Below are 56,369 nucleotides of genomic sequence, written 5' to 3' on the forward strand. Positions count from 1 at the left end.
TCGAGCACCTCCAGCCCCACGGTGCCACCACCGGCGATGATGTCCGGGTCGTTGTAGGCGGAGACGAAGAGGCGCTGGTGCTCGCGAGCGTGGGCCCGGGCAGCCTCGCGCGCGGCGGGTACTGAATCGTGGAAGTGGAGCCGCGCCCCGTCGCGGCGCATGACCTCCACCTTGCGAGCGTCCGCGGTGTGCGGAAGAAACAGCTCCACGGGGACACCGAGCCGCCGCCCCGCATGGGCGAGCCCGATGCCATGCCCTCCGGCGGTGGAGGCCACCACGCCCCGTGCCCGCGTCGACGCGTCCACGGACAGCAGCTTGTTGAAGGAGATGCGCGGCTTGAAGCTGCCCGTCACCTGGAGGCACTCCAGCTTGAGGAAGACGCGGCCGCCCGTCCGTGCGGAGAGCGCGGCGGAGGGCTCCAGCGGCGTGTGACGGATGAAAGGCGCGATGCGCTCACGCGCCTGGAGGATGGACTGGGGCGTGACGGCCCGGAGCTCGGAGGACACGGGGACTCCTGTCTGCCGCGCGGCACGACGACGACCGCGCGCGGCTCCATGGATGTGCCAGCAGGGGTGTCCACGCGGAAGAGGCAGGAGCGCGGGGGCAGGCATGCGAGAATGCAGGCGTGGACTGGAATGACCTGCGCTACCTGCTGGCCGTGCATGAGGGCGGCTCGCTCGCATCGGCGGCTCGCAAGCTGCGCGTGGACGCGGCAACGGTGGGCCGGCGACTCACTGCGCTGGAGCGCGCCGTGGGCGTGCGCCTCCTGGAGAAGGCCCCCGGAGGCATGCGGCTGACGGCCGCGGGCGAGCAGGCAGTAGACGCCGCCCGGCACATCGACGACACGGCCACCACGCTGGAGCGGCAGCTCGCCGGAGCGGACGTCCAGGTGTCCGGCAGCGTGCGCATCACGGCGCCGGAGACGGTGGTGAGCCACGTGCTCGCGCCCCACCTGCCCGACTGGCGAGAGCGCCATCCCGCGCTGCGTCTGGAGCTGCTCGCGGCCACGCAGGTGCTCAACCTCTCGCGCCGGGAAGCGGACCTCGCCGTGCGACTGTTCCGCCCACAGGAGCCCGCGCTCACTGCGCGCAAGCTGGGAGACCTCTCCTTCGCGCTGTACGGCTCGAAGGCGTACGTGCGCAAGCACGGGCGTCCGAAGCTGGAGGCCCTGCGCGAGCACGTACTGCTCGGCTACGACGACTCCCTGTCGCAGACGCCGGAGCAGCAGTGGCTGGAGCGCGCGGGGAACGGAGCCCTGTTCGCCCTGCGCAGCAACAGCCGCTATGTACTCCTGGAGGCGGCACGCAAGGGACTGGGGCTCACGGTGCTGCCCTGCTACCTGGCGGATGGAGTGCCGGACCTCGTGAGGCTCTCTCCCGTGGACGCGCTTCCCACGCGAGAGGCGTGGCTCGTCGTACACCCGGACCTCCAGCACGCCGCGCGCGTGCGGGCTGCCATCGAACTGCTGGTGGACGCCTTCCAGAGGGAAGCACCCCGGCTGCGCGGTGAGCGCCCGTGAGCACCTGGAGCGCCCATGCCCTATGAGCGGCTCAAGAAGGGCGAGCTGGTGGTCATGTCCCGAGTGCCCGGGTTCGAAGACGAGCTCCACGGCATCGAGCTCCGGCTCGCATCGTCGGGCCGGGCGTCGCATACACACTCGTGGTTCGCCTACGGCGCGGGGCGGCTCTCCGAGCAGACGAAGCACGTCTTCAATGCCTCGGTCATGCGGAGGATATCGAGCCTCCTCCAGGGACTTCCGCCCCAGGGCCCTCCGCACGTCGTCATCGACGACTTCCCCTCGTGGGAATTCGAAGTCTGGAGCGGCGAGGAGGTACGCACCGTCCGCATCCACGAAATCTTCCTCGAGGAGCGCAGGCGCCAGCACTTCGAGCGCCACTTCGGCGCGGAGACCTACCCCGCCATCCAGCGCATCCGTGCCCTCTGGGCCCTGCTGAACTTCCCCTTCAAGCGAGCGTGGTGAGCGCTACGTCCGCGCCGTCCCCACGTCGAGCGACGCCGACGAAGCCGGGCGCGCGGGCGCGGCCAGCCGGCTGCGCAACCAGCGACGAGCGGGCTCCTCCACGCGGCGGAAGACGACGAGCGAGACGGCCACGCACAGCAGCGCGTAGCCAGTGAAGAAGACCGGCCCCCGGGACCACCAGCCCAGCCGCAGGTACACGTCCACGGCGTGCAGCCAGTTGTTGAGGGGCGAGTGCAGCAGGTACAGCGCATAGCTGGCCTCACCCAGCGCCACCATGCCGGGCCGGGCCAGCGCGCGCGCCAGCGGGTCCGTCCCACCCGCGAGTCCCCAGATGAGACACGCGAAGCCGGGCAGCAGCGCCAGGTCCTTGAAGTACAGCGCGAGATGGCCCCACTGCACTCCGAACAGCACCAGGCTCCCCCCCACGCCCACCACCACCATGGCCCTGTCGAAGGGCACGGAGACACGCGGGCGCAGGCAGTACAGCCGGCCCAGGAACACGCCACAGAGGAACTGCGGCAGGCGCAGGAGCGGGTTGTACGCCCCCACTACCTTCCAGGCCGCGGAGTCCAGGCCGCTGCCGGGCTGCGACGCCACGTACAGGCCGTACAGCCAACCGCCCATGAGCACCACGCCCGCGAGCGCCGACAGGCCCAGCGCCACCCGCAGCCGCCTTCGCCCCATGCGCAGTACGGGCAGCGCCGCGAAGGGGAACACCAGATAGAAGAACGCCTCCACGGACAGCGACCAACCGGGGCAGTTCCACTCGCACGCCGCGCCGGGCAGCCACGCCTGGAACAGCCCGCCTACCGCGGTGCCGATGCCGGCGATGGTGAGCAGGGACTCGCCCGTGAGGCCCTGCTGCTGGAGCACCCTGCCCACGAAGACGGGCGCGGCGAGCACCAGGCCGAGCAGGTACACCGGATACACGCGGGCGAAGCGGGCCACCCAGAACGCGCGCCGGGGCACGGTGGCGTCCGGCTCGGCGCCCAGGTAGCTGTAGGCGAGGATGAAGCCGGAGAGGACGAAGAACAGCGTCACGCTGTTGGGACCGCTGTCCACCGTGTTGGCGAGCCACGCCGGCAGGCCGTCCCGGTCCAGGTAGTGGAACAGCACCACGTGGAAGGCCGCGAGGAAGCGCAGGCCGGTGAGTGCGGGCAGCGGTCTGAGAGCGGTCCTCATGGATGCAGGCGCGCCAGCATGCATGAGCGCTCCGGGTGCGGCAACGCTTGCCCGCCCTGCCCCGCCGCCTGGCTGCCTGCCTCGCGGAGAGGGAGCCGTCGCTACGGGTAGCCCTGCCGCTTCACGAACGTCAACGCGCCCGAGGCGCTGATGCGCACGTACGGCCAGCCATCACTGAGGGCGAAGCGGTCACAGGATTGGAGACGCGTCTCGTTCGGATAGAAGAGCGAGGTGAGGGAGACGAAGAACTGGCCCTGCGAGCCGGCCGCATAGGCCGCGTAGTCGGCGATGCGGATGACCGTGTCGTTCGGTTTCTCGGTGTAGATGTACGCCCCCGGGTCGCGGGTGTTGACGACGTCATCGGCGAGCGACACCCAGGTTCCAGGCGTGGACTCCATCCACATCTTCTGCTCGGCGGTGCTCCCGATCCGGATGGCGGCCACCTTCCAGCACGAGCCCGTCCCGGACACGCTGTCGGAGATGGCGAACGTCTCGTACGGAACCGAAGCGCCGCTGTTCGGCGAGATGAAGGTCGGGTAGATGGGCGTGCCGGACGGACTGCGCGAGTTCAGGTCGACGTAGTAGCGCGAGAAGAACGGGCCATACACGCTGCCCGCCTGGGCGGCGGATGCAGTGACGAACACGACCAGGGCGGAGAGCTTCCAGAAGGCCTTCACGATGGGCTCCTTGATAGGGGAGTCCTCCGGTATTGCACCTTCCGAACCACGCCGCCCACCGTGCGCCGGTCCCGCTCCTCCGGGCGGCTGTCACACGGTGCGAGGCCCGGTGTCACGCCACCTGTCCACGAAGTGCCGGCGGTGCCGAGACTCGCTGGACGAACGCGAGGACGCGCCGCCACGCGTCGGTCGAGGCGTCGGTGAAGTCCCGCTGCTTCACGTCGAAGAAGCTGTGCGGAGCACCGGCGTACGTCACCACCTCGTGGTCGACTCCCGCCTGGCGGAGGGCCGCTTCGAAGGCGGCGACGTCCGACGCGGGGATGCCCGGGTCGTCGCCCGCCATCAGCGCCAGCACCGGAGCGGCGAGGTCCGCCGCGCGCTGGGTCGGCCCCGGTGCACCGTCCCGTCCGGCCGCGGGCCAGCAGTAGAAGCCGACGACGCCGGCCAGCGCATACCCCTGGGCTGCGGCGAGAATCGCCACGCGCCCACCGAGGCAGAACCCCACGGTGATGAGCGATTGGCAGGCGCCTCCCTCGGGAGCACGCAGATGACTGACGGCGGCGGTGAGGTCTGTCCACAGCCCACGCGGGGTGAGGCGGGCCATGTGCTCCTTGTACGGGAAGTCATCGCCCCGCTCACCGGCCCCGGCGGTGCGCCCGTAGTAGTCGAGCACGAGGGCGGTGTGCCCACTCTCCGCGAACCGCAGCCCGAGCTCCGTGTAGAAGCGGTGGAGGCCCCGGACGTCCGGGAGGATGACCACGCCCACGCCGGACGCGCGCTCCGGGGCGGCGAGGAACGCGGCGAAGCGGTTGCCATCGGCCGCAGCCAGCGTGAGCCGCTGGGAATTCACCGTCACGTGCGGGTTGCTGGCGATGGGAGGCGAGGAGTCGACGTCGAAGCACATGGAGTGGCTCCCGAAGTGGGTTGCCACGCCAAGGTAGGAGTGAGCCACGGCGAGCGATTGGAGGAATCGGCCACGCGCCGGGTCTGGAATCAGGAGCGGGGCTGGGAAACACTGGCGTCACCATGGTCCGGCTGGAGACAGAGACGCGGCTCGACGCGACACCCAACGAGGTGTGGCAGGTGCTCAGCGACTTCGACCGCTATCCCGAGTGGAACCCGCTCCTGCTCGAAGCCCGGGGCGAAGTGAAGCCGGGTGGTCGTGTCGCGATGAAGGTGACCGCACCGGACGGCTCGGGAAAGCGGTACGGCTTCAAGGCCACCCTCGTGCGCTGCGAGCCCGGTCAGGCGCTCGAATGGAGGGGCGGCGTGCCGGGAGTGCTGGCCGGACTCCACTACTTCCGCCTGACTCCCGACGGCGCGGGAACGCGGCTGGTCCACGGCGAGGAGTTCTCCGGCTTCATCACCCTGTTCATGGGGCGCAAGCGCATCGAGAGCTTCCGCCCCGCCTACGAGGGCCTCAATCGCGCGCTCGCGGAGCGCCTGCGAGCTCGACGGTAACGAAGGGCAAGGCACAGCCTCGTGCACGCGGCCCCGGTACAGTTCTCCAGAAGCGACGGGAGCCCTTTCCCCGGTCATCCGGCAATGGCTATAGCCATGCCATGTCCTTGCTGAATCTCGTCTCGGAATCCGCCGCGCTGCCCCAGGCGTGGCGCTCGCGCGTGCTGGGGAAGGTGGGCCCGGCGAACGTGAAGGTGCTGCGCATGGATGCGCTGCCGCTCGAAGAGGAGTCGCATCCGTACGACGAAGCCCTCCTGGTGCTGGAGGGAGTCATGGAGCTGTCGGTGTCCGGTGTCCCCACCACCGTGCGCGCGGGAGAGCTGTATCTCGTGGAGGCGCGGACGCCCCACACCGTGCGCGAGGGCAGCCAGGGCACGCTGGTCATCATCGACCTGTAACCGGCGCGGTCTCCTCCCGACTCTTCACCCGCGAGTCCGTGGCAATCCAGTTCACTTCCCAGGTCTTGCCCCCATCGGCGGAGAAGGCCTGCTCGAACCGGCATGACTCCGGCGTGATGTCCGAGATGACGAAGCGCACGAAGATGGCCCGGCCATTCAGCGTCTCCTGGGCGTAGAACTCGCCCCGCCCATTGTTGAAGCCGCCAATCGTGGGCAGGGTCAGCGTGCCGCTGGCGCTGTTGGAGAAGTTGAGGCTCCACTGGCGGGACTCGGGGTTGTACAGGCGCAGCGACAACCCTTCGATGTGCCCTGCCGGACCGGTGACATCCAGCTCCACCAGATTGGCGCGCCCGTTCCAGACCTTCCGAACCACCGTCGTGCCCTCGTACTCGACCCAGTCATTGGAACCGGTCAGGGGACGCAGCCGGCGCTTCAGTCGGGTCGTCCAGGTCCCCAGCTCCCAGTCGAAATCACGTTGCCCGTCTCGCATTGCGGGCTGTGCAGGCTTGGGCTTCGCCGCACTTGAACCCTCCTGTGCGCTCGCCTGAAGGGGTTGCGAGGCGATGGCCAGGAGGGACAACAAGAGAGACGTTCGAAAGAGCCTGGACGTATTCATCAGCGCCCATGGTCGATGCGACCTGGCATCGTCGCAATATCCACTTCCGCTTGGGAAGACATGGCCACTCACCACGGGGACGAGTAGGACCGGGCTTGAGGAGACGCGTTGACGATGACGATCTGGCAGAGCCGAGCCCTGAGAGAGACCCGCGCCTTCATCGAGCCCCTGCTGGCGGGACGTCGCCGCGTGCTCGACGTGGGCTGTGGGAAGGGAGAGCTTGCCGCCGTGCTCGCGCGCGCCGGCCATGAGGTGACGGCCATCGACGTGAAGCAGCCAACGAAGCGTGCCGCCGCTCCAGGAGTGACGTGGCATGAGACAGGGCTGCTTGAGTTCGAGTCGGCTCCCTTCGACGCCCTCCTCTTCGTGACGTCGCTGCACCACATCACCCCGCTCGCCGAAGCCGTCGAGCATGCGCGGCGGCTGCTCGTGCCAGGGGGCCTGCTCATCGCCGAGGAGTTCTCCGTCGAGGCGCCGGATGCCGCCACCGCGCGCTGGTACTTCGAGACGCAGGAGTTGCTCGCCGCCGCGGGCCGCTACCCGCCATCACGCATCCACGGCGCTCCGTCCATGGAGCCCGTGTCACGCTGGCGTGAGGAGCACGCGCACGACGGAGAGGTCCTCTCGGAAGGGTGGCGGATGAAGGAGGAGCTCGGCCGGCGCTTCGAGCTGCTCGGGGCCCAGGCGGGCCCGTACCTCTACCGCTACATCGGCGCTGGCGCGGCCGCGCATGCCGAAGCGGACGCCATCACCGACCACGTCTACAGCGCGGAGCAGCGAGGCATCGAGGCCGGCACGCTGAAGCCGGTGGGACTGCGCCTGTGGGCCCGGCGCCCGGCGTGAGGCCCGCGCCTCATCCCGGGAGCCACTGGATGAAGACGCTGGTCATGCCCGTGGCGATGCTCAGGAACACCGTGAGGATGGAGACGAAGCACAGCACCACGGCCTTGCCCCACGTCGGCAGCCAGGAGCCGCCGTACACCCGCCGCAGGGCCACGGTGAGGTAGACGAGGAACACGCTGTTGGCCAGCAGGATGCTCGGCAGCCACGAGCCCGTAAGCAGATGGAGCTGCTGGCCCACTGCGCCGATGAGGAACCGGAACACCGACGCATGCAGCGCGAAGGTGAGGTGCTCGCCGAAGTAGCGGCGCGGCCTCCGGTAGAGCAGGGGCAGCGCTCCGGCCAGCAGCAGCACGCCGCCGAGCTGCGCGAGCTTGTTCACCCGCTGGAAGCGCGCCTCCATGTGCTCGCGGTGCACCGCGGGCGCCACGCCGAGCTCTCGCGCGGAGTGCTCGACGAAGGTGTCGTAACGCTGGGCGCGCTCTCCCAACATCCGGTCCAACCGGAAGAACGTCCCGCTGCCAAAGAGGAAGTACGCGGCGCCGACGAGGAGGAACAGCTTGCGCGCCGACACGTACGGCCCGAAGCGCCCCGAGTGCGCCTCCACCGTGAGGAAGCCGGGCCGCGTGATGAGCAGCCACAGGGTGCGCCACAACCGGCCGTCCAGGTGGAGGCGCTCCTGCAGCAACTGCTTCACGTACGGCGTGAAGCGCTGCTCGTCGCGCGCGAAGCGCTTCGCTCCGCACTGCGCGCAGTAGGCGCCGGTCAACACGGCACCACAGTCGGCACAGGGTGCCTCGGGAGCAGCCGGGACGGCGGCATCCGGCTCGGACGGCGGCGACGGCTGTGCGACGGACATGCCCGGGAGTCTACAGCCTGCCCGACCGCGAGGTACGCTCGGGTCGGCAATGCCCCAGGACCCTCGTGACTACCTCCCCGACGTGCGTGACGGGCTCACCCGGGTGGAGCGCCTCATCCTCCACACGCTGCACCAGTTGCAGGAGCAGCGGGGCGGCCGCAACGTCCCGACGGCGATGCTCTACGGGTACGTCGTCGAGCACGTGAATCTCCGCCCCGACGAGTTCCAGGCCATCCTCGCGCGACTCGTCGGCCGCGGGAGCCCCTGAACAACCAGCCCAGGGGCTCCGTACAACCACTTCAGTTCTTGGTGATGGGCCGGTACCGGATGCGGTGCGGCTCCAGGGCCTCGGGGCCGAGGCGCTTCTTCTTGTCCGCCTCGTAGTCCTGGAAGTTGCCCTCGAAGAAGAACACCTTGCTGTCCCCCTCGAACGCCAGGATGTGCGTGGCGATGCGGTCCAGGAACCAGCGGTCGTGGCTGATGACCACCGCGCAGCCCGCGAAGCTCAGGAGCGCGTCCTCCAGGCTCCGCAGCGTCTCCACGTCCAGGTCGTTCGTGGGCTCGTCGAGCAGCAGGAGATTTCCGCCGCTCTTGAGCATCTTCGCCAGGTGCACGCGGTTGCGCTCGCCGCCGGACAGGTCCTTCACGCGCTTCTGCTGGTCCTGCCCCTTGAAGGCGAAGCCCGCCAGGTACGCGCGGCTGGGAATCTGCCCGCCCTTGCCCAGGTCCAGGTGGTCCAGCCCGCCGCTGACCTCCTGGAACACCGAGTTGTCACCATTCAGCGCGTCGCGACTCTGGTCCACGTAGGCCAGCTTCACCGTCTCGCCCATGCGCAGCTCGCCCGCGTCCGGCTTCTCCACGCCCGTCATCATCCGGAACAGCGTCGTCTTGCCCGCGCCGTTGGGACCAATCACGCCGACGATGCCGCCCGGCGGCAGCTTGAAGTTCAGGTCGTCCACCAGCAGCCGGTCGCCGTACGCCTTGCGCAGCCCCTTGGCCTCCACCACCAGCCCGCCCAGCTTCGGCGCGGGAGGGATGATGATTTCGCCCGTGGGCTCGCGCTTCTCCTGCGACTGGTTGAGCAGATCCTCGTACGCGGCGATACGCGCCTTGCTCTTCGCCTGGCGTGCCTTGGGCGACTGACGCACCCACTCCAGCTCGCGCTTGAGCGTCTTCTGCCGGTGGCTCTCCGACTTCTCCTCCAGCGCCAGCCGGTTCTGCTTCTGCTCCAGCCAGCTGGAGTAGTTGCCCTTCCAGGGCACGCCCTCGCCGCGGTCCAGCTCCAGAATCCACTCGGCCGCGTTGTCCAGGAAGTACCGGTCGTGGGTGATGCAGACGATGGTGCCCTTGTACTCCTTCAGCGCCTGCTCCAGCCACGCGACGCTCTCCGCGTCCAGGTGGTTGGTGGGCTCGTCCAGCAGCAGCAGGTCCGGCTTCTCCAGCAGGATGCGGCACAGCGCCACGCGGCGCTTCTCACCGCCGGACAGCTTCGTCACGTCCGCGTCGCCCGGAGGCAGGCGCAGCGCGTCCATGGCCATCTCGATGGTGCGGTCCAGCTCCCAGCCGTTCACAGCGTCGATGGCGTCCTGCAGCCGCGCCTGCTCGGCGAGGAGCTTCTCCATGGCCGCGTCGTCCATGGGCTCGGCGAACTTGGCGCTGATTTCGTTGAAGCGGTCCAGCGTGCCGCGAATCTCCTTCAGGCCCAGCTCCACGTTCCCCTTCACGTCGAGCGTGGGGTCGAGCTGTGGCTCCTGCGCCAGGTAGCCCACCTTGGCGGACGGGTCCGGCTTGGCGACGCCGAAGAACTCCGTGTCCACGCCCGCCATGATGCGCAGCAGCGTCGACTTGCCGGAGCCGTTCGGGCCGATGACACCAATCTTCGCGCCCGGGAAGAACGACAGGTAGATTCCCTTGAGGATCTCCTTGCTGTTCTTGACCTTGCGCAGGTCCTGCATCGTGAAGATGAAATTCTGGGCCATCGCGGCTTTCCTGCCTCCGGCGGGGTGAGGGGCTCAGCGGATACCAGGGTGGAACAGCGCACTCAAGCCGCGCGCGTCCCAGACTTCCCACCCCCAGGCGGGCCACGACGCCCGGCAGGCGTGCCCCGCCTGGAGGGGCCTGGAGCCGGGAGGTCGGGTGGAGCGTCCGGTAACGGGCACTTCCCTGGTCCCCCGGTGGCCGTGAGCGGCTCGTGCGGTGAGGGGCTCAGGTGCCGCTCAACAGCACCCGGAGCAAGAGGGCCAGGGAGGCGACGGAGCAGGCCGTCACCAGGGCCATCAGCGCCAGGGCGGCCACGCGCTCCCGGTGCTGGCGGCTCGCGGCGGACGGGTCCTCGGCGCGCTCCAGCGCGAGCCGGCGCGCCGTGACGCGCGGCAGGTAGACGAGCACCAGCCAGTCCCAGGTGAAGATGAAGCCCGCCCAGAGCCCGATGAACCACGGGAGCGGGAGCGAGAACACGGTGGCCACGCCCATGCCCACCACCGCGATGCTGGCGGCGGCGCCGGCCATCAGGCCGTAGCGGCCAATCCCCCGCCGCTCCTCCTCGTCGCGCGCCCGGGCCCGCAGCTTCCGGACGGAGAAGGATATACCCCCCAACGTCCCGGCGAGCATGGCGAGCGGAGCGACGAAGGAGAGCCACGTCGCGCCCGCGCTGGTCGCCGCCTTGAAGGACGCGCCGACAGCGGCGCCCGAGCCGAGCGTCGACGGCAGCAGGGCCATGACATTCGCCGCCAGCTTCGAGTCCGGGGCCGTGCTCACGGCGAAGTCGCCCAGCCGCGCCTCGACGCCCTCGCGCAGCCGCGCCCGGGCCCGGGAGAGCCGCTTGCGCGCGGCCGGCTCGGACAAATCCAACAGCGAGGCCACCTGCCGCAGCGACCTGCCCTCGCGGTAGTAGACGAGGAGCACCTCGCGGTCGTCCACCTCGAGTGCCATCAGCGCGTCGTCCAGGACGGAGTCCCGCTCCGCCGCCAGCAACTGCTCGGTCGCGGTGGCCCGCTCATCGGCACGGCCCGCGAGGTGTTCCTCCGCTGTCGGCACGTGCCTGTCACGCAGCATCCGGAACGCCAGGTGGCGCGTCATGTTGCGCAGCCACGGGAGGAAGGTGCGGGGGTTGCGCAGCCGGGCGAGGTCCTTCCACGCGGCGACGAACACCTCCTGGGCCACGTCCTCGCTGCGCCCCACGTCGTGGACGATGGACAACGCGATGGCGCTCACCAGCCCGGCACAGCGCCGCACCAGCCGCTCGTAGGCGGAGCGGTCCCCCGCGGCGGCGAGGCGGACATCGGTTTCACTGAGGGTCGGTGGCGTGAGCATGGCTCTCCTGGCGTGGAACGGGGACACCCTCAAGTGCCACCCGGGCCGGAGATGTGACCTGGGAGTCTACCGGACCCGTGTCGCCGTCCAACCCCGCGAAACCATGGGGGACGAAGGGGATTGGAGCCCCGGGAAAATCCCGCCGAAAATGCCGGTCGATTTTCACGGACCTTGTTCGACCCTTCGTCGGGGAGGCTCCACTCCCCCCGAACTTCAGAGGAACACCATGCGCTACGTGCTGGCCATCTACGAGAACGAGAAGGTGTGGGAGACCCTGCCGAAGGACGAGGCCGAGCGGGTGATGGGCGAGTACATGTCCTTCACGGACAGCATCCGCAAGAGCGGCAACTACAAGGCGGGCGAGGCGCTGCAGCCCGTGGCCACCGCCACCACCGTGCGCATCCGCGACGGCAAGCGCCTGACGACGGACGGCCCCTTCGCCGAGACGAAGGAGCAGTTGGGCGGCTTCTACCTCATCGAGGCGGAGAACATCGACCAGGCCATCGCCATCGCCTCGCGCATTCCGGCCGCGCGCACCGGCAGCATCGAGGTGCGCCCCGTGGTGGACTTCACGAAGCAGGGCTGAACGCGCGCGAGTGAGCACCCCGGGCTCCACCCTGGAGCAGACCTACCGCGAGCACTACGGCCGCATCGTGGCCACGGTCATCCGTGTGCTCGGCGGAGACTTCGCCGCGGCCGAGGAGGTGGTGCAGGAGGCCTTCGCGGATGCGCTCATACAGTGGCCGCGGCAGGGGACTCCTCACGAGCCGCGGGCCTGGGTCATCCGCGCCGCGCGCAACAAGGCGGTGGACCGCGTGCGGCGCGGGGTGCGCCTGGGGGCTCGCGTCAACGAAATGGAGGTGGTGGCGCGCATCGAGCAGGAGCTCGCCCCGCCTCCGGATGGCACGGAGTGGCAGGCGCTCCCGGACGACACGCTGCGCCTGCTCTTCACGTGCTGCCATCCCGCGCTCGCGCCCGAGGCCCAGGTGGCGCTCGCGCTGCGCACGCTGTGCGGCCTCACCACGGAGGAGATTGCACACGCCTTCCTCGTGCCGCCCGCGACGATGGCGCAGCGGTTGGTGCGCGCGCAGCGCAAGATTCACGCTGCGGGCATTCCCTACTCCGTGCCGGAAGCGGAGGCACTGCGCGAGCGCACGCACGGGGTATTGCACACGGTGTACCTCGTCTTCTCCGAGGGCTACGCGGCCACGGATGGACCGGAGTTGCTGCGGGTGGAGCTGTGCGCGGAGGCGCTGCGGCTGGGCCGGCTCGCGCGCTCGCTGCTGCCGCGTGACGCGGAGGTCGCCGCCCTGCTCGCGCTGATGCTGCTGCACCATGCGCGCCGCCGCGCCCGCGTGGCGGCGGATGGGGGCCTGGTCCTGCTGGACAGGCAGGACCGCGCGCTGTGGGACGGCACGGAGATTCAGGAGGGACTGGCGCAGCTCGACGCGGCGCTCGCGCTGGGGGCCCGGGGGCCCTACACGCTACAGGCCGCCATCGCGGCGCTGCACGCGCAGGCGGCGCGGGCCGAGGACACGGACTGGGCGCAGATTGCCGCGCTCTACGAGAAGCTGTGTGAGCTGTCGCCCGGCCCCGTCGTGGAGCTGAACCGCGCGGCGGCGGTGGCCATGGCGCGCGGACCCGAGCACGGACTCGCGCTGGTGGACGACCTGGAGACGTCCGGAAGGCTCACGGACTATCACCTGCTCCCCGCCGCGCGCGCCGAGCTGCTGCGGCGCCTGGGACGCAACGAGGAGGCGGCAGCCAGCTACCGGCGCGCCCTGGCACTGGTGCGCACCGCGCCGGAGCGGCGCTTCCTGGAGGAGCGGCTGCGCGAGCTGCTCGACGGAGCAGGGCCTGGCACCGGCTAGGGTGCACAGGACATGAAGACCATTTCCTGGCTGTTCTGTGGCCTGCTGGTGACAGCGTGCGCATCCACGAGCCTCACCCAGCAACGCTGGGAGACTGCAGAGGCAACCGCCGGGGAGTGTGACGACCCGGCTGCGGACCGATGCACCCTGTTCATCTGCGGGGTGGGGGCATGCGGCCTCTACTACTGCGAGGACGTGGAACCGAACGGCATCGTGCGCGCACAAGCCATGGTGCCCGTTCGGCCACCCGCTCCACCAATGCCGGCGCCGGGACCCGCGCGTCCATTTCCGACACCCGCCAATCCCCAGCGCTACTGGGGAAGCATGCAGGGCCTGCCGGAGAACGCGGAACCCATCTTCATCATCCCCTGGAATCAATCGAGCGAGGAGTACGCGGCGCGGCTCAGAAAGGAGCTGGAGAACCAGCCTCGACGGACCTGGGTCAAGCACCACGTGTTCCCCCAGGCTTTCAAGGAGTGGTTCCTCTCCAGAGGGGTCGACATCCACGAATGGACGTTGGTGCTCGACAAGCAGGTTCACGAGAACATCCACAGAGGGGGCATGGGTGGCCCCTGGAACGCGGAGTGGGCGCGCTACATCGAGAACAACAGGCGTGCACACCGGCAAGCCATCCACCTCTTTGCGACGCAGATGATTTTCCGGTTCGACCTCGCGGGACCCGTTGTGCCGTACTACAGCAAGAAAGCCATTCCCCTGTTCCCCGTCGTGGAAGAAGACATCTACTGACCATGCGGCTCTACCGACTCCGAAACGTGTCTCCGTCGAGCTACTCGTGGGAGCTGCGGACGGAGCACCAATGGTTGTTGCCCGGCGTCCACTGCCCGACCTGCGATGACATCTGGAGTGGAATTGGCGAGGCGTATCCAGCGGTGGACCTGTCCGGACTGCCGGACGCCAGGAAGTTCAGGGCGCGTGTAGAAGAGGACTTCGAGGAGTTCACGCGCCTCCGGGAGCTGGTGCGGCCCCTGGTACCAAAGGGCGTGCCGCTGGAGCCGGGAACGACCTTTGGCGCGCTCGTTGGAAGAGGCCACGGGCAGTTCCCTCAGCTCGTCTTTCCAGCGCCATGGACGTTGCTTGTCCGCCGGGAGGCACTGGAGCGGCTCCAGGCGGAAGGCCTGCGCGGCCTGAACGGCTGCCGCACGGAGCTGCGGTTCAAGCAGAAGGACCCACCTGAGCTGCTGGAGCTTCAAATAGAGCCGCGCGGGCTGCTGCATCGGGACTGCCTGCCCCGAGGCCTGCCCGCGCCATGCGAAACGTGCGGAGGGCCCGGCTTCAGCTTGCCAGCGGAACCCATCCTGGACGCCGCCTCTCTACCGGATGACCGTGACCTCTTCCGGCTCGCCAACTATCAGACGGTCATCGTCGGTACGGAGCGGTTCGCGGAGACGGTGCGGCGACTCGGCTTCGAAGAAGTGAAGTTCAGCGAGCTACCAACGCGCTGACCCGTCCGCAGCAGTCTTCACGCCCGCCGCAGCGTGATGACCGCCAGCTCCGCCGGAGCGCCCAGCCGCACCGGCGGCCCGGTGGTGCCCGCACCGCGATTCACATACAGCCACGAGCGGCCCTGCCGGTACATCCCCGCAGTCCACCGGGTCATGAAGCGAGCCAGCGACAAGCGGCGGACCCACGGCACCGCGAGCTGCCCCCCGTGCGTGTGCCCCGACAGCGTCAACTCCACGCCGCGCGCCTGCGCCTGCGGAAACAGGTCCGGGTCATGCGCGAGCAGCACCGTGGGAGCACCGTCCGGCCGTGCAGCCAGCGCCCGCTCCACGTCGTGCCGCGACGTCCACGTGTCGTCCACGCCCGCGACGTAGAGGTTCGCCCCATCCCGCCTCACCACGACGCCCCGGTTGCGCAGCACCGTCAGCCCGTTCCGCTCCAGCTCACGGACCAGGTGCTCGCCGTCCGTGAAGTAGTCGTGGTTGCCCATGCACGCGAAGGCGCCGTCCCTCGCGCGCAGTCCCCCCAGCGCCCGCGCCACGGCCTCCACGTGCGACGAGCCATGGGCAATCAAGTCTCCCGTGACGGTGACGAGGTCCAGCCCCAGCCCGTTGAGGCGCGTCACCCAGGCGGCCACCTTCTCCTCGGGCACGTGGGGCCCGCAGTGCACGTCGGAGAGCTGGCCGATGCGATAGCCGTCGAGCTCCTTCGGAAGGCCCGCCACGCGCACCGTCCGCTTCCGCAGCCGCGGCCGGCCGAGCACCGCGTCACCGCCCATCACCAGCGCGACGGCCCCCGCCATTCCCCACGTCACGCCCCCCGGAGCACCCGCCTGGATGGCCAGCGCGGCCGGCAGCATCAGCAGGTCGAACACCAGGCAGGCCGACCACCAGCCCAGCGCCACATAGGTGGACGCCGCGCGAGGCGTCGTCGTCCACGGACTCTGGAGCTGCTTCAGGTACGGCCACGACACACCCAGCGCCACGAGCGCAGGCAGCGGCGTGCGCGTGAGCCAGCAGAGCCAGAGCACCGGCGGGAGCTGGACGACGGTGACGAGGGCGGCCGCCAGCAGGTGGAAGCGGCCCTGGAGTCGCGTTCGAAGGGACATCGGACCGCAGTGTCTAATCGCCCCCTGACCTCCGTGCCGCAGGCCGCACGGTGGGCGGGCGGCCGCCACACCCGCCCCGTGCCTTGACCCACCCGACGCAATCCCCGATATACCTTCCGCCCACAGTTGAGATTGCGTCGCAAAACCAAAAAGCCCCGGATTGCGGATGTTCTCGCCTCTCACGTCTCTCGCCCTGCTCCTCTCCGTGGCCTCCGTGCCCCAAGGCCCTTCCGAGCCTCCGCCTGCCTCGGAGGCGGCGCTTCCGGGAGAGGCACCAGCCGCCGCGGACGCGGCCACTCCGACGGAGCCGGTCCCCGCGCAGGAGGCGACGCCCACCTCCGGTGTCATCCCCCCCCAGCGCATCGACGACGTCGCCGTTCCCTATCCGGAGGCGGAGCGCACGGCCGGCCGCGAGGGCGAGGTGGTGCTGCGGCTCACCATCGACGAGCACGGCGCGGTGACGGAGTCCGAAGTCGTGCGATCCGCGGGCCCGGCCTTCGACGAGGCCATCCGCACCGCCAGCCTCGCCTTCCGCTTCGAGCCCGCGCGCGTCGACGGCGAGGTGGTGGCCTGCCAGATTGAGCTGGTCCACACCTTCCGGCTCGACGCGCCCCCGGACGCGCCGCAGCAGCCGCCTCCCGCGGAAGCCACGGCGGAGGCGCCGGTCCCCGGCACCGGAGCCGCCACCGAAACCCAGCCCCCCGCCGACAGCAAGGGCCTGGAGACCACGGTATCGGGCCGCACGGAGGCGGAGCGGATGCGCCAGTCCGCCGAGGCCGTGAAGGTCATCAGCACCCGGCGCGCGAAGGCCCGCGCTGGAGACCTCGGGCAGGTGCTGGCCTCGCAGGAGGGCGTGGAGGTGCGCCGCACCGGCGGGCTCGGCAGCACCGCGCTCTTCTCGCTCAACGGCCTCACCGACGACCAGATTCGCTTCTTCCTCGACGGCGTGCCCCTGGACCTCGCGGGCTATCCGTTCGGCGTCGCCAACGTCCCGGTGAATCTCGTGGACTCGGTGCAGCTCTACCGGGGCGTGGTGCCGGTGCGGTACGGCGCGGATGCGCTCGGCGGCGCGGTCAACCTCACGTCCGCTCCGCTGGAGGACGGCCTCCACGGCGCCGCGTCGCTCCAGGGTGGCGCCTTCGGGACGTTCCGGCTCACGCTCGGCGGCAGCTACAAGCCTGGCTCCGACGGCTTCTTCGCCCGGGCGCACTTCTTCGCCGACACCACGGACAACGACTACTCCGTGGACACCGAGGCCGCCGACGCGCACGGCAGCGTCGTCCCCGTCACCGTGCGGCGCTTCCATGACGGGTACCAGGCGCTCGGCGGCGGACTCGAGGCGGGCTACTCGGGGCTCGCCTGGGCCGACCGCATCACCCTGCGCGCCTTCGGCTCGACCCACGACAAGGAACTGCAACACAACCTGGTGATGTCGGGGGCCCCGTACGGCGAGGCGCGCTACGGCGCCTCCGCACTGGGTGCCCAGCTCCTCTACGAGAAGGCCCTCGCGCCGCGCGTCCACATGGACGTGCTGGCCGGCTACGGCTGGCAGCAGACCGAGTTCGTCGACGTGTCCGAGTGGGTCTACGACTGGTTCGGCAATCAGGTGTACCTGGGAGGTGCGGGGGAGATTACCGACAACAGCCCCGCCGACCAGACCGTCTGGCAGCAGGCGGTGTACGGCCGCGCCAACGTCGCCTGGGACGTGGCGAAGACGCAGCAACTGCGCCTCGCCGTCGCGCCGACGCTGACGATGCGCACCGGCGAGGAGCGGCGACGCGTCAGCCCGGATGACCCGGACCCGCTCTCGGCGGACCGCTCCATCCTCTCGTTCGTCACCGGCCTCGAGTACGAGGTGGACCTCCTCGACGAGGCACTCGAGGTCATCGTCTTCGGCAAGGACTACGTCTACGCGGGCCGCGCCCAGGAGCCCGCCGAGACGGGAGGGTGGCGGAACAAGGACCGGGAGCTGCACCGGCTCGGCGGCGGCGCGGCGCTGCGCTTCCGGCTGAGCGAGCCCGTCTACCTCAAGGCCAGCTATGAGCGCGCCACGCGCCTGCCCCGCGCGGACGAGGTCTTCGGCAACGGCGTCCTCATCAATGAGAACCTCGACCTGGAGCCGGAGCAGAGCCACAACCTCAACGTCGGCGTGGCCACGGTGCCGCTGCGCACACGGCTGGGCGCCTTCCGGGGCGAGCTCAACGGCTTCGCACGGCTCGCGGACAACCTCATCCTGCTCGCGGGCCGGGACAGGGACTGGAGCTACCAGAACGTGTACGCGGCCCGGGTGCTCGGCGTGGAGGGCGCGGCGGGGTGGAGCTCACCGGGCGGGCTGTTCAGCTTCGACGCCAACGCCACCTTCCAGGACCTGCGCAACGACTCGGACCAGGGGACGTTCGGCGCCTTCGAGGGACAGCGCCTGCCGAACCGGCCGTGGTTCTTCGCCAACGCCACGGCCCGGATGTCGCTGCGCGCGCTCGCCACCGCGGAGGACGAGCTGTCCCCCTTCTGGAGCACCCGCTACGTCCACGGCTTCTTCCGCAACTGGGGCGGCCTGGGCGCCGTGGACTCCAAGGAGGCCATCGACGCCCAGCTCGTCCAGGCCGCGGGCGTGGGCTACCGCGTCCGGCGGGGCGGCCTCACGGTGGGCCTCACCGCCGAGCTGGAGAACGTCACCGACGCCAGGGTCTTCGACTTCTTCGGCGTCGAGCGGCCCGGCCGCGCGGGCTGGCTCAAGGGCACGCTGGAGTACTAGCGCACCTTCACGAACTGGTACGCCCAGCCGGTCGTCTCGAAGCGCTTCACCGCCGCGCCATTCACGCCCAGCTCCCACACGGACGTCTTCGCGTAGTCGGCCGTGGGCAGCAGCAGGAAGGTGCGCCCTTCAATCAGGAACGCGTAGTAGCCGCCCGCGATGTAGTCGAGCCCCTCGACGGGCGCCCCGGTGCCCGTCTCCAGATTCACGCGCCACAGCTTCCAGTGGTTGCCGCCGGTGACGACGTTCGGCTGGGACTCCGCGGTGATGCCGGCGTGCTCCTTGTCGAAGGCGGCCACCACGCCCACGCCGTTGCCCAGGTAGCGGAAGGCCGCCGTCTGCCGGCCGCCCACCATGGCGGACAGCGACTTCGTCCACCCCGTGTCCAGCGCCAGCTCGCCCTTCTTGATGCGCACCGCGCAGGTGGCGGGCGCGTCGTCCTCGAGGACGGGCGCGGCGGCGCTGAACACCCAGTTGCTGAAGTAGAGGTTGCCGGCCTCGTCCTGCGTCGCCACGTCGAGCCCCGGGCACGGCGCGTCGATGAGCTTCACCAGGCTGTCGTCCGCGTTGGAGTAGACGGCAATCTGCGAGCTGGGGAGGAAGTCGTAGTAATTGCCGTCCGTCCAGTAGAAGGCCTGGAACGAGTAGCCGTCCCGCACCACGCGAGCGCGGTCATAGCTGGACTTCGCCACCAGCCCCTCGCGCTCGCGCGCCAGGCCCGCCGCCTCGGCGGTGCCGGCAATCTGCATCGTCGACGGGTTCCAGACGATGCGCTTCGTCTCCTCCAGCGACATGTACGCACTGGACGAGTCCACGAAGGTGTTGAGGTACAGCGGCGAGGAGGTGAGGCCGTAGCTGGCGAAGCTGAGCTTCCCCGCCTCCGTCAGGCTCCCGTCGTCGCCGACGGTGTAGCGCGTGAGCTCGGGTCCCTCGCCGGCCCCGACGAAGAGCATCCCGTCCACCGCGCCAATCGTCGCGAAGCCGGAGTGCTCGCGGGCCTTCTCCAAATCCAACCCCGTGACGTCGAGCGAGTCGAAGACGCTCACATACGTGGCGCTGCCCGCCTGCGAGAAGACGGAGGTGGCCAGGCTGTACACCGGCTTGTCCTCGGTGCCGGCGTCCGTCGGCGTCTTGTCGGGGTCCTCGTCGCAGCCGGTGAGGACGGCGGCGAGGACGAGGGTGGATGAGGCGATGCGGCGCAGCCTGCTCATGGGGGTTCTCCGTTCAGTGAAGAGGGGAAGGCACGGTGAATCAGGTCGGCACGGGAGCGGGCGCGTCCGGGTCCACCGCGGCAGGTGAAGTCGAGGGTGTCGTCCGCTGGAGCCGGCGGATGCCCCGGGCCGCGCCGGCCAGGAGCAGGCCCAGCGCGATGAGCCCCACCTCCGTGGCCAGCACGAAGGACGAGCCCGAGGCGAAGGGAAGCCGGCCCGTGCGCACCGCGTCGATGAGCGGCACGGCGAGGAGCAGCACGCTGGAGACGACGAGCAACCTGCGCGCATGCCGCGCGGCGGAGCGCTCGACGAAGGCCGTGCCCACGGCCAGGCCCCACGCCGCGAGGAAGACGCCATGCTCCCAGCGGGGGCGCGAGTCGAGCGTCGCGGGCAGCAGCTGGTTGGCCACGAAGAGGGCGGCGACGGCCAGGGGCAGCCCCGCGCAGACGCCCGACGTCAGCTTCGCGAGCGTCCAGTCGAAGCGGCCCGGCTGCTTCACGCGCCGCCGCTCCAGCCAGAGCAGGTTGCCCGCGAGGATGCCGAAGGAGACGAGCAGCGCGAGCAGCGCGTAGAGGACCTTCGCGGGGAAGCCGGCCCAGGTGGCGAAGTGCAGGCCATAGAGCGGGTCCATGACGCGCGTGTAGGCCGTCGCACCGCCCGCCTCGCGGGCCCAGATGACGGCTCCGGCCTTCGACACCCGCACGTGCGTGAAGGCGTGCAGCGTGCCCGCCTGCTCTCCGGGCAGGTGGACGATGCCGTGCTCGTCGCCGAGGTTGTCGAAGAAGAACCAGTGGTGTGAGGACTCGGGGAAGCGCTCCTTCGCGAGGGCCAGCGCGCGGGCCAGGTCGGGCGCACCGGCGGGCCTGCCCGAGGCGGCCGGCGGCGAGGGCCAGTCCACGGCCTGCTCCTTCGCCTTTGCATCCCCGGCGAGCGACGTCTTCACCACCGCCGGCTCGAACCAGTCGTCCACCCAGAGGATGCCGCCGGTGAGCGCGAAGACGAGCAGGAAGGGCGCGCTGACCACGCCAATCACCTTGTGCGCGTCGGACCAGAACACCCGCCGCGCGGCGCCGGGACGGAACTGCACGAACTCCCGCACCAGCCTGCCGAGCTGGAGCAGCAGCCCCGTTCCCATCAACAGCACGAGCACGACGGAGGCCAGGCCCGACACGTGCGTGCCGCCGGGGAGCGGCTCCAGGAAGTGCATCGCGTTGAGGAACTCGCCCAGGTCGCTGCGCTCACCGAGCTGACGGCCGGACACCGGGTCCAACCAGGTGTGCCGGATGGGCCCTTCCGGCGACAGGCGCCAGATGCGCAGCCACGGCTCCTCGTCGGTGGGCAGCGAGAGGCCGAACCACGCCGGCCGGGAGGGCGCCTCCGCGTCGGCGAGCTGCTGGGCGAGCTGGACGGCCCGCGCCTCGGAGACGGCGATGGGCGCGCGGAACGTCGGCTCCTGCCAGGGGGCCATTTCCTCGGCGAACAGCGCGAAGGCGCCGAGAAAGAAGGTCACGAAGAGCACGAGCGACGAGAGCACGCCGGCCCAGGCGTGCGCGTCCCAGAGAATCGCGTAGGCGCGGGGCGAGAGCTTCACGTGAGCACCAGGACGACGGCCGCCACGGCGGCGACCAGGGCCGAGCCCACCCACGCGCGCACCGCGCTCCGCGCCAGGAGGGCGAGACACGCGGCGGTGGCGACCGCGGGCAGCACGGCGAGCAGCGCCAGCAGAAGCCGCACGTCACCCGGAACAGGGAGCACCGCCGCGAGCGCCAGCGTCGCGAGCACCGCGGCCCCGGGAGCCCCCGTCAGCGCGGCGGCAATCCGGCCGGCTCCGTGCACGTGCGCCATCAGGCCGCCCCCAGCCACAGCAGCGCGAGTCCCACGGCGCTCAAGGGAAGCACGAGCCGCGTGGCGCGCGGCCACAGCGGCGCGCACAACGCGAGCAACGCGGTGGCCAGCATGGCCAGCACCAGCGCGCACGTCAGCCCGAGCGCCAGTCCCTGCGCCTTCACCCCCAGCGCCACGCCCGCCACCAGGGCCACGCCACCGCTCGCCCTCCCCCACCCGCGGTGAAGCGCATGCCACCCCGCCGGCACGGCAGCCCCGTGAAGCACGGCGATGCCCAGCAGCAACAGCAGGGTCGAAAGCGCCATCGCCTCCTCACGCGCAGTGATATTGAGAACAATTCTCAATACTGAAAACGAAGTCACTTGAACCGCACCGTCGCTCCGAAGTCAAGGCGAGCCCCGGGGCTCGACGCCTTGCTTCCCCGCGCATGCACGGAGTTCCTGGTTCTCTCGAACGAAGCCAATCGCTGACACCATGGCCCCGCTCGGCCCGGCTGCCACGCCGCCAGCGTTGTGCGGCGCGCAACGGACAGCGCGGGCGCATCCACCCTCTCCGCGAGAGTCGGGCGCGCCCGCCTCGAAGGTGTTATTCGAGGCGCCGCCATGTCGACGACGCCGGCTCTCGAGCTCCAGGGACTCACCAAGCGGTACGGCACCTTCACCGCGCTGCAGTCGATGGACCTCTCCATCCGCCCGGGCGAAATCTTCGCCCTGCTCGGCCCCAACGGCGCCGGCAAGACGACGATGATTGGCAGCGTGTGCGGCCTGGTGAAGAAGACCTCCGGCACCATCCGCGTCTTCGGAAAAGACCTGGACCAGGACCCGGTGGCCCCGCGCTACGAAATCGGACTGGTGCCGCAGGAAATCAACTTCGACCCGTTCTTCTCCGTGGCCGAGTCCCTGCGGATTCAGCTCGGCTACTACGGCCGCCCCCGGGACGAGGCCCGCATCGACGAGGTGCTCACCGCCCTCAACCTCCAGGCCAAGAAGGACGCGATGACGCGCGCCCTCTCCGGCGGCATGAAGCGCCGGCTGCTCATCGCCAAGGCGCTGGTGCACAAGCCCCGCCTCGTCTTCCTCGACGAGCCCACCGCGGGCGTGGACGTGGAGCTGCGCCGCGACCTCTGGACCTACGTGCGCAGGCTCGCGGCCGAGGGCACCACCATCGTCCTCACCACGCACTACCTGGAAGAGGCGGAGGAGCTGGCCGACCGCGTGGGCATCATCAACGAGGGCAAGCTCCTGATGGTGGAGGACAAGGCCACGCTGCTGCGCCGCTTCGGCGAGCGCCGCGTCGTCGTCACCTTCGAGCAGCCCCAGACCGCCCTGTCCGACGCCGGCCGCCGCTTCGCCGCCAGCCTCTCCGCGGACGGCCGCGCCCTCACCTACGTCGAGCGCGAGGGCTGCGCGCCCTCCGGCGAGCTGCTCCGCGCGCTGTATGCGGAAGGGCAGCCCATCGCCGACGTGGAGACACGCCGCTCGCGCATGGAGGACGTGCTCATCGAAATCCTCCGCGGCCGTCCCCAGGCCGCCTGAACCCACCGCGCCCACTGACCATCATGAACGTCCTCGGGATGCAGACGCTGTTCGCGAAGGAGGTCCGGCGCTTCATGCGCGTGCCGGGCCAGACCGTCCTTTCGCCCCTCATCAGCACCACGCTGTACTTCATCGTCTTCGGCTACTCCATCTCCGGCCGGGTGCAGACGGTGGATGGCACGCCCTACCTGCACTTCATCGTGCCCGGGCTCGTCTTCCTCGGCATCGCCAACAACGCCTTCCTCAACAGCTCCTCGTCCCTGTTCATCACCAAGATTCAGGGCACGGTGGTGGACCTGCTGGTGTCGCCCCTGGGCCCCGGCGAGCTGATGGCCGGCTTCATCGGCGGCGCCATGGTGCGCGGCCTCGTGGTGGGCGGCCTCACCTGGGCGGTGGCCGCCATCTTCACCGGCTTCAGCCTGCAGCACGCGTGGGTGGCCGCGTACTTCCTGCTGCTGTCGTCCTACGTCTTCAGCGTGCTGGGCATGCTGGCCGCCGTGTGGGCGGAGAAGTTCGAGCAGATCAACTTCTTCCCCACCTTCGTCATGCTGCCCCTCACCTTCCTGGGCGGCGTCTTCTACTCGGTGCGCACGCTGCCCTCGCCGTGGAAGGAGGTCAGCCTCTTCAACCCCATGGTCTACATGGTGGAGGGGCTGCGCTACGGCATGCTGGGCCAGAGCAGCTTCTCCCCGGTGGGAGGCGGCGCCATCCTCGCCGGCGTCGCCGTGGTGGCCACCGTCGCGACGTGGCTCGTGTTACAATCCGGTTACAAAATGAAGGCCTGACCCCTACATATTGATTTGCCAATCACCCCGGAGGACGGGGAATCTGTGGGGTATTGGCTGACTGGGCATTTCCCACCCGGTGAGAAAGGGGGATATCCTCAGGGCACATCATGGCTGTGCCATTCGGTAAGTACGAGCTGCTTCGAAAGATTGCCTCTGGGGGGATGGGGCAGGTGTTCCTCGCCCGCGAGCATGGGACGGGCTTCGAGCGGCTCGTGGTCCTCAAGCTCATCCTTCCCCACCTCGCCGAGGACGATGAGTTCCTCAGCATGTTCCTGGACGAGGCGGGGTTGGTGGCGCGGCTGACGCACCCCAACCTCATCACCATCCTCGACCTGTCGGAGATTGAAGGCCGGCACTGCCTGGCCATGGAGTACGTCCAGGGTGACGACGTGCGTCGCCTGGACAAGTTCTCCCGGGCGCAGGGCAAGCCGCTGCCGGTGGGGCTGATTCTGCGCGTCATCGCGGACGCGGCGGCGGGGCTCCACTACGCGCATCAGGCGCGTGACGCGCAGGGCAAGCCGCTGCGGTTGGTGCACCGCGACGTGTCCCCGCAGAACATCCTCGTCGGCTTCGACGGCGGGGTGAAGGTCATCGACTTCGGCGTGGCCAAGGCGGCCACCAGCAGCCAGAACACGGCCACCGGCGTCCTCAAGGGGAAGTACCCCTACATGTCTCCCGAGCAGGCGAGCGGGCAGAGCATCGACGCGCGCAGCGACTTGTTCGCGCTGGGCATCGTCATGTGGGAGCTGCTCACGGGCAAGCGGCTCTTCAAGGGCGAGTCGGACATGATGACGCTGCGGCTGGTGAAGGACTGCCAGGTGCCGCGGCCGTCGCAGCTCAACCCGCGGCTGCCGCCGGGGCTGGATGAGATTCTGCTCAAGGCGCTGGCCCCCACGCCGGAGGCTCGCTTCCCGGACTGCGGCGCGTTCCGGCTGGCGCTGGAGGACTACGCGCTCAACCTGCGGCTGCCCTCCAGCAGCGCGCACCTGTCCGCGTACCTGCGGGAAGTCTACGCGGAGCGCATCGCCACCGAGGCGGACCCGGCGAAGCTGGACCAGCTCGCGGAGGACGCGGACCTGGACTCGCGCTCCAACTCCTCGCTGAGCGGCGTGCCCGGAGGCCCCGGTGCACCGCGCTCCGCCGCGTCCCGCGCCGTCGCGCGCCCGTCGCAGGGCCCCGCCCCGAGCACGCGCTCGCGCCAGGCCCTGGCCGCGCCGCCCGCGCGTGAGAAGTCGCGGGGCACCGCCGCGCTGGACCGGCCCGAGGCGGCGCGCCGCGTGCCCTGGATGCCCGTGGCCGTCGCCGGCGTGGGCCTGCTCATCGCCGGCGCGGCGCTCGTGTTCCTGCGCGGGCCCGGCGGAGTGACGCCGGTGCATCCGCCTCCGCCGCCCGTCACCGTGACGCAGCCGGCGCAGCCTCCCGCGCAGCCCACGCCCGAGCCGGAGCGGGCCGTGGAGCTGCCCGTCCTCTCCGAGCCGCCCGGCGCCACGGTGAGCATCGACGGCGAGACGCTGGACACGAAGACGCCGACGACGCTCACGCTCAAGCCCGGCACCTCCTCGGTGGAGGTGACGCTCGCGCTCAACGGGTACGAGCCGGTGACGCGGCGGGTGTCCGCCACGGACAGCGAGCTGAACCTGGCGCTGCGGCCCCAGGGTGGGAAGCCGGGCACCCCGCCGGGCACGAAGAAGCCCGGCACGGGCACCGGCAACCTGGGCATCAAGACGGGGCGCTGAAGACGCGGCGGGCCTCCCGTACGGCGGCCCCGCCCTGCGTCCGATGCTCACTTCAGGGAAAAAAGCGGCTTGAAGACCTGGATGTTCGTCGTGCTCAGCGTGGCGTTGGGCGGCTGCTCCGCCCGTGACGTCGACAGTGATCCGGCGCAGGACGTCTCCGAGCGCGGCGACGTCCACCTCGACCAGGGACACGGCCTGTGGGTAGAAGAACGGCCATGCACACCCTGCTCCGCACCTCCGTTACCGCCGCGCTCTGCCTCTCCGTCCTGTTCGTCCTCGGCGGCTGCGGCAACCCCCTCAAGGATGCGCTCGAGGGCGTGTGGCGTGGCGTGGACGGCCTGACCATCGAGTTCGAGGGTGACACGGCCGTCGTGACCGACTTCGGCGACTCGCCGCTCGGGACCAACCGCTCCGTGTTCGACACCGGCGATGCCTTCATCCAGGACATCGAGTGCGATGACACCGAGTGCCTGGGCCAGCTCGTCAATCCAGAGCTCGTCGACGGCATCCTCGCGAGCTACACCCGGACGGTGGTCAGCATCGAGACGGAGGGCACGCTCATCACGCTGCGCAGCCAGGCGCTCTCGGGCTCGGTGGCGCATTTCACGCAGGTCAGCGGTGGCGACGAGGACGAGGATGGCGGCGCCTCCACTCTGCAGCAGTCGGCGAGCTGCTCGCAGTGGTGGGCGGCCGTGAAGGCCGGCGGGCCGTGGACCGTGACCGAGGTCAGCGACAACGGCACCACCGGGGCGCCCTCGCAGACGGTCAGGCTCACCTTCTCGGGCACCGACCACTACACCCTCACCAACTCGGTCGCGGTGGGCGAGGCCCCGGCCAACGGGGGGACGGACACCTTCGGGGACATCATCTTCACCGAGAACTTCTCCGGCTACTGTCGCTTCGCCTTCTGGTCCCAGGGCCAGCACCAGGTGCGCGTCTGGTTCATGCGCTCGCTCTCCAGCAAGCGGCTGGAGGTCAAGCTGAGCACCGAGGCGGGCGAGACGCCGCGGTGGGTGCTGCAGGGGAGCTGAGGGCGCGCGGGGCGCGCGTCCTCCTCAGTCCAGCGCAGCCGCTGCCGCAGCGCCTGGTTCGATGACAGGCCCTTGATGCGCAGGTGCGTGAGCGAGGCGCTGTCGGTGCGCGCCTCGTGCCGGATGAGGATGGCGCGCCGGGCATCGCTGTCGGCCACGCCGCTCAGGTGCGCTCGAAGCTCAGCACGTACTGGTACGGAAGGTCCCGCTCGCCGACCTTCCTGTAGCCGGCGGTGGCCATCTCCTCGCCCACCTTCTCCGGCGTGAGCCTGTGCTCCCTGGAGGGCCCCATCGGCGAGTCGAGCTTGAAGTCCACCACGATGACCCGGGCCCCCGGTCGCAGCGAGCCCGCCAGCTTGCGGAAGTAGGCCGGGCGCTCGGCGAGATGGTGGTAGGTGTCGACGAGGAGGACGCGGTCCACCGGCTCCGGAAGCTTCGCGTCGGCGGGCTCGCCCAGCACCGCCTCGAGGTGGGTCAGCCCCTCCTTCTCCGCGCGCTCACCGAGGTAGCGAACCATGTCCGGTTCGATGTCCACGCCGTAAACCGTTGCGTCGGGATGGGCCCGGGCGATGCGCACCGGGAAGTAGCCCGTCGCCGCCCCGATGTCCGCGACCTTGCCCCCAGGCGGAATCTCCATCGCGGCGATGACCTCGGCGGGCTTCTGCCATGCGTCGCGCTCCGGGTCCTCGAAGAGGGCCATCGCCGCCCAGGATGCGCCAGGATGGCGGGGTTTCCTTGTGGCTTGCGATTTCACGCATCCACTAGGCTGAGCTTTTTCACCCTGTATCAGCCCCCGGTGTCTCCATCCACCGGCAGAAAGAAGGCTCATGCCTCAATACACTTTTGAAGACCTTGTTGGCATCAACCAGGAGGTCCGGAAGATCACCGAGCTGGAGTCCGTCTTTGGCCATGACATGGCCCGAAAGCAGGAGGACTTGAAGAAGATCATCTCCAGGGCGAATGAGATGACAAACGACTACGAGAGCGCCGCGTACCTCGCGCTGACAATTTATCTCGCCCAGGTCTTCAACGATGGAAATACCCGCACCGGCGCCATTGCCATCCACCAACAGCTTCAGGCCCAGGGCATCCCCCTGAACCGCAGTGTATCGGAAATCAAAAATTGGCTGACGGCCAACGAAATTCCAAACCTGAGGGACAGCCAGAAGACGCAGGGCGAATTCGCGATGTGGCTGCTGATGTGACGCTCACTGGAAGCCGGACTCGAAGAGGAGCTTCGGCTCCTCGGGCGCGTGCGCGTCCTCGCCGTACAGCTTGAAGTTGAGCCGCACCTCGTCCCCGTCGAGTTCGACTTCAATCGTCCCCACGTTGAGGCCCCCCACCGGCTGCTCGAAGACGCGCGACATGCTGCCGCCCAGCAGGTGGATGCGCGCCCACTTCCCGTCCAAATCGGACAGCGCGAAGTGCGTGCGGGGGATGTGGCGCGCCATGTGCCAGTCGAGCGAGGACATCTTGTGGGTGATGGAGCTCGACACGAACTGGAAGAGGGACGTCGCCGGCTCGGTGCGCCAGTCACAGCGGGCCACGTAGCCCACGTGCACGTCGCCGCCCACGAGCACCACCTTCTGGCGCGGGTGGCGCTGCTGGTGGTGCTTGATGAGCTCCAGCATGCGGCAGCGGTCGGCGCGGTACTGCGGGTGCATCCACCGGTCGTGCGCGTCCTCGCGGAAGCTGCCCGGCACGTAGCGGGCGATGCGTGACAGCCAGGCCGGCATGAAGAATGGCGGCACGCTCACCACGATGAAGAGCACCGGCGCGTCGGCATTCGCATTCAGCCAGGTGGAGAAGTGCTCCAACTGGTGCGGCGCGAAGATGCGCGCGTGGTCTCCGTCGGTGGAGCGCCGCTCCGAGCGCACGTCGAGCACATAGCCCGCGGCGGCGCCGTACTCGAAGCTGTAGTCGTAGGGGCCCTCGAAGCCGGGCGTCAGCGGCACCACCCGCGACTGCTGGTAGTGGCGGTAGGCCGCCTCGGCCGCGTCGCGCAGGTGGCGCCACTTCGGCTCGTGGTGCTCGGGCAGGGAGCCGTAGTTGTCCACCACCTCGTGGTCGTCGAGGATGGGGTAGCCCGGGAAGCGCGCCTGCAGCGCCTGCCAGTCCGGGTGTCCCCAGTTGCGTCGGTAGCGCGCGTGGTACACCGCGAGCGCCTCGTCGTGGGTGCACTCCAGCAGGCTCCTACGCCCCGGGAGCCCCACCGTCTTGAAGTACTCCGGGTCGAACAGCGACTGCTCCTCCGGGAAGTCCGCGTAGAGCTGGTCGCCCACCCACAGCACCTGCTTCACGTCACAGCGCTCCCACGCGGTCCGGGCGACGCGGAGCATGCGCACGCCCATCTCGTGCATCTGTCCCTGCTGGTCGAAGGGCTGGTGGCAGCTCGCCACGCCAATGCAGAAGCGCTTCGGCATCTGGCTGCGCCGGGAGGGAAGCGTCTCGAAGCGCCCCTCGCCCACGAGCACGCCGTCCGCGCGGCTCAGCCGGAAGCCGTACTCCGTCACCGGCTCCAGCGGCCGGGCCCCGGGGAGGTCATCCGGGAAGGCGAAGGCATGGGTGTGGTCGCTGTACGAGCGGTCCCCCACGTCGAAGTCGTACGTGACGCGCTCCGACGGCGCGGCGGCCAGCCAGAGCTCCAGGCGGTGGGGCCCTCCACCGGGAGAGCGCATCCACAGTCGCACGCCCCGGGGGCTGACCCGACCCACCGCCACCGCCCGCTCCATCTGGGGCTGCTCCGTCCGCATGTACTGACAGTGGTGTCGCCCGAGGCTTCGGACCAGCAGCCGAAGGCCCGAACCGCCGGAAAGCACCTGCCCGAAGTGGAGGCTCCGCTCCACCGCCCGTGGGGCAGGCGGGGAGGCGGCACGGGAAGACACGCGTGCCCGCCCGATTCCGTGAGACGGCGGTGGGGGGTGGGGCCTCTTCCACCGCGGACCGACGAACGGTCCGAAAGGAACCCCCCGATGCGAAACACCCTGAAGGCAGGTCTGGCGGCGCTGGCGCTCGTGCCCATGGCAGCTCCCGCGCACGAGGTCCGCTCCCCGTTCCCCGGCACCGTGACGGCCACCACCTACTACCCGAGCGGCGGCTACCACGGCGCAGTGGATATCGGCCCCGGCAGCTGCAACTACTGGGGCGCCGAGACGGGCGTGGTCGGCTCCGTCTCGTGGACCGTCTCCATCAACACCACCGGCGTGGTCTGCAACGGCAACGGCTACGAGAACGCCAACGAGGCGCGCCACCTCTGGCAGAGCGGCTGGACGTTCCGCCAGAAGCACTGGATCAAGACGGCGGACTCGCGCAACCGCACCTGCGACCGCTGCCAGATTGGCAACGCCGGCGGCACCGGGCAGGCCACCGGCCCGCACGCCCACCTCATGCAGGACAAGCTCGGCACCAAGGACACCGGCTGGTACGACGGCTACACCGTCTACGGCGAGGCCGTGGACCGCAGCGAGACCATCGGCTTCCTGGACTGAGCGCCCAGCCCCCCCGTGTCGCGGTCCGGCCCCCGGCGGACATGAAATTCCGGGAGAAAATCCTCCGGAAATCATTTTTCAAGACGGCGGCGGCCCCGAGCCCTCCAGGGAGGCTGGAACCCTCCCCAGGCCCCGGACCGCCATGACTCCCGAATCCGTCCACCGCTCCGCCGCTCCCGTGACGGGCCCCCAGGGCCGGCGCATCCCGCTGGTCCTGGCCGGGCTCGGGGCCGCCGTGCTGCTCGCCGGCGTGGCGCTGCTCGTCCGCGGCTCCGGTGGGGACGAGGCAGCCTCCCCCGGCGAGGCCGCCTCCACGGCCCACGCCCGGAGCCCGTCGGGCTCGGGCGGGGGCGGAGGCCACGGCGGCCAGGGCGCTCCGGAGGAGGAGGCGGCGCCGCCGCGCTACGAGGCCACCACCTGCTGGAAGGACATCGAGCGCTTCAACGAGGCGGTGACGATTGGGAACTTCCGCGACTGGGCCGCCCCCCTGCTCGCGTCGAGGGACCCCAACGTCCGCAACTACCTGCGCGAGCGCCTCACGGAGCTCATCGGCAACGACGCGGCCAAGGCGACAGAGGTGCTGGGCTGGAGCCGCGACGCCGGGCCCCGGGAGTTCAACGTCATCATGATGGCGCTGCGCGACTCGGAGGCCGTCCACCAGCCCCAGGTCGCCGCGAAGCTCCTGGAGCACGGGATGGACCCCACCCTCGACGGCCAGCGCCGCGCGGGCATCCTCTCCGCGCTGGACACCCAGAAGAAGCTGGAGCCGGGGATGCTCGGCACGCTGGCGGACTTCGCGAAGGACCCCGTCTCCGGCGAAGCGGGCTGGGCCGCCGCGCGCACCATCGGCCGGGTGATGAAGCGCGACTTCAACGCGAAGGGCAACCTCGCGCCGTACATGGACAAGCTGCTCACCATCGGCAGCGAGTCGCCCGACGAGCAGATCCGCTACCTCGCGCTGTCCATGCCCATGCACACCACGCCGGTGATGGACGCGACGACGCACGAGCGCTACGCGAAGGTCCTCACCACCGAGGGCAGCCCGGAGGGCCGCGAGGCGGCGGCGCACAACCTCTCCGTGGCCACCGGTGACGACCGGGCGAAGACGCTGGAGCTGTTCGCCCAGGCCTTCACGAGGGAGCCGGACGTCTGCGCGCGCTGGGCCTACTTCCGCTTCGCCGCGCGCGTGTCCGGCAGGGACGCGCTCCCCACCATGGCGAACATGGCCATCACCGACCCGCGCTTCCAGCCCCTCTACCAGGTCTTCGAGGCCATCTACGCGAGCGGCACCCTCGACTTCGTGAGGGTGTGGAACAGCCTGCCCGACCAGGACCCCTTCACCTGCCTCGACCGCCACGAGTGAGCACGGGAGCCACCTCCATGATTCGCACCCCGTCCCTTCCCCTGCGTGCGCTCGGTCTGGCCGCGCTCCTGCACCTCGTCCCCACCGCGGCCTCCGCGCAGGCGGCCTCGTCGGCCCCCATGCCCACGCTGCGCGCCGAGGCGTGCTCCGTCGAAGGGCTGATGGACAGCATCCGCCGCGGGCTCGGCTCGAAGTCGGCGGCCTACCGCAAGTACCTGCACACGCTGCTGCGCGAGTCCGCCGTCACGCTGCCCGAAGCCGAGCTGCGCGCCGCCTACGAGCGGGAGACAGACCCCGTCATGGCCGAGCACCTCGCGGCCGCGTTGGTGGCGCGCACCGAGCGCGGCGCGGACCCCGCCGCCATGGGCGTGGTGGCGAAGCGCATCCTGGACGAGCGAGAGCCGGCCCTCCGCGTCGCCTCGCTGCGCGCCCTGCGCCGCACCAGCGCCACGGAGAACACGGGAGACCTGTACGAGCGCCTGGCGCGGGACGCCTCGCCCGAGGTGCGCCAGGAAGCAGCGACGAACCTCATCGAGGACAACCAGTTCGTCTACTCGGGGCACCACGGCCCGGCCGCGGACGCGGCGGTGACGAGCGCGGCGGCCTCCCCGGACCCGAAGGTGACGGCGCGCATCCTCGACAACGTCTCCACCGAGCACATCAGCGCGGAGTCCGGTGAGCGCCTCAAGTCGCTCTTGCGCAGCGACGACGCCAGCGTGCGCGCGGCGGCGGCCAACGCGCTGGGCGCGGTGCCCTCCGAGCAGATGGCCGGCTCGCGCGAGGCGCTGCTCGCCATGTACCGCGACGAGCCGGACGCCGGGGTGCGGAAGATGCTCCTGCAGAGCATTGCCCAGCTCGGCTTCGCCGGTGCGATTCCCGACCTCCAGCGCCTGCGGGGTGTGGACCCGAGCCTGGCGCCCGAGGTCGACGCGTGGATTCGGGCTCTCGGCCTGGGCCTTCAGGAGTGGAGCCTGATCCTGAGGGAGAAGCAGCGGTTGCAGCAGGCTCCTTAGAAGAGCAGTCCCATTCGGGGGCCGCGGAATGCGGCCCGAAAGGAACAACGATGCGTAGCTTCATGAAGATGGGTCTGGCGGCGCTGGCCTCGCTGGCGCTGGTCCCGGCCGCGGTGACGGCGCACGAGGTTCGCGGTACGCACACCGGCACGATTACGGCCACCACCACCTATCCGAGCGGCGGTACCCACCGCGCGGTGGACATTGGCGCGGGCGGCCGCTGCAACTACTGGGGCGCCGAGACGGGCGTGGTCGGCTCCGTGTCCTGGAACGTCACCATCCGCAAGGTGGGCACCTACTGCGCCGGCACCGGCAGCGGCACGCAGAACGAGGCGAAGCACCTGTGGGAGAACGGCTACACGTTCCGCCAGTGGCACTGGATCAAGACGAGCGACTCGTACGACCGCACGTGTGACCGCTGCCAGGTGGGCAACATCGGCGCCACCGGCAACGCCACCGGCCCGCACGCCCACCTCCAGTACGACAAGCTCGGCACCAACGACACGTCCTGGTACTCCGGCTACACCGTCTACGGCGAGGCCGTGGACCGCTCCGAGACCATCGGTTACCTGGACTAGGCGCCTTCGACCTGCCGGGAGGCGGGGCCCCCCCATTCCCCCTCCCCCCACCCTGCCTCCTGGCGGGTCACCAACGCGTCCCGGCTTCAGCCCATCTTCATGCCCTTGGGGCGGGCCTGGAGCCGGTCGGCGTAGGCCTCGATTTTCGGGCGCCCCGTCTTCCCGCCCAGGATGCGCATGTAGAGGAACATCGAGCCAATCATCACGTCGGCCGCGGTGAACCAGTCACCGAAGAGCCAGGGCCCGTCCCCGAGCTCGCGCTCCACCGCGTCGAGCGCGCTCTCGTAGTCCGTCCAGCCGCGCTGGGGCGGCGTCTGCTGCTTCATCATGTGGTCGCCCATGGAGGGCTCCAGCTGCGACGTCGAGTACACCACCAGCGACAGGTAGCGGCCCCGCTCCGGCGCGCCGATTTTCGGCGCGAGCTTCGCCTCGGGGAATTTGTCGGCGAGGTACAGGCAGATGGCGGCGTTCTCGAACAGGCGCGCCTCGCCGTCCACCAGCGCGGGCAGCTTTCCGGCGGGGTTGATTTTGAGGAACTCCGGCGTCTTGTGTTCGCGCTTCTGCAGGTCGATGGGCACGAGCTCGTACTTCGCGCCGCACTCGTCGAGCATCCACTTCGCGACGACCGCGCGGCTCCTGGGATTGAAATAGAGCTTCATCGGGACTCCTCCGGCCGGAAGGGTTGTTTCCATCATGTTGCTGGTGCAGCGGGGCTCTGTAGAACGAAACGGGCTTCACTCCGACCAACAAGGAGCACCATCGTGAACATTCGTTCGTGGGTTGTCGTTTCCGTCCTGGGTCTGTCTGCTTCCGCCCTCGCGCAGGGCACCACCGCGCGGCAGTACGTGGACACGTCCGCCTATCTGACGTCCGAGGCGGACATCAACGCGTGGTACCAGCTCGTGTCCACGCTGAACCAGCAGTTCGACGATGTCTGTGGGGACACGTTCTGCGAGGGCGACTACAGCAACATCCAGTCGCTGCGCTTCCGCTGCTCCGTCGACAACCGCAACGGCGTCATCGGCGAGTGCGTCTGGGTCTTCGCCGCCAGCAACGAGGACATCAACCCGACCACCGGCGCAATCACGGTGGACGCCCAGTCCTCCACCTGCCGCGTGCCGCTGGCGCCCCGCACCACCATCAGCGCATTGCTGGCGGCGCTCTCCGGCCCCGACCCGCTGCGCGCGCCGCTGCCGAAGTCGACGCGGTCCATCTACGACGGCCTGGCGGACTGTCTGTAACGCGAACGTGACGGGAGCGGGGCCACCTGCCCCGCCCCGTCTCCTCGCGGGCGCCTACCGCTTGAAGTGGTCGGCGATGATGTTGGCCACGCAGCAGGTGAGCTTCTTGCCGGTGGGGATGTGCAGGAACTCGTTGGGCCCGTGCGCGTTGCTGCCCGGCCCGAGCAGGCCGGTGATGACGAACTGCGCCTCCGGGAAGCGCTCGCCCAGCATGCCCATGAAGGGATGGTGCCGCCCTCGCCCATGGCCATGGCCGGCCGACCGAAGAACGTCTTCGACGCGGACTCCACGGCCTTGGACAGCCAGCCCGCCAGCGGGGGCGCGTCCCAGCCGACGCTGGTCTTCTCGCCCTCGAACGTCACCTTCGCGCCGTACGGCGGGTCCTTCTCCAGCGTCGCCTTCAGCGCCGCCATGCCCGCCTTCGGGTCCAGGCGCGGGGGAATGCGCATGGACAGCTTGAAGGTGGTGAAGGGCCGCAGCACGTTGCCCGCGTTGCTCAGGGCCGGCATGCCGTCCACGCCCGTCACCGCCAGCGCCGGGCGCCAGGTGCGGTTGAGCACCAGCTCCGCGCCGTCCTCGGACACCGGCTTCGCGCCGGGCACCCAGGGGAACTTGGTGAAGACCTCCTCTTCCAGCACCTTCGCGGCCTCGCGCGCCTGCTCGCGCCGCTCCTTCGGGATTTCGACGTGCAGCGCGTCCACCTTGATGTGGCCCGTCGCCTCGTCCTCCACGCGCGACAGCACCTGCCGGAGGATGCGGAAGGACGACGCGACGATGCCCGTCGCGTCACCCGAGTGCACGCCCTCGGTGAGGATGTCCACGCGCAGGTTGCCGCCCACGATTCCGCGCAGCGACGTGGTCATCCACAGCTGCTCGTAGTTGGCACAGCCCGAGTCCAGGCACACCACCAGCGACGGCTTGCCGATGCGCGGCGCCAGCGCCTCGATGTACGCGGGCAAGTCGTAGCTGCCGCTCTCCTCGCACGCCTCGATGAGCACCACGCAGCGCGCGTGCGGCAGCCCCTGCTCCTTCAGCAGGCGGATGGCCGCCAGCGACGCGAAGGCGGAGTAGCCGTCATCCGCGCCGCCGCGCCCGTAGAGCTTGTCGCCCTCGCGCACCGGCGTCCACGGCGTCAGGCCCTCACGCCAGCCCGTCATCTCCGGCTGCTTGTCCAGGTGGCCGTACAGCAGGACGGTGTCCTCGCCCTTGGTGCCCGGCACCTCCATGTAGATGACCGGCGTGCGGGGCTTGCCCTTCTCGTCCTTGAGCTGGATGACCTCCAGCTCCAGGCCCGGCAGGTGCGGGGCCTGCGCGCGGCACCAGTCCGCGATGAGCTGCACCGCGGCCTCCATGTGGCCGGACTTCACCCACTCCGGGTCGAAGGAGGGCGACTTGTTGGGGATGCGGATGTAGCGCTCGAGCGCCGGGAGGATTTCCTTCTCCCAGATGCGGTCGGAGGAGTCGGTAGCGGTCTGGACGTTCATGGCCATGGCGGGAGGATGCAGAGCACGGAGTAGGGGTCCTGTCGACTGTGGGAACCCCGGAGCGGTGCGGCAAGGGACTCGGCCCCCAGCCTACCCCGCCGCCGTGCTGATGGCGCCTATTGGGCGCCTTGTCAGCCGCCGCTCAGACGAGCGCGTGGTACAGCCCCAACAACCCCGCCAACCCGTACAACACCGGGTGCGTGTCCCGGTGACGCCCCGTGAGGAGCTTGAGCACCGCGTAGCTGACGATGCCCGCCGACACGCCGTGGGCAATCGAATACGTGAAGGGCATCATCGCCACCGTGAGGAAGGCCGGCAGCGCCTCGTCGAAGCGCGTCCACGGCACCTCCACCGCCCCGGACATCATCATCGCCCCCACCGCCACCAGCGCGGGCGCGGTGGCGACGGCGGGAATGGCGGACAGCAGGGGGATGCAGAACAGCGACAGGAGGAACAGCCCGGCCACCGTCACCGCCGTCAGCCCGGTGCGGCCGCCCTCCTCCACGCCCGCGGCGGACTCGATGTACGTCGTAATCGCGCTCGTCCCCAGCGCCGCGCCCGCCATGGTGCCCACCGCGTCCGCGACGAAGGCGCGGCCCGCGCCCGGCAACTCGCCCCTGGGCGTGAGGAACCCGCCCAGGCGCCCCACGCCCAGGAGCGTGCCCGCCGTGTCGAACACGTCCACGAAGAACAGCGCCAGCGTCACCCCCAGCACCTTCATGCTGAAGAGGCCGCGGAAGTCGAGCGCCCCCAGCGTCTCGCGCGGCAACGAAGGCCAACGGAAGACGCCGGACGGCCCTGGCGACAGCCCGAGCACCCACGCGCTCACCGCCACCACCGCGATGCCGATGAGCAGCGCGCCCTTCACCCGCCGCGTCACCAGCGCGCCAATGAGGAGCAGCCCCGCCAGCCCCAGCAGCACACTGCCTTCGTGCAGGTTGCCCAACTGCACCAACGTCTCGGGGCTCGCCACCACCAGCCCTCCGTTGCGCAGGCCGATGAGCGCCAGGAACAGGCCGATGCCGGTGGTGGTGGCCAGCTTCAGCGACTGGGGGATGGCGTTGATGAGCAGCGTGCGCACGCCGCCGAAGGACAGGACGAGGAAGATGAGCCCTTCGGCGAAGACGGCGGTGAGCGCCACCCGCCAGTCCACGCCCAGCCCCTTCACGATGCCATAGGTGAAGTAGGCGTTGATGCCCATGCCCGGCGCGAGCGCGAAGGGGAAGTTGGCGTACACGCCCATGATGAACGTGGCCACCGCCGAGCCCACCGCCGTGGCGAACACCACGTCCTCCGGCGGCATCCCCGCCTCGGCGAGAATCTGCGGATTCACGAGCAGGATGTACGCCATGGTCAGGAACGTCGTCACGCCGGCCCGCAGCTCGGTGGCCACGGTGGTGCCGCGCTCCCGGAGGTGGAACCAGCGCTCGAGGGATTCCATGGCCGCGCATCTTCGCCGCGCCGGCCCGCAAATGCGAAAGGGCGCGGAAGGAATGCTCCTTCCGCGCCCTTCCCAGGTCAGCTCATCCGGCCTGGACTACGGCTGGATTTCGCGGACGGACAGCCACTTGAAGTCCACGTCGTTGGCGTTGTCCCAGCGGAACGTGGCGATGGGGCCGCCCCAGGTAATGGGCATGGCGCCGACGGCACCACCGCAGTGCTGGGCGTCGCCGCCCCAGGTGCCGGAGTCCACCATGTCGTAGACCTTCTTCCAGGTGACCTTGTCGGCGTTCTCGTTGACGTACATCTCCAGCCGCACAGCCTCCTTGCCGCTGACGGTGGTGTTGCGCATCACCGCCTTGAAGCCCACCCAGCGGCCCTTGAGCGCCGAAGTCGCGGGCTTGTAGGACGCCTGCTCGTAGGAGACGTGCCACGTCTCCTTCTGCCAGCGGGCCCGGCCGTCATAGTGCAGGCCGCCCTTGTAGCTGCTGCCCTCGCAGCCCGACTGGTCGTCGTTGTGCTTGCCGCCGCGCGCGTACCAGTCGAAGTTGTCCGAGCCGTCCTGCGCCGCGTTGAGCTTCACGAAGCCGGTCATCTCGATGTTCTTCCAGTCGTTGGCGGCCTGCATGTAGCCACGGCTGGCGAGCACGTCGCGGTCGTACGTGGGAATCTTCGAGGCGCTGTAGCCCGTGGACGTGAAGACGCTCATGCGCACCTGGCTGTCCTTCATCTTCCAGGAGCCGTCCGAGTTGCGCGTAATCGGGTTCTGCGGGTCGAAGCGCGAGTCGCTCGTCGCATTGTCCGCGAGGGCCCACGTCTCACCGCCGGCCTTCGTCGGGTAGAGCATGGTGACGCCGAACTTGTCCTTGCCGTCGCCAGGCGTCGGCGGGGGGTCGGTCGGCGGCGGCGTGGTGGTGCCGGTAATGGCCGCCAGCTCGGCGATGCTCGCCCAGGTGTTGAGCGTGTTGCCGTTGACGGTGACGCGCACGTAGCGGGCGTTCACCGTGGGGAACGTGTAGCGCTCGAAGGACGCCGTCTTGCCGGACGAAGTGCCGGCGAACACCTGCGTGAAGGTGGTGCCGTCCGACGAAGTGGCGATGACGAACTTGTTGGCGCGCGTGTTGCCGGCGTGCCACGCGATGTCCATCGCATTGATGGCCTTCACCGCGCCCAGGTCACCGCGAATCCACTGGCCGATGCCGCTGCTGGACCAGCGCGTGGACAGGTTGCCGTCGATGGCGTTGGCCGGCACGTTGCCGTCGTTCCCGCTGGCGGTGACGGAGGTGAAGCCCCCGGCGGCCAGCGCGGGTGTCGCGGCCACGAGCGCGGCCAGCGAGAGCACGCCCATCGGCATGCGGAAGCGCTTCCATCCCCCTCTGGATGAAGTCATGTGCTGTCGATTCAATTCACTACCTCAGGTGAGGCCGCGTGGTGCCACGACTCACCGGGACGGACGGTGCCACCCCGGCGCGCCGCGTTCCCCCCGCGGCGCGTTGGCTTCCATTCGCTGACCGCCACACGGCAGGCGCCCCCACGTTCGGTGCGTGAGGCTCCCTGCGAGCCACGGTCAGCAGCGTTGGTTGATCAACGTTCGGACTGCGGGCGCCAATACCCTTTGAGCCGATATGGAATTCCCACCGCGTTTGTGAATCGAGGCCTGCTCCCCCGCCCGGGCAGTACCCGCGCGGAGGAGCGCCTTGCGTCCCGCTCAGCCCTTCGGAGTGAAGCGCACGACGGCGGCCGCCGGCCCCTGAAGTCGCAGCATGCCGTCCTTCAGCGGCGCGGCATCCAGGGTGCCGCCGAAGCGCGGCGCCTCGCTCCACAACACCACTTCCGCACCGGTGGGCACGCGGTGCTCCAACGTGCCGCGGACGGAGACGATGACTTGAAAGCCCTGCCCGCCGCCGCGCCGCTCCAGCATCAGCGCGTCCGGCCCGAGCGCGCGGGCGTCATGGGCTCCCGCCCTGACGTCCTTCAGCGCGGGCTCCGACACGCGCAGGTGGAGCAATTCGCGGTACAGCGCGCGCACCCCCGCGTGCTCCGGCTGCTCCGCCTCGCTCCAGTCCAGCTTGGAGCGGGTGAAGGTCCGCGGCGCCTGCGGGTCCGGCACCTCGGCGCCGGCGAAGCGCGTGAAGCCGGCGAACTCCTTGCGGCGTCCTTCCGTGACGAGCCGGCCCAGTTCCTCGTTGTGGTCCGTGAAGTAGAGGAAGGGCGTGCTCGCGTTCCACTCCTGCCCCATGAAGAGCAGCGGCGTGTAGGGCGACATCAGCAGCAGCGTGCTCATGGCGCGAAAGGCCGCGGGGGACACGTCGTGCCCCAGCCGCTCGCCCAGGGCGCGGTTGCCCACCTGGTCATGGTTCTGGATGCAGTGGACGAAGCGCCAGGGCTCCAGCCCCTCGGCCTTCGTGCCGCGCGCGTGGCCCAGGTTCTTGGACACCTGGCCCTCGTAGAACCAGCCCTGGCGCAGCGTGCGCGCGAGGTCCTCCGTGCTGCCCGTGTAGTCCTGGTAGTAGCCCTCGCTGTCCCCCGCGAAGGCGCGCCGCAGCTGGTGGTGGAAGTCATCCGCCCAGACGCCGTCCAGCCCGTGGCCCTCCGGAGAGGGACGCAGCAGCTTGCGCTCGTTGCGCTCGTCCTCGGCGATGACGAGCACGCGTCGGCCCGGTGCGGATGCGCGGGCACGCTCGGCGATTTCGGTGAGCAGGTGCGGCGTGCCCTCGTCGACAATCGCGTGCGCCGCGTCCAGGCGCAGGCCGTCCGCGTGGTAGTCGCGAATCCACATCTCCACGTTGGAGAGCACCAGCGAGCGCACGTACGCGCTGCCCTCGCTGTCGTAGTTCACCGCGTCGCCCCACGGCGTGTGGTGGCGGCCCGTGAAGTAGTGCGGCGAGTACGCGCGCAGGTAGTTCCCGTCCGGCCCGAAGTGGTTGTAGACGGCGTCGATGAGCACCGCGAGCCCGCGCGCGTGCGCGGCGTCGATGAGCCGGCGCAGCCCCTCCGGACCGCCGTACGCGTGCAGCGGCGCGAAGAGGTCCACCCCGTCGTAGCCCCAGTTGCGCACGCCCGGGAAGGCGGCCACCGGCATGATTTCCAGCGCGGTGACGCCCAGATCCTTGAGACCGGGCAGCCGGGAGATGAGGGCCTCGAAGGTGCCCTCGGGCGTGGCGGTGCCGACGTGCACCTCGTAGATGACGAGTGATTCAGGCTCCACGCCCTTCCAGCCCGCGTCCGTCCACTCGAAGTCCGGCACCCCGACTTCGGACGGGCCATGCACGCCGAGCGGCTGCGAGCGGGACCACGGGTCCGGGAAGGGGCCCTCGCCATCCACGCGCAGCTTGTAGAGCGTGCCGGCGCCGTGCCCCTCCATCAGCGCGCCGAAGCAGTCGCCGGACTCCGGCGCCAGCGGGACGATGCGTCCGGGCTGGCCGCGCGCATCGTGAATCACCGCCTCCACGCGCTGGTGGCCGGGCGCCCAGACGCGCCACCGCACCCCATTGCCCTCCACCCACGCCCCCAGTCGGGGCACTGCCGTCCGTGTCGCTCGAAAGCCGTCCTCGGGAACCATGTGGCCGCTTCTGTAATGCCCCTGCTCCAGGTTGGGAGGAGGGTTCCGCCCCCGCCCGGCGGAGATGTTCACGGCTGGGCAGGCGTCCCATCCGAATGGGAACCGGAGGACGGTGGAGCCCTGGCCCGCCCGCCAGCCCGGGGGCGGATGCCACCTTCACGGTGCACCTCGCCGGGCGGGCGGCCAGGGGAGCGCGCGGTGCGGTCCGGGCAGGCGCCGCGCGGGCGTCACGCACCTTGTGGATGCGCGGCTCCGCCGGGATGATGCGCCCCTCCCGAGAGCGCCTGGAGCCCCCTGGAATGAGCATCGCCCGCACTGGCCTGGAGCCGCGGTCCATCCCGCGAGGAGTGGACGTGCGCTCGCGCGTTGCCGCCCTCGAGGTGCTGTCCCCGCGCGAAATCGACGCGCGCCTGACGGACCTGGGCTACCGCGGGCAGGACGAGGCGCGGCGCGCGGCCGCGGTGCTTGCCTACCGCCACCTGCGCCGCATCCGCCGCCTCCACCTGGAGGGGCTCGCCCCCGAGCCGGGCCTGCGGGAGAACTGCCTGTTCCTCGGGCCCACCGGCTCGGGGAAGACGTTCCTCGTGGAGTTGCTGTTCCGCGAAATCCTCGCGGTGCCCACCGTGCTGGCGGACGCCACCCAGTTCTCCGAGACGGGCTACGTGGGCGACGACGTCAACACCCTGCTGTCGCGCCTGTACGAGGTGGCGGACAAGGACGCGGAGTGGGCCGCCTGCGGCGTCATCTGCATGGACGAGTTCGACAAGCTCGCCACCAGTCGCTCCGACAGCCGCTTCGCCGGACAGCAGACCACCAAGGACGTCAGCGGCTTCGGCGTGCAGCGCAGCCTGCTGCACCTGCTCTCCGCCTCCAGCGCGGACTTCCCGGCGGACTTCGGCTTCACCAGCCGCCTGCAGCCGGAGAACATGGACCTGGCCTGCCTCACCTTCATCGCCTGCGGCGCCTTCAGCGGACTGCGCTCCACCGCCGAGGGCATGGCGCGCGAGGAGCGGCTGGGCTTCGGCCGGGAGCCGCGCGCCTTCCAGCAGGAGGCCATCGCCTCGCAGGTGTCGCAGGAGCAGTTGGAGCAGACCACCGCCTTCGCCCGCTACGGCTTCATCCCGGAGCTCATCGGCCGCTTCAACCGGCTGGTGTCCTTCGCCCCGCTGGACGCGGCCACCCTGGGCGACATCCTCCAGCACAACGTGCTGCGCGCGTATGAGCGCGAGTTCGAGCAGGAGGGCTTGCGCCTGCTGGTGGAGCCCGCCGTGCGCGAGCACGTGGTGGCGCGCGCCCTCAAGCGCGAGACGGGCGCGCGCGGCCTGCGCACCACCCTGGCCCCGCTGCTGGAGGGCGCCGCCTACGAGCACTTCGGCCGGCACGACACGTCCGGCACCGTCCGCCTGGTGATGGCGGGCGACGAGGTGCGGGCGCTCGCGGAATAGTCCCGCCCCTGGCCACCGGCCGACGCTGCGAGGGCGTGGAGGTGGCCTCCCTGTCACGCCGGGAGGGCAGGCCCGCTGCTCACGGCGCGCGCGCACGCCTTACGGTTTCCTCGGAGCGACGGAAGCCGGAGGCAGCGCACATGCACCACACGCGAGAGATTCCCCGGGAGGGGTGGGCGGACTACCTCGCCCTGCTGAGCAACCTGGAGAAGGACCACTGGGTCCGCATCGAGATGGAGAGCCCGGAGCTGGGTGAGCAGCCGCTCGCCAGCCGCCTGCCGCTCATCGAGATTGCCCTCGAGGAGAAGGGCAGCGACAAGGGCTCCGTCGAAATCATCGTCGGCCGGCCGGGGGACGAAATCACCCACCGCATCAGCACGCCGGACCACATCTACGCGGACGAGAGCGAGAGCGGCGAGCTGGAGTGCCTCGACATCGAGACGTCGGACCACGTGAAGACGCTCATCTTCTTCGAGCAGTCCAGCGCCGGCGACGAGCGCGGCGCCAGCGCGCCGATGTGAAGCGCGAACGACGAAGGCCGGAAGGCGCCCCCTCGTGAGAAGAGGAACCCTCCGGCCTCGGGGCCCTACGCGGCCCGCCAGGGCTCACGCCGTGGCGGGTGCGTCAGCCGTGTACCCGGTGATTACGGGTACAGCGAGCGGGCGCCCGTCTTGTCCAGGCTGGTCAGGACGAGGTCGCCCGTCTGCGTGCCGTTGCACTGGGGGTAGTGCATGACGGACGAACGGTCGTAGGTGGACGTCAGCGCGCGCCACTGGCTGTCCTCGTAGCAGCCGCTCGCGGTGGAGCGGGTGTGCTCGTGACGGAAGCCGAGCGTGTGGCCCAGCTCGTGGCGGAGCACGCCGGTCAGCGTCCAGGGCGCGATGCTGCCGAACGCGCTGGTGGAGATGAGGATGTTGCGGCCCGAGCGAGCGGAGTTCGGGAAGAACGCGCGCGCCAGGTAGGACGTGTCAGACGTCTGACGCACGTCGAACAGCACGCCCGTCTGGGACGCGGTGCAGTTGCTGTCGTAGGTGGTGCTGTGGACGAAGTTCACGCTCGCGGTGGCCTCCCAGGCCGCCGTCGCGCTGTTCATCGCGTTGACCACGGCGGTCTTGCGCGTGCCAAAGCTGCTGGTGCTCACGCAGTAGGTGAGGTTGCTCTTCTGCGTGGAGCTCCACTTGATGTCGCCGCCGATGTAGTACACCGCCAGGCCGCCGTGGGTCGTGCCCTTCTCCTCGGCGATGTTGTTGTCGTAGAAGCCGCGCAGCTCCTCCTTCGAATCGAAGGCGAGGTCGCCGTCGATGATCCACTTGCCCTCGGCGTCCTGGAAGGCGTTCGCCTGGAACTCCTCCCACGACATGACAGGGGCCTGCGTCTCGGAGGCCTCGGGGCCACCGCACGCGGTACCGAGAAGGGCAACACCAGCCATCAGCGCAAAGGTGCGAAACTTGAGCATCGGAATCCTCTGAAAACGACTGCGGGGGACGCACCGGCCGCCTGGCTTCCACCAGCCGCGGTCCGGCGCGCCCCGCCGATGAGCAATTGATGGGCCAGTTGACACTCAGAGGGTGAAAACGGAAATCGCCGCTTAACCTGGACTGCCCGTACTCCATGTCCCCATGCGGCGAATGTAAACAAGATTGACAATCAAGGCGTCAAGTCCGCATGGGCATGAGGAAATCACCTCACGCGGGCGAGCGTTTGAAAAAAGTACAGCGCTGTCGGGTTATCAGTCACCTGCACGGGGGTCGCAGCTCCCCGGAAGTCCGGGAGCACGACACACTCGCGCGCGCAGTGTGGGTCATTCTCGGTCGTCACCCAGACCCGCTGCGTCAGTCCTTCGACGCAGCGCGCCCGGCAAGAAGGAATATCGGCGCACCGCGCCAGAAGTTGCTTCGCGCGGCTACAACAGGGCGCGGCGCACCTTCCAGAAGGTCTCCTTCGCGGCGCGGAAGGCGGCGGAGTCGGCGGGCAGCAGGGCGCGCAGCAGTTCCGCGGACTGCGTCTGCAGGGGTCGCACGCAGTGGGCCTCCACCTTGGCGCGCAGGAAGCCCACCGGATCTCGGTTGCGGTAGTCGGCGAAGTACGTCTTCAGCTCGTTGCGCGTGCGGGCGCGGCCGTTGTCCGCGTACTTGGCCACGTAGGGGCTGAAGTCCGGGTACAGCCGCCCCTGGCCGAAGTCGCCGTGCAGGGTGGTCTTCATGAAGTTGCCGATGAGCAAATCGTCGAAGACCTGGTAGCGCACGGCCGTCATCAGCGAGTTGCGCGGCGCCTCGAAGGTGATGCCGCGGCGGAAGCGGCGCGTGTGGAACTCGACGACGTGGTCCTGCCCGCCCACGCGGAAGCGGAGGAAGTCCAGCGCGCTGCCCAGGTGCTCGATGGAGCCGAAGTAGTCCTGCAGCGCCTTCGCCTCGTCGGGCTCCAGCAACTGGCTCCAGTCGTCGCCGAACTCCTTCGGGTCCACCGGGCGCAGGGCGCGCTCCTTCGGGCGGATGAGCTCGGTGCTGTCCTTGATGAAGTCCTGCTGGATGAAGGCCGGCAGGAGCGCACAGGACTGGGACTCGAAGCCGCGGCCGTAGTCCTCCAGTGTGGTGGTGTACTCGGAGGCCCAGACGCTGTCGGCGCGCTGGTACTTGTGCATGGAGCTGAAGGGCACGAAGTAGCGGGCGCCGTAGAACTCGGCCTGGCGGGCGATGGTGCGGCCCACCGGGTTCTTCGCCGCGGCGTAGGGGGGGATGCGCTGCCCGTCCTCGGTGAAGTAGTTGATCATGTCCGCGTCGCCGTAGCCGGACAGGGCGAGGAGGTACGACTCCTTGTAGCCCCGGACGATGCTCCGCACGTAGCGGCCCCAGCCGCGGTCTCCCGCGTCGTTGAGGTTGATGACGAGCCGCCCGCCCACGTCCACCAGCAGCACCGCGTCCTGGTTCATGTCCGGCAGGCACATGACGCGGATGCGCGGGGACAACTGCGTCCACACCCGGTCCGGCAGCACGTGGGCGCTGAAGCCCTGGCCGCGCAAGTCGTCACGGATGCGGTTGCCGAAGTGGTTGGGCACCAGGAGCGTGGCCTTGCGCAGCTTCTCCAGCGACTCCGTGCTCAGGTGGTCGGGGTGGCCATGGGACAGCCACACGTACTCGCACCGCTGGATGGTGTCGCGCTGGGCCTCCGGGACTTCGTGCGACAGCGTCCAGCTTCCGAAGTACGCCCCACCGTCCGTCCACGGGTCCGTCACCAGCACCGGACCGCCGTCGTGGCAGATGAGTGTGGCATTCCCAATGGTCTCGAAACCCAGTTCCATCTCGCGCTTCCCCCTCGCCTGCGCTCCCCCGCGCTGGATGGGCCGAAAGGTGAAGCCCGGGCACATGGAGGCACAGTGCCCTCCCGTGCAGGGAAAATGATTTCCCACCTGGCCGGCCGCTCCGGGTGAAGGAGGGGACGGCCCTACTCGACGACGAGGCGGCCCACGCCGTGCTCAAAGTCGCGGTGGACGGTGCAGAAGTAGGGGACCATGGAGCCGGGGACGGCGTCCTCGGGGATGGTGAAGGAGCGCTCCTCCCCGAGGAACGGGCCCGTGTCGAAGAAGATGCCGTCCGACTCACCCGGGACGAAACTGCTGGGGTGCGAGGCGCTCGTCGCCGAGTGCGGCGCCGTGTCCAGGTTGAGCACCGTCACCGTCTGCCCGGGCGCCACCCGGATGTGCGTGGGCGTGTAGTGCCAGTCGTAGATGGTGACGCGGACGTAGTCGCCCGGCAGCGGTTCGCAGCCCCCCACGAGGGCCGCCACCAGCCCCACGCCCCACCCCTTCCCCCACCGAGCTCGTCGCATCCACGGCCTCCCGTGTCACCACCAACGGGACAGGTGGGCACGAACGGGGCGTACGGGGAGTACGGGGAGAGCGTCCGGGGCCGGACACCTGTCGGGCGCACGACGCGGCGGGGCGGCGAAGCGCGGAGCCGGTGACACCCGGCCCCGGGCGTCCAGGCGTCCAGGCGAGGGGCGGGCGAGGGCGACAGTCGGCCCGGGCACGGGGGCGACGGTGCCTCCGGGCCCTCAGCGCCGGCGCGAGACGAGGGAGAGGATTTCCGTGCCGTAGCGCTCGGTGAGCGCGGGGCCCACGCCGTGGATGGCCATGAGCTCCCGGCCATTCTCCGGCCGGGCCACGGCGATGGCGCCCAGCACCTTGTCCGTGAGGATGCGGAACGCGGGCACCCTGCGCTTGCGCGCCTCCGCGAGCCGCCAGGCCTTGAGCGCCTCCACCAGCGCCGGAGACGCCTCCGCCCCGTCCGCGTCGCTCAGCACGGCGCGCCGCCCGCGTGACGTGGGGGCCGGCGCGTCGTCGTAGACGATGTCCGCGCGCCCGCTCCGGGAGGCATTCCACGAGGAGCGGCCCTCCGAGCCTCCCGCCGGGGCATTGGCGCGCCAGTGCTTCGGCCGGGCCTCGTCCCCCGCGTCCGGCGCCGAGCCGCGCGAGCGCGAGGACCGGCCCGCGCCCGCCTCTGCCGCCGAGCGCGAGGCGCGCTTGCGCGTGGGGCGCTTCGTCCCGGTGCCCGACGCGTCCGCCTTGCGGCGCTTCTTCTTCGTCGCCTTCTCCAGCGGGAGCGGGAGGAACACCTGGCCGGGGTCCACCGCGCGGGTGCGCCGGCCCTCGTCCGTCAGCGACAGGCGCTGGAAGTTGATGACCTGCCCGTCCTTGTCGAACGAGTCCACGTCCAGCCGGGCCAGCCCCGCGCGCACGAGCCCGCCCGCCAGCCGCTCGAAGTCTCGGCGCGGGAGGGCCTCGCCGAACAGCTCGCGGTGGAGCCGGCCCATGGCCTGCCCGTCGCGCTCGTGCAGCGACTCGAGGATGCGCTCCAGCCAGTGGCGCTCCGCGGAGGTCGGCTCGACGAAGCGCAGGGTGGCGCACGTCTCGGGCGCGCAGACGTCGCACAGGCCGCACGCCTCGCCGGAGTCCTGCACGTCACCGAAGTGCGACACCAGCTGCTTCATGCGGCACCCGTGGGCCTCCGCGTAGCGCCCCATCTGCTCCAGGTGCAGCAGCTTGCGCTCGCGCTGCGAGGTGTACGAGGCCATCCACCCCGGCCGCCCGCGCGCCACCGTCTCCTCCGGCGTCATCACCACGCCGCCGTGAATCCAGAGCTGCTCCAGCGCCTTGTCGAACACCTCCGGGTCCCCGCGCACGCGGCCCTGGAGCACCACCTTCGGCTCCAGCTGCGTGCCCGTGGACTGGAACAGCCGCTCCAGGACGTGGGGCTCCGGGTAGTCGCGGCGGTGGAAGAACTCGTGCGTGCGCCGGTCGATGTACGAGTGCAGCAGCACCGCGCGCGACGGTTTGCCATCACGGCCCGCGCGGCCCAGCTCCTGGTAGTAGCCCTCCAGGCTCGCCGGCAGCGCGGCGTGGATGACGGTGCGCACGTCCGGCTTGTCGATGCCCATGCCGAACGCGGTGGTGGCCACGATGACCTCCAGCGCGCCCTTCAGGAACTCGGACTGCACGCGGTCGCGCTCGGCGGGCTGGAGGCCCGCGTGGTACGCGACGGCGGGGAACTCGCCCGCGAGCGTGTCCGCGAGCTGCTCGGCGTGCTTGCGCGTGGCCGCGTAGACGATGGCGGGCCGGTTCTCCTCGTCCTGCAGGAGCGAGTGGATGGCGTCGCCGCGCGCGCCGGGGTTCAGCTCGCGCACTTCAATGGCGATGTTGGTGCGGCGGAAGCCGTGGATGAAGGTGCGCGCCTTCCCGCCGGGTCCGTGCAGCACGAGCTGCTGGACGATGTCGCGCTGCACGTCCGGCGTGGCGGTGGCGGTGAGGGCCACCACGGGCGCGGGGCGCAGGAGCGGGAGCCGGGCGCCGAGCAGGCGGTAGTCCGGCCGGAAGTCGTGGCCCCACTGGGAGATGCAGTGGGCCTCGTCGATGGCGATGAGCGCGGGAGTGCGGCGCGCGAGGAACTCCACGAAGCCGGGCACGCCGAGCCGCTCGGGCGCGATGAAGAGGAAGTCGAGCCGTTCCTCCAGGTAGTCCGCGCACACCTGGCGGGACGTGGCCCTGTCCCGCCCGGAGTGGATGCGGTCCGCCGCGAAGCCGAGCGACTGGAGCCGCGCCACCTGGTCTTCCATGAGCGCGATGAGCGGGCTGACCACGAGCGTGGTGCCCGCGCGCGCCAGACCCGGGAGCTGGTAGCAGAGCGACTTGCCCGCGCCGGTGGGCATGACGAGCAGCAGGTCCTCCCCCGCCGTGGCCGCGCGGCAGACGGCCTCCTGGTAGGGGCGGAACTCGGAGAAGCCGAAGGCCTGCTTCAGCAGCGGGCGGAGCTGGTCCGGCGGCGTGGGCGCGCGAGGCACCCGCGCGGGACGCTGTCCGGACGACGGCGCGGTGGGGGCAGCACTCCGGCGCGAGGGCGTCCTGCTTCCCGCCGGGCCCGCGTTCCACGCGGCGGCTTCCGGCGCGGGGCCGCGCCAGGCCCGGGAGCCCGTCGGGTCCACCTCCATGGCGGCCGGGGCCGGAGCCATGGACGCGGCGGAAGCGCGCCCCGGCGACATCACCACCGAGGCATCGGAGAACGCGTTCGAGGCGACCCGGCGCGGCCCGCCCTGACTCGCCAGAGACGGACCCGGGGAGAGCGGACCGGGCGGGGACGCCTGGGGGAAGGCGCGCGGCGGCGCGGCGGCCGGGCTCGTGGGCCCCTGCCCCACCACGTCGATGACGTACTTCTCGATGCCGCGGAGGAACTCGTCCAGCTGTCCCTCGCCGCTTTCGATTCGCTGGAGCCACGCCTCCCACTGCCCCGTCATGGCGGGCGACTTCACGTGCGGGTGGACCACCTGGATGAGGTGGATGCCCTTCTCCGTGGCCTCCATCACCTTGCCCGTGCGGCGCAGGTACTCGCGGTCCAGCAGCACCTCGATGATGGCCGCGCGCGTGGCCGGCGTGCCCAGGCCCGTCTCGCGCATCGCGTCCGCGAGCTCCTTCTCGTCGAGTGCCTTGCCCGCCGTTTCCATGGCCGTCAGCAGCGACGCATCCGAGAAGCGCGGCGGCGGGCGCGTGCGCTTCTTCACCGCCTCCGCGTCCTCCACCGTCTGCGGCTGCCCGCGCTCCAGCCCCGTGGGCAGCGACTGCGGCTCGTCGTCCGGCTCGCGCTCCTCGTCCTCGCCCTTCTTCCCCTCCGCCTTCGGGCGCGGGGCCTTCTTCCCGCCGCCGATGTCCAGCACCTTCCAGCCCACCCGCTCCACCTGGGTGCCGGTGCTCTGGAAGCGGTCCACCAGCCGCGCCGCCGCGTCCCCGGACGTCACCGCCGTGATGACGGTGGTGACGCGCCAGACGTGGTCCTCGTGCCAGGCCTGGAGCACCCGGCGGCACACCAGGTCGTAGATGCGCTGCTCGTCCGGCGACAGGCGCACGCCGTCCGGCGACGTGGGCGTGGGGATGATGGCGTGGTGGTCCGTCACCTTCGCGTCGTCCACGTACCGCTTGCCGAGCGGCCGCGAGCCCGTGCCCGGCGCCAGGTCCTCCTCGAAGGGCGCGCGGATGGCGTTCACCACCTCCGGCAGCGTGTCCGCCACCGTGCGCGACAGGTGCCGGCTGGCGGTGCGCGGGTAGCTCAGGAGCTTGTGCTTCTCGTAGAGCGCCTGCGCCACCTCCAGCGTGCGCTGCGCGCTGAAGCCGTAGAGCCGGTTGGCGTGCCGCTGCAGCTCCGTCAAATCGTAGAGGAGCGGAGGCGGCATCTTCTTCTCCTCCGCCTCCAGGGACTCAATCGCGGCGCTGCCCTTGCGCACGCGGTCGATGATGGCCTGGGCCTCCCTGCCGTCCGCGTCCAGGCGGCGGGCCTCGCGCGGGGGCTCGCCGTGCGGCACCACCGGCCTGCCGTCCGGCCCCGAGCGGAACCACGTGCCCTGGTACCGGGCCCCCACGGGCACGGCCTTGGAGCGCGGCACGAAGGTGGCCACCACCTCCAGGTAGTCCCGGGGGACGAAGTCGCGGATGGCCAGCTCGCGCTCCACCACCATGGCCAGCGTGGGCGTCTGCACGCGCCCCACGCTCAGCATCTCCCCATGGCCACCGTGCGCCAGCGTGTACAGGCGCGACAGGTTCATCCCCACCAGCCAGTCCGCCCGGCTGCGCCCCATGGCCGCGGCGGCCAGCGGCTCGTAGTCGCGCCCGTCCGCGAGCTTCAGGAAGCCGTCGCGGATGGCCCGCTCCGTCAGCGAGGACACCCACAGCCGGCGCACCGGCTTGCGGCACCCGGCGGCCTCGTAGATGTAACGGAAGATGAGCTCGCCCTCGCGGCCCGCGTCCGTGGCGCACACCACGGCGGAGACCTCGGGCGCGTTGAGGATGCGCTTCACCACCCCGAACTGGGTGTGCGTCTCCTTGGAGACGACGAGCGGCCACTCCGCCGGCAGCATGGGCAGCAGCGCGCGGCTCCATTTCTTCCAGTCCGGGCGAATCTCGTGCGGCTGCGCCAGCCCCACCAGGTGGCCGATGGCCCACGTCACCACGTAGCCGTTACCCTTGAGGTAGCCGTCCCCGCGCTCGTTGGCCCCCAGCACCCGGGCGATGTCGCGCGCCACGGCCGGCTTCTCCGCCAGCACCGCCAGCACGGAGGCGGAGCCCCGCCCTCCGGCGCGAGCGTGCGCGCCGTCATTGCTCCCGAGCCTGTCCTCGCGGGGCGACTCGCCCATCTCGTCCCACCTCATGAAGCCCTGTCCCCTCCCGCCCGTTCCGCCCACGCCCTGGGTAGAGGCCCTGGCGCGCCGCGGAAGCCCTCTCCCCTATCGCGACAGGCTGACATGGTCGGGCCCCGCTGTCCCTACCCGTCACGCCTGCCCGCTCCACGGCCGGCCGAGGGAAACCCAACGCGCGCCATGTCACATCCGCGTGCGCCGGGTCCCAACGCTCCAGGTCTGAGGAAATGGGGAAACCACCGGAGCCTCCCGCCCTCGCATGGCGGGTCAGCGCACGCTGGCGCCTTCGCGCAAGCATTTGGCGCGGCAGAAGAAAACTGCTCCCCGTGCCTGGGTCAGTATGCCCTTGTTGCCAGTCGCCAACGGCGCCTGACGACAGGGGGAAGCAGCTTCACCATTGGTGCAGGGGGGAAGCAGATGTCACACGTCGCGCATGAGTCGGGCCAGGGGATTCCGGGGGGAAGCATGAGGCCCGGTGGCATGTCGCGCGGAGACACAGGGGCCACGATTCGCAGGCCAGGGCGTCAGTCCTGGATGGAGTGGCAGAGGGCGGTCGAGGGGGAGACAGGGGGAATCGCGGTACCGGCACTGGCCGTCTTCGCGGGGGCGAAGCGGACGCAGCTGGGGGTACTCGCGAAGTCGACCGCCACCGAGCCACTTCGTGAAGTCATGGGGGAAATGACGCGGGTGGCATCTCTGCGCCCGCAGACGTTCGGACGGGCCCAGACACTGGCGCGGCTGCGGGCACTCTCGCGGCCCGCGGTGGCCTGGGAGGACGCCGGACGGTTGAAGGGGGAATCACGGCTCGTGCGGGTGTCGGTACAAGGGGTACCGGACCCACGCCGCATGGAGCCCTGACGCGCACCGGGGGGATGCGCGTCGGCAAAAAAGTTCGCTGGAGGGGTCCAAGGCCCTCCGGACACATCAAGGGCGGGTCGGAGGACGTTGCCGCGGGGGCGGTGGCGTCTGCGGTAGGGGGACCCGGGGTCACGCTCGCCAAGAGGGGGAGAGCGAACCCGAGAATGGGTCATTTCCGGGGGGTGCTCCGAGTCCATCGGAGCACCCCCCGTAGCTTTTCAAGGGCCTGGCGCCGGCCGTGCGCGCCTCACTCCACGTGCAGAATCATGCTGCCGGTGAGGGTGCGGTTCACCGTGAGCCACAGCGCGTCTCCGGCGGCGTCCACCGAGGCGAAGTAGTCCACGTCGGCCGTGAGCGCCTGCCCGTCCAGGGTGACGCGGCCAGGCGGCGTCGACGCGGTGTAGCCGCGCAGCACCACCAGGGGGTGCGTGAGGGTGCGGGCGCCGGCCTCGAAGCGGAGCGTGGCGCGGTTGCTGGCGGCCTGGGCCTCCCAGGTGGCGTAGACGGGGTTGTAGCCGGGCACGTCGTACGTCACGGAGTCGGCACGTCCCACGCCTCCGGGGCCGCGGGTGGCCACGGTGCCCTCGGTGGCCGTCAGGCGGACGGCCTGCCAGGCCTCCACTTCGGCCACCCGCTTCAGCACCGGGTCCTCGGCGTGGGTGCCCAGCACCAGGAAGGTGGAGTAGCTCTGGTAGGGGTGGCCGGAGAGGTTGGCGTCGTCGCCATAGCGCGGGTACTGGCGCTGCCCCACCGCGCCGAAGTTGCTGCCCCACGCCAGTCGGTGCGAGTGGGTGGTGGTCGGCAGCTCGTACTGGTTGAGCTGGTACGTCCAGTTGTAGTCCACGGGCATGGGGCCGTCCGCGTCGCGAGTGCCCCGGCTGGGGTAGAGCCAGTAGCCGCCCGCGGGCTTCTGCTCCCACGTCTGCGTCTGCACCACGCCCATCTCCGCGTCCGGCGCCGCCGTCCACATGCGGGTGTAGGGGACGACGTTGGGCGCGGCGTAGTCCCAGCCGGTGTTCATCGTCACCGGGGAGGAGAGCGTGACGAAGCGGTTGCGGTCCCCCCAGCCCAGGCCGGCGATTTCGGCGTTGGCGTTGTCGTCGAAGAGCAGGTCGCCGTAGGGGGAGCGCACGTCGGCTTCGATGAGGTCGGCGGCGAAGCCCGAGGCGTCGTGCGTAATCGCGTAGAGCGGGTGGCTGCGGCCGGTGGCGAAGAGGTAGTGCACCGTCACGTTGACGACGTGGCCGTCGAGCGGGAGCGGCCAGCGGAACTCGTGCAGCGCGTGGTGGCGGCCCTCGAAGAGGGTGCGGCCGGTGCCTCGGATGCCCTCCGTCCAGTTGCCCCAGGTGGCGCCGTCCTTGAGGTGGCACACCACCATGCCCCAGCCAGGGACCTGGGAGTGCGCGCCGTCGCAGGTGCGCGTGGCGCCCTGCGCCTCGTAGGTGTAGCGACGGAGGTAGCCGCCGTTCCACCCCGCGGGGTCCGTGGCGTCGTTGCGCACGAGCGCGGCCGAGCGCGGCCGGCAGTCGTCGTCCCGCCACGTGTAGCGGTCGGTACGGAAGCCCTCCAGTTGCAGGTCGCGCTCGAGCTTCAGCGGGGCGCAGGTCCCTGACTCGACGGTGCCGGCGTCGGTGTCGTCCGTGCCCGCGTCCGCGACGTCCGTGCCGGCGTCCAGCGGGTCATCATCTCCGGGCTTCACCTCCTTGCCACCGCAGGCCGCGAGGACCAGGGCCAGCAGCAGGCCCAGCGCGCGGGCCCGCGGAAGGAAGACGGAGAGGTTCAGGTCGGGCGTCATCGTTGCTCCCTCGCGGCGGACAGAGGCTCCACCGTGAGGGCGAGCCGTGCCGCTCACCTCTCCTGCCAAGCTGTTAATCTGGTTGCAAGAACTGGCGGGTGTGGACTGCGGAGTGTCCGGGAGGCGACGGCGAGGCAATCAGGCGTCGCGGAACGGTGGATGGTAGTACCTTGCCCTCATGGCTCGCTGGTTCAACACCGCCGGTCCTTGCAACCCGGTCGACCACTACATGCTACCGGCACTTCGGCGACTGCCGGAGGTGCAACGCCTCATCGACCAGAAGGGCTACTTCGTCGTCCATGCCCCCAGGCAGGTGGGCAAGACGACCGCGTTGCTCTCGCTGGCCCGGGACCTCACCGCTGAAGGGCGGCATGTCGGCGTCCTGGTCTCCATGGAAGTGGGAGCCGCCTTCCTCCATGACGTGGGAGCAGCCGAAGCAGCCATCCTCCAAAGCTGGCGCAATGCGATGCGCGCCCAGCTCCCCCCCGAGTTGCAACCGCCGGTGTTTCCCGAGGCTCCGCCCGGAAACCGCATTGCCACCGCGCTGACGGCCTGGTCCGAGGCCGCGGGCAAGCCACTGGTCGTCTTCCTGGATGAAGTGGATGCACTCCGCAACGGCGTGCTGATCTCCGTGCTGCGACAGCTCCGCGATGGTTATCGGAACCGTCCCGACCACTTCCCCGCGTCGCTCGCGCTCATCGGCTTGCGAGACGTACGCGATTACAAGGTGGCATCCGGAGACGGCGACCGGCTGGTCAGCGCGAGTCCCTTCAACATCAAGGTCCGCTCGCTCACGCTGCGCGACTTCACCGAGGACGAGGTGGCCGAGCTCTACGCCCAGCACACCTCGGAGACAGGACAGAACTTCGAGCCCGGGGCACTCACCCTCGCCTTCGAGCTCACGCAAGGCCAGCCCTGGCTGGTCAACGCGCTGGCCAAGGTGGCCGTGGAGGAGCTCGTTCCCGACGTGTCTCGGCCCGTCCGTCGTGCCGACATCGAGAAGGCCAGGGCCATCCTCATCCAGCGCCAGGAGACCCACCTGGACAGCCTGGCGGAGCGCCTGCGTGAGCCGCGCATCCGCGCCGTCCTCGAGCCCATGCTCGCGGGCGACATTCCCGGCGCACTTCCTCCAGATGACGTCCGCTTCGCGGTCGACCTCGGGCTCATCCGTATCACCTCCACCAGTGGAGTGGAGGTAGCCAATCCCATCTACCGCGAGGTCATCGTCCGCGAGCTGGCCTATTCCTCACGGGCCGCCCTCCCCGCCATCCAACCCTCCTGGCTGAAGCCGGACGGACGCCTCGACGCGGAGCGCCTGCGCGAGGCCTTCCTCGCCTTCTGGCGCCAGCACGGCGAGCCGCTCCTTGCCACCGCGCCCTACCACGAGATCGCGCCCCACCTGGTGCTGATGGCCTTCCTCCACCGGGTGGTCAACGGCGGCGGCACCATCGAGCGCGAGTACGCCATCGGCCGTGGTCGCATGGACCTCTGCGTGCGCTACGGACAGGACACGCTGGCCATCGAAATCAAGGTCTGGAGGGACCGCGAGCCGGACCCACTGGCCGAGGGCCTCACCCAGCTCGAGGGTTACCTGCACGGGCTCGGGGAGCAGCGCGGCTGGCTCGTGCTCTTCGACCGCCGAAGCGGCCAGCCGCCCATCTCCGAGCGCACCCACGCCGAGGAGGCCCGTACACCCTCGGGCCTCCCCGTCACCGTCATCCGCGCCTGAGGGACTTCAGCCCGCCTTCGCGGTGCCCTTCTCCTGGTGCCAGGCCGCGAGCACTTCCTTCTCGCGCTCGGCGGTGATGCCCGCATCCAGCTTCGCCTGACGCTCGGGCGGCAGCGTCTTGAACCACGCCAGCGTGTCGCGAATCGTGTCCGCCGTGGGCCGGAAGGTGAGGCCCGTGGCCACCGCCTTCTCGATGCTGATCCGCCCCAGCCCCTTCTCCTCGCCCGTGCGCGGCACCCACACCGGCATGTCCGTCCAGGCCGCCACCTTCTGCTTGTCCAGGAAGGCCGTGTCCGCCCAGGTGAAGGTCGCGTCGCCGCCCGTGGTCTTCTTCGTCAGCTCCAGCAGGTCCTTCATCAGCACCGGCTGGCTGGGGCCCGTGGCATTGAAGACGCCCTTCGTGCGCCGCTCGACGCCGAGGATGATCCACGCCGCCAGGTCCCGCGCGTCGATGAACTGCACGGGGTCCTGCCCGTCACCCGGCGCCAGCACCTCGCCCCCGCGCGCTACGCGCACCGGCCAGTAGGTGAAGCGGTCCGACGGGTCGTCCGGCCCGACAATCAGGCCCGGGCGTACGTTGAGGACGCGGCCGGGCATGGCCGTCTCCGCCGCCTTCTCGCACAGCGCCTTCAGCGCGCCGTAGTTCTCCATCACCTTCTCGTTCGTCTCGTCCGGCATCGTCGCCACCGGCGAGGACTCGTCGACGCCGTAGTTCGACAGGTCCTTGTAGACGGAGATGGAGGACACGAAGACGTAGTGCTCCACGTTCGGCGCCAGCAACTCCGCCGAGGCCTTCACGACGCGCGGCACATAGCCGGAGGTGTCCACCACCGCGTCCCACTTGCGGCCCTCGAGCGCCTTCAGGCCGGTGTCCTTGTTCGGGTCGCGGTTGCCCTGCAGCTTCTCCACGTCCGGGAACAGGCCCGGGTTGGTGCGGCCGCGGTTGAACAGGGTGACGGTGTGGCCGCGCGAGCGCGCGAACTCCACCAGCGCCGGGCCCAGGAACTGGGTGCCACCGAGGATGAGGATGCTC

49 protein-coding genes and 1 pseudogene (2 of these 50 running past the window's edge) are annotated in these 56,369 nt (G+C 70.2%); 24 read left to right on the top strand and 26 right to left on the bottom strand.

Going from position 1 to position 56,369, the window contains the following annotated elements; genetic code table 11:
• Positions 1–506: the 5' portion of a threonine ammonia-lyase gene (locus tag OV427_RS16850; RefSeq protein WP_267857144.1), read on the bottom strand. The gene continues 484 nt to the left of window position 1, outside the view; only the first 506 of its 990 coding nucleotides appear in the window; it begins with the start codon at positions 504–506; the stop codon falls past the left edge of the window.
• Positions 507–625: 119 nt separating this feature from the next.
• Here OV427_RS16850 and OV427_RS16855 point away from each other — a divergent pair, with 119 nt between their 5' ends.
• Both OV427_RS16855 and OV427_RS16860 read left to right on the top strand, forming a co-directional pair.
• Entirely contained in the window at positions 626–1,519 is an 894-nt protein-coding gene (locus OV427_RS16855) for a LysR family transcriptional regulator (protein WP_267857145.1), read from the top strand.
• A 15-nt stretch (positions 1,520–1,534) separates the two neighbouring features.
• On the top strand, positions 1,535–1,981 hold the full coding sequence (locus tag OV427_RS16860) for a hypothetical protein (protein ID WP_267857146.1): 447 nt from the start codon (positions 1,535–1,537) through the stop codon (positions 1,979–1,981).
• Between the two features lie 3 nt (positions 1,982–1,984).
• Here OV427_RS16860 and OV427_RS16865 read toward each other — a convergent pair whose 3' ends face one another.
• The 3 genes from OV427_RS16865 to OV427_RS16875 all read right to left on the bottom strand — a co-directional run bounded on the left by OV427_RS16865 (position 1,985) and on the right by OV427_RS16875 (position 4,744).
• The gene (locus OV427_RS16865) at positions 1,985–3,163 is read right to left on the bottom strand and encodes an acyltransferase family protein (RefSeq protein WP_267857147.1); all 1,179 of its coding nucleotides are present in this window, start codon (positions 3,161–3,163) and stop codon (positions 1,985–1,987) included.
• A gap of 101 nt (positions 3,164–3,264) precedes the next feature.
• Positions 3,265–3,840: a hypothetical protein gene (locus OV427_RS16870; protein WP_267857148.1), complete on the bottom strand. Its 576-nt coding sequence runs from the start codon at positions 3,838–3,840 to the stop codon at positions 3,265–3,267.
• Between the two features lie 112 nt (positions 3,841–3,952).
• Entirely contained in the window at positions 3,953–4,744 is a 792-nt protein-coding gene (locus OV427_RS16875; protein ID WP_267857149.1) for a dienelactone hydrolase family protein, read from the bottom strand.
• A gap of 122 nt (positions 4,745–4,866) precedes the next feature.
• Between OV427_RS16875 and OV427_RS16880 the strand changes: the two genes are divergently transcribed.
• Together OV427_RS16880 and OV427_RS16885 are read left to right on the top strand one after the other, a co-directional pair.
• Positions 4,867–5,301, top strand: coding sequence for an SRPBCC domain-containing protein (locus OV427_RS16880; RefSeq protein ID WP_267857150.1), 435 nt, complete (start codon positions 4,867–4,869; stop codon positions 5,299–5,301).
• Between the two features lie 101 nt (positions 5,302–5,402).
• Positions 5,403–5,699 (top strand): cupin domain-containing protein, encoded by a 297-nt coding sequence (locus OV427_RS16885; RefSeq protein ID WP_267857151.1) that lies wholly within the window; start codon positions 5,403–5,405, stop codon positions 5,697–5,699.
• On the opposite strand, the gene OV427_RS16890 is transcribed toward OV427_RS16885, so the two are convergent.
• The gene (locus tag OV427_RS16890; protein ID WP_267857152.1) at positions 5,686–6,189 is read right to left on the bottom strand and encodes a hypothetical protein; all 504 of its coding nucleotides are present in this window, start codon (positions 6,187–6,189) and stop codon (positions 5,686–5,688) included. The two genes, OV427_RS16885 and OV427_RS16890, sit on opposite strands and share 14 nt — an antisense overlap.
• 240 nt (positions 6,190–6,429) lie before the next feature.
• Here OV427_RS16890 and OV427_RS16895 point away from each other — a divergent pair, with 240 nt between their 5' ends.
• Positions 6,430–7,158 carry a class I SAM-dependent methyltransferase gene (locus OV427_RS16895; protein ID WP_267857153.1) on the top strand — a complete coding sequence of 243 codons (729 nt, stop codon included), beginning with the start codon at positions 6,430–6,432 and terminating at the stop codon, positions 7,156–7,158.
• Positions 7,159–7,168: 10 nt separating this feature from the next.
• Here OV427_RS16895 and OV427_RS16900 read toward each other — a convergent pair whose 3' ends face one another.
• Positions 7,169–8,014: a DUF3667 domain-containing protein gene (locus OV427_RS16900; protein ID WP_267857154.1), complete on the bottom strand. Its 846-nt coding sequence runs from the start codon at positions 8,012–8,014 to the stop codon at positions 7,169–7,171.
• 49 nt (positions 8,015–8,063) lie between these two features.
• Between OV427_RS16900 and OV427_RS16905 the strand changes: the two genes are divergently transcribed.
• Positions 8,064–8,282, top strand: coding sequence for a hypothetical protein (locus tag OV427_RS16905; protein WP_163997705.1), 219 nt, complete (start codon positions 8,064–8,066; stop codon positions 8,280–8,282).
• 31 nt (positions 8,283–8,313) lie between these two features.
• Here the strand turns inward: OV427_RS16905 and ettA are convergent, their stop codons facing one another.
• On the bottom strand, positions 8,314–9,993 hold the full coding sequence (ettA, locus tag OV427_RS16910; RefSeq protein ID WP_267857155.1) for an energy-dependent translational throttle protein EttA: 1,680 nt from the start codon (positions 9,991–9,993) through the stop codon (positions 8,314–8,316).
• A gap of 226 nt (positions 9,994–10,219) precedes the next feature.
• Positions 10,220–11,326: an RNA polymerase sigma factor gene (locus OV427_RS16915; protein ID WP_267857156.1), complete on the bottom strand. Its 1,107-nt coding sequence runs from the start codon at positions 11,324–11,326 to the stop codon at positions 10,220–10,222.
• Positions 11,327–11,552: 226 nt separating this feature from the next.
• Between OV427_RS16915 and OV427_RS16920 the strand changes: the two genes are divergently transcribed.
• Genes OV427_RS16920 through OV427_RS16935 form a run of 4 tightly spaced genes read left to right on the top strand, consistent with a single transcriptional unit; the run spans position 11,553 to position 14,660 of the window.
• Positions 11,553–11,912 (top strand): YciI family protein, encoded by a 360-nt coding sequence (locus OV427_RS16920; protein WP_267857157.1) that lies wholly within the window; start codon positions 11,553–11,555, stop codon positions 11,910–11,912.
• A gap of 10 nt (positions 11,913–11,922) precedes the next feature.
• Positions 11,923–13,197: an RNA polymerase sigma factor gene (locus OV427_RS16925; RefSeq protein ID WP_267857158.1), complete on the top strand. Its 1,275-nt coding sequence runs from the start codon at positions 11,923–11,925 to the stop codon at positions 13,195–13,197.
• Positions 13,198–13,209: 12 nt separating this feature from the next.
• Positions 13,210–13,944 carry a TIGR02269 family lipoprotein gene (locus tag OV427_RS16930; protein ID WP_267857159.1) on the top strand — a complete coding sequence of 245 codons (735 nt, stop codon included), beginning with the start codon at positions 13,210–13,212 and terminating at the stop codon, positions 13,942–13,944.
• A 2-nt stretch (positions 13,945–13,946) separates the two neighbouring features.
• The gene (locus OV427_RS16935; protein ID WP_267857160.1) at positions 13,947–14,660 is read left to right on the top strand and encodes a double-CXXCG motif protein; all 714 of its coding nucleotides are present in this window, start codon (positions 13,947–13,949) and stop codon (positions 14,658–14,660) included.
• A gap of 17 nt (positions 14,661–14,677) precedes the next feature.
• Here the strand turns inward: OV427_RS16935 and OV427_RS16940 are convergent, their stop codons facing one another.
• Positions 14,678–15,766, bottom strand: a complete 1,089-nt coding sequence (locus tag OV427_RS16940; protein ID WP_267857161.1) for a metallophosphoesterase — start codon at positions 15,764–15,766, stop codon at positions 14,678–14,680.
• Between the two features lie 166 nt (positions 15,767–15,932).
• Here OV427_RS16940 and mxcH point away from each other — a divergent pair, with 166 nt between their 5' ends.
• Entirely contained in the window at positions 15,933–18,521 is a 2,589-nt protein-coding gene (mxcH, locus tag OV427_RS16945) for a TonB-dependent siderophore myxochelin receptor MxcH (protein WP_267857162.1), read from the top strand.
• On the opposite strand, the gene OV427_RS16950 is transcribed toward mxcH, so the two are convergent.
• Genes OV427_RS16950 through OV427_RS16965 form a run of 4 tightly spaced genes read right to left on the bottom strand, consistent with a single transcriptional unit; the run spans position 18,518 to position 21,882 of the window.
• Positions 18,518–19,732, bottom strand: a complete 1,215-nt coding sequence (locus OV427_RS16950) for an MxcI (protein ID WP_267857163.1) — start codon at positions 19,730–19,732, stop codon at positions 18,518–18,520. The two genes, mxcH and OV427_RS16950, sit on opposite strands and share 4 nt — an antisense overlap.
• A gap of 40 nt (positions 19,733–19,772) precedes the next feature.
• The gene (locus OV427_RS16955; RefSeq protein WP_267857164.1) at positions 19,773–21,323 is read right to left on the bottom strand and encodes a PepSY-associated TM helix domain-containing protein; all 1,551 of its coding nucleotides are present in this window, start codon (positions 21,321–21,323) and stop codon (positions 19,773–19,775) included.
• The gene (locus OV427_RS16960) at positions 21,320–21,577 is read right to left on the bottom strand and encodes a hypothetical protein (RefSeq protein WP_267857165.1); all 258 of its coding nucleotides are present in this window, start codon (positions 21,575–21,577) and stop codon (positions 21,320–21,322) included. Before OV427_RS16960 ends, OV427_RS16955 begins: the two co-directional genes overlap by 4 nt.
• Entirely contained in the window at positions 21,577–21,882 is a 306-nt protein-coding gene (locus tag OV427_RS16965) for a hypothetical protein (protein WP_267857166.1), read from the bottom strand. Before OV427_RS16965 ends, OV427_RS16960 begins: the two co-directional genes overlap by 1 nt.
• Positions 21,883–22,179: 297 nt before the next feature.
• On the opposite strand from OV427_RS16965, the gene OV427_RS16970 reads away from it, so the two are divergent.
• The 4 genes from OV427_RS16970 (at position 22,180) to OV427_RS16985 (ending at position 26,667) form a co-directional block, all read left to right on the top strand.
• The gene (locus tag OV427_RS16970) at positions 22,180–23,112 is read left to right on the top strand and encodes an ABC transporter ATP-binding protein (RefSeq protein WP_267857167.1); all 933 of its coding nucleotides are present in this window, start codon (positions 22,180–22,182) and stop codon (positions 23,110–23,112) included.
• 38 nt (positions 23,113–23,150) lie between these two features.
• Positions 23,151–23,897 carry an ABC transporter permease gene (locus OV427_RS16975; RefSeq protein WP_267857168.1) on the top strand — a complete coding sequence of 249 codons (747 nt, stop codon included), beginning with the start codon at positions 23,151–23,153 and terminating at the stop codon, positions 23,895–23,897.
• 110 nt (positions 23,898–24,007) lie between these two features.
• Positions 24,008–25,636, top strand: a complete 1,629-nt coding sequence (locus OV427_RS16980) for a serine/threonine protein kinase (RefSeq protein WP_267857169.1) — start codon at positions 24,008–24,010, stop codon at positions 25,634–25,636.
• A 215-nt stretch (positions 25,637–25,851) separates the two neighbouring features.
• Entirely contained in the window at positions 25,852–26,667 is an 816-nt protein-coding gene (locus OV427_RS16985; protein WP_267857170.1) for a hypothetical protein, read from the top strand.
• A gap of 163 nt (positions 26,668–26,830) precedes the next feature.
• On the opposite strand, the gene OV427_RS16990 is transcribed toward OV427_RS16985, so the two are convergent.
• A complete protein-coding gene (locus tag OV427_RS16990; RefSeq protein ID WP_267857171.1) occupies positions 26,831–27,367 on the bottom strand; it encodes a class I SAM-dependent methyltransferase in 537 nt (178 codons plus the stop codon).
• 127 nt (positions 27,368–27,494) lie between these two features.
• On the opposite strand from OV427_RS16990, the gene OV427_RS16995 reads away from it, so the two are divergent.
• Positions 27,495–27,872, top strand: a complete 378-nt coding sequence (locus tag OV427_RS16995) for a Fic family protein (protein ID WP_267857172.1) — start codon at positions 27,495–27,497, stop codon at positions 27,870–27,872.
• A 3-nt stretch (positions 27,873–27,875) separates the two neighbouring features.
• On the opposite strand, the gene OV427_RS17000 is transcribed toward OV427_RS16995, so the two are convergent.
• Entirely contained in the window at positions 27,876–29,420 is a 1,545-nt protein-coding gene (locus OV427_RS17000; RefSeq protein ID WP_267857173.1) for an alkaline phosphatase D family protein, read from the bottom strand.
• A gap of 219 nt (positions 29,421–29,639) precedes the next feature.
• On the opposite strand from OV427_RS17000, the gene OV427_RS17005 reads away from it, so the two are divergent.
• From OV427_RS17005 to OV427_RS17020, 4 genes are all read left to right on the top strand, one after another.
• Positions 29,640–30,155, top strand: a complete 516-nt coding sequence (locus tag OV427_RS17005; RefSeq protein ID WP_267857174.1) for a hypothetical protein — start codon at positions 29,640–29,642, stop codon at positions 30,153–30,155.
• A 142-nt stretch (positions 30,156–30,297) separates the two neighbouring features.
• A complete protein-coding gene (locus OV427_RS17010) occupies positions 30,298–31,518 on the top strand; it encodes a hypothetical protein (protein ID WP_267857175.1) in 1,221 nt (406 codons plus the stop codon).
• A 17-nt stretch (positions 31,519–31,535) separates the two neighbouring features.
• Entirely contained in the window at positions 31,536–32,531 is a 996-nt protein-coding gene (locus OV427_RS17015) for a HEAT repeat domain-containing protein (RefSeq protein WP_267857176.1), read from the top strand.
• Between the two features lie 50 nt (positions 32,532–32,581).
• A complete protein-coding gene (locus OV427_RS17020; protein WP_267857177.1) occupies positions 32,582–33,109 on the top strand; it encodes a hypothetical protein in 528 nt (175 codons plus the stop codon).
• Positions 33,110–33,195: 86 nt separating this feature from the next.
• On the opposite strand, the gene OV427_RS17025 is transcribed toward OV427_RS17020, so the two are convergent.
• Positions 33,196–33,768, bottom strand: a complete 573-nt coding sequence (locus tag OV427_RS17025; RefSeq protein WP_267857178.1) for a glutathione S-transferase family protein — start codon at positions 33,766–33,768, stop codon at positions 33,196–33,198.
• Positions 33,769–33,870: 102 nt separating this feature from the next.
• Between OV427_RS17025 and OV427_RS17030 the strand changes: the two genes are divergently transcribed.
• On the top strand, positions 33,871–34,350 hold the full coding sequence (locus OV427_RS17030; RefSeq protein ID WP_267857179.1) for a hypothetical protein: 480 nt from the start codon (positions 33,871–33,873) through the stop codon (positions 34,348–34,350).
• Positions 34,351–34,404: 54 nt separating this feature from the next.
• Here OV427_RS17030 and OV427_RS17035 read toward each other — a convergent pair.
• From OV427_RS17035 to treZ, 4 genes and pseudogenes are all read right to left on the bottom strand, one after another.
• Positions 34,405–35,840: pseudogene (locus OV427_RS17035) on the bottom strand (M20 family metallopeptidase).
• Between the two features lie 136 nt (positions 35,841–35,976).
• Complete coding sequence (locus OV427_RS17040; RefSeq protein ID WP_267857180.1) at positions 35,977–37,275, bottom strand: NCS2 family permease; 1,299 nt, start codon at positions 37,273–37,275, stop codon at positions 35,977–35,979.
• 96 nt (positions 37,276–37,371) lie between these two features.
• Entirely contained in the window at positions 37,372–38,679 is a 1,308-nt protein-coding gene (locus OV427_RS17045; RefSeq protein ID WP_267857181.1) for a discoidin domain-containing protein, read from the bottom strand.
• 303 nt (positions 38,680–38,982) lie between these two features.
• Entirely contained in the window at positions 38,983–40,836 is a 1,854-nt protein-coding gene (gene treZ, locus OV427_RS17050; RefSeq protein ID WP_267857182.1) for a malto-oligosyltrehalose trehalohydrolase, read from the bottom strand.
• A gap of 299 nt (positions 40,837–41,135) precedes the next feature.
• Here treZ and OV427_RS17055 point away from each other — a divergent pair, with 299 nt between their 5' ends.
• Together OV427_RS17055 and OV427_RS17060 are read left to right on the top strand one after the other, a co-directional pair.
• A complete protein-coding gene (locus OV427_RS17055) occupies positions 41,136–42,281 on the top strand; it encodes an AAA family ATPase (RefSeq protein WP_267857183.1) in 1,146 nt (381 codons plus the stop codon).
• 140 nt (positions 42,282–42,421) lie between these two features.
• Entirely contained in the window at positions 42,422–42,802 is a 381-nt protein-coding gene (locus tag OV427_RS17060) for a DUF5335 family protein (protein ID WP_267857184.1), read from the top strand.
• Between the two features lie 122 nt (positions 42,803–42,924).
• Here the strand turns inward: OV427_RS17060 and OV427_RS17065 are convergent, their stop codons facing one another.
• The 5 genes from OV427_RS17065 to OV427_RS17085 all read right to left on the bottom strand — a co-directional run bounded on the left by OV427_RS17065 (position 42,925) and on the right by OV427_RS17085 (position 53,607).
• Positions 42,925–43,737, bottom strand: coding sequence for a M57 family metalloprotease (locus OV427_RS17065; RefSeq protein WP_267857185.1), 813 nt, complete (start codon positions 43,735–43,737; stop codon positions 42,925–42,927).
• 447 nt (positions 43,738–44,184) lie between these two features.
• Positions 44,185–45,579: an MBL fold metallo-hydrolase gene (locus OV427_RS17070; RefSeq protein WP_267857186.1), complete on the bottom strand. Its 1,395-nt coding sequence runs from the start codon at positions 45,577–45,579 to the stop codon at positions 44,185–44,187.
• Between the two features lie 143 nt (positions 45,580–45,722).
• Positions 45,723–46,106 (bottom strand): cupredoxin domain-containing protein, encoded by a 384-nt coding sequence (locus OV427_RS17075; protein WP_267857187.1) that lies wholly within the window; start codon positions 46,104–46,106, stop codon positions 45,723–45,725.
• 225 nt (positions 46,107–46,331) lie between these two features.
• Positions 46,332–50,966: a DNA topoisomerase 3 gene (locus OV427_RS17080; RefSeq protein WP_267857188.1), complete on the bottom strand. Its 4,635-nt coding sequence runs from the start codon at positions 50,964–50,966 to the stop codon at positions 46,332–46,334.
• 1,093 nt (positions 50,967–52,059) lie between these two features.
• Positions 52,060–53,607, bottom strand: a complete 1,548-nt coding sequence (locus tag OV427_RS17085; protein WP_267857189.1) for a hypothetical protein — start codon at positions 53,605–53,607, stop codon at positions 52,060–52,062.
• Between the two features lie 178 nt (positions 53,608–53,785).
• Here OV427_RS17085 and OV427_RS17090 point away from each other — a divergent pair, with 178 nt between their 5' ends.
• Entirely contained in the window at positions 53,786–55,336 is a 1,551-nt protein-coding gene (locus OV427_RS17090) for an ATP-binding protein (protein ID WP_267857190.1), read from the top strand.
• 6 nt (positions 55,337–55,342) lie between these two features.
• Here OV427_RS17090 and OV427_RS17095 read toward each other — a convergent pair whose 3' ends face one another.
• A protein-coding gene (locus OV427_RS17095) for an SDR family oxidoreductase (RefSeq protein WP_267857191.1) crosses the window boundary here: on the bottom strand, positions 55,343–56,369 show its 3' portion. The gene runs 155 nt beyond the window's last position; 1,027 of the gene's 1,182 nt are visible here — the last part of the coding sequence; its start codon lies off the right edge, out of view; its stop codon occupies positions 55,343–55,345.

This window comes from Pyxidicoccus sp. MSG2 (assembly GCF_026626705.1).
In the GTDB taxonomy this organism is placed as follows: Bacteria; Myxococcota; Myxococcia; order Myxococcales; family Myxococcaceae; genus Myxococcus.

Bases quoted from the DNA above. Each gene is read 5' to 3' on its own strand.
- OV427_RS16860 (WP_267857146.1), top strand. From the start codon at position 1,535: ATGCCCTATGAGCGGCTCAAGAAGGGCGAGCTGGTGGTCATGTCCCGA.
- OV427_RS16865 (WP_267857147.1), bottom strand. From the start codon at position 3,163: ATGAGGACCGCTCTCAGACCGCTGCCCGCACTCACCGGCCTGCGCTTC.
- OV427_RS16875 (WP_267857149.1), bottom strand. From the start codon at position 4,744: ATGTGCTTCGACGTCGACTCCTCGCCTCCCATCGCCAGCAACCCGCAC.
- OV427_RS16880 (WP_267857150.1), top strand. From the start codon at position 4,867: ATGGTCCGGCTGGAGACAGAGACGCGGCTCGACGCGACACCCAACGAG.
- OV427_RS16885 (WP_267857151.1), top strand. From the start codon at position 5,403: ATGTCCTTGCTGAATCTCGTCTCGGAATCCGCCGCGCTGCCCCAGGCG.
- OV427_RS16890 (WP_267857152.1), bottom strand. From the start codon at position 6,189: ATGCGAGACGGGCAACGTGATTTCGACTGGGAGCTGGGGACCTGGACG.
- OV427_RS16895 (WP_267857153.1), top strand. From the start codon at position 6,430: ATGACGATCTGGCAGAGCCGAGCCCTGAGAGAGACCCGCGCCTTCATC.
- OV427_RS16900 (WP_267857154.1), bottom strand. From the start codon at position 8,014: ATGTCCGTCGCACAGCCGTCGCCGCCGTCCGAGCCGGATGCCGCCGTC.
- OV427_RS16905 (WP_163997705.1), top strand. From the start codon at position 8,064: ATGCCCCAGGACCCTCGTGACTACCTCCCCGACGTGCGTGACGGGCTC.
- ettA (WP_267857155.1), bottom strand. From the start codon at position 9,993: ATGGCCCAGAATTTCATCTTCACGATGCAGGACCTGCGCAAGGTCAAG.
- OV427_RS16915 (WP_267857156.1), bottom strand. From the start codon at position 11,326: ATGCTCACGCCACCGACCCTCAGTGAAACCGATGTCCGCCTCGCCGCC.
- OV427_RS16920 (WP_267857157.1), top strand. From the start codon at position 11,553: ATGCGCTACGTGCTGGCCATCTACGAGAACGAGAAGGTGTGGGAGACC.
- OV427_RS16930 (WP_267857159.1), top strand. From the start codon at position 13,210: ATGAAGACCATTTCCTGGCTGTTCTGTGGCCTGCTGGTGACAGCGTGC.
- OV427_RS16935 (WP_267857160.1), top strand. From the start codon at position 13,947: ATGCGGCTCTACCGACTCCGAAACGTGTCTCCGTCGAGCTACTCGTGG.
- OV427_RS16940 (WP_267857161.1), bottom strand. From the start codon at position 15,766: ATGTCCCTTCGAACGCGACTCCAGGGCCGCTTCCACCTGCTGGCGGCC.
- mxcH (WP_267857162.1), top strand. From the start codon at position 15,933: ATGTTCTCGCCTCTCACGTCTCTCGCCCTGCTCCTCTCCGTGGCCTCC.
- OV427_RS16950 (WP_267857163.1), bottom strand. From the start codon at position 19,732: ATGAGCAGGCTGCGCCGCATCGCCTCATCCACCCTCGTCCTCGCCGCC.
- OV427_RS16960 (WP_267857165.1), bottom strand. From the start codon at position 21,577: ATGGCGCACGTGCACGGAGCCGGCCGGATTGCCGCCGCGCTGACGGGG.
- OV427_RS16965 (WP_267857166.1), bottom strand. From the start codon at position 21,882: ATGGCGCTTTCGACCCTGCTGTTGCTGCTGGGCATCGCCGTGCTTCAC.
- OV427_RS16970 (WP_267857167.1), top strand. From the start codon at position 22,180: ATGTCGACGACGCCGGCTCTCGAGCTCCAGGGACTCACCAAGCGGTAC.
- OV427_RS16975 (WP_267857168.1), top strand. From the start codon at position 23,151: ATGCAGACGCTGTTCGCGAAGGAGGTCCGGCGCTTCATGCGCGTGCCG.
- OV427_RS16980 (WP_267857169.1), top strand. From the start codon at position 24,008: ATGGCTGTGCCATTCGGTAAGTACGAGCTGCTTCGAAAGATTGCCTCT.
- OV427_RS16985 (WP_267857170.1), top strand. From the start codon at position 25,852: ATGCACACCCTGCTCCGCACCTCCGTTACCGCCGCGCTCTGCCTCTCC.
- OV427_RS16990 (WP_267857171.1), bottom strand. From the start codon at position 27,367: ATGGCCCTCTTCGAGGACCCGGAGCGCGACGCATGGCAGAAGCCCGCC.
- OV427_RS16995 (WP_267857172.1), top strand. From the start codon at position 27,495: ATGCCTCAATACACTTTTGAAGACCTTGTTGGCATCAACCAGGAGGTC.
- OV427_RS17000 (WP_267857173.1), bottom strand. From the start codon at position 29,420: ATGCGGACGGAGCAGCCCCAGATGGAGCGGGCGGTGGCGGTGGGTCGG.
- OV427_RS17005 (WP_267857174.1), top strand. From the start codon at position 29,640: ATGCGAAACACCCTGAAGGCAGGTCTGGCGGCGCTGGCGCTCGTGCCC.
- OV427_RS17010 (WP_267857175.1), top strand. From the start codon at position 30,298: ATGACTCCCGAATCCGTCCACCGCTCCGCCGCTCCCGTGACGGGCCCC.
- OV427_RS17015 (WP_267857176.1), top strand. From the start codon at position 31,536: ATGATTCGCACCCCGTCCCTTCCCCTGCGTGCGCTCGGTCTGGCCGCG.
- OV427_RS17020 (WP_267857177.1), top strand. From the start codon at position 32,582: ATGCGTAGCTTCATGAAGATGGGTCTGGCGGCGCTGGCCTCGCTGGCG.
- OV427_RS17025 (WP_267857178.1), bottom strand. From the start codon at position 33,768: ATGAAGCTCTATTTCAATCCCAGGAGCCGCGCGGTCGTCGCGAAGTGG.
- OV427_RS17040 (WP_267857180.1), bottom strand. From the start codon at position 37,275: ATGGAATCCCTCGAGCGCTGGTTCCACCTCCGGGAGCGCGGCACCACC.
- treZ (WP_267857182.1), bottom strand. From the start codon at position 40,836: ATGGTTCCCGAGGACGGCTTTCGAGCGACACGGACGGCAGTGCCCCGA.
- OV427_RS17055 (WP_267857183.1), top strand. From the start codon at position 41,136: ATGAGCATCGCCCGCACTGGCCTGGAGCCGCGGTCCATCCCGCGAGGA.
- OV427_RS17060 (WP_267857184.1), top strand. From the start codon at position 42,422: ATGCACCACACGCGAGAGATTCCCCGGGAGGGGTGGGCGGACTACCTC.
- OV427_RS17065 (WP_267857185.1), bottom strand. From the start codon at position 43,737: ATGCTCAAGTTTCGCACCTTTGCGCTGATGGCTGGTGTTGCCCTTCTC.
- OV427_RS17070 (WP_267857186.1), bottom strand. From the start codon at position 45,579: ATGGAACTGGGTTTCGAGACCATTGGGAATGCCACACTCATCTGCCAC.
- OV427_RS17075 (WP_267857187.1), bottom strand. From the start codon at position 46,106: ATGCGACGAGCTCGGTGGGGGAAGGGGTGGGGCGTGGGGCTGGTGGCG.
- OV427_RS17080 (WP_267857188.1), bottom strand. From the start codon at position 50,966: ATGAGGTGGGACGAGATGGGCGAGTCGCCCCGCGAGGACAGGCTCGGG.
- OV427_RS17085 (WP_267857189.1), bottom strand. From the start codon at position 53,607: ATGACGCCCGACCTGAACCTCTCCGTCTTCCTTCCGCGGGCCCGCGCG.
- OV427_RS17090 (WP_267857190.1), top strand. From the start codon at position 53,786: ATGGCTCGCTGGTTCAACACCGCCGGTCCTTGCAACCCGGTCGACCAC.